The sequence below is a fragment of the Bradyrhizobium sp. MI1.10 genome, from assembly GCF_055811035.1.
Map to the genome: position 1 here is coordinate 1 of NZ_JBVVPN010000038.1, position 55,504 is coordinate 55,504.

General features: G+C 59.5%; 53 protein-coding genes and 12 pseudogenes (1 of these 65 cut by a window edge). 28 read left to right on the forward strand and 37 right to left on the reverse strand.

What is annotated here, in order from left to right; translation table 11 throughout:
• A pseudogene (locus tag AC0L3K_RS30715) lies at window positions 1-663 on the forward strand (IS110 family RNA-guided transposase); the annotation flags it as partial.
• 234 nt (window positions 664-897) lie between these two features.
• On the opposite strand, the pseudogene AC0L3K_RS30720 reads toward AC0L3K_RS30715, so the two are convergent.
• Together AC0L3K_RS30720 and AC0L3K_RS30725 are read right to left on the reverse strand one after the other, a co-directional pair.
• A pseudogene (locus tag AC0L3K_RS30720) lies at window positions 898-1,162 on the reverse strand (transposase); the annotation flags it as partial.
• A gap of 959 nt (window positions 1,163-2,121) precedes the next feature.
• The gene (locus AC0L3K_RS30725; RefSeq protein ID WP_473367449.1) at window positions 2,122-2,361 is read right to left on the reverse strand and encodes a hypothetical protein; all 240 of its coding nucleotides are present in this window, start codon (window positions 2,359-2,361) and stop codon (window positions 2,122-2,124) included.
• A 416-nt stretch (window positions 2,362-2,777) separates the two neighbouring features.
• Between AC0L3K_RS30725 and AC0L3K_RS30730 the strand changes: the two genes are divergently transcribed.
• The 7 genes and pseudogenes from AC0L3K_RS30730 (at window position 2,778) to AC0L3K_RS30760 (ending at window position 8,434) form a co-directional block, all read left to right on the forward strand.
• The gene (locus AC0L3K_RS30730; RefSeq protein ID WP_219685555.1) at window positions 2,778-3,545 is read left to right on the forward strand and encodes an outer membrane protein; all 768 of its coding nucleotides are present in this window, start codon (window positions 2,778-2,780) and stop codon (window positions 3,543-3,545) included.
• A 1,079-nt stretch (window positions 3,546-4,624) separates the two neighbouring features.
• The gene (locus AC0L3K_RS30735) at window positions 4,625-4,747 is read left to right on the forward strand and encodes a hypothetical protein (protein WP_473367450.1); all 123 of its coding nucleotides are present in this window, start codon (window positions 4,625-4,627) and stop codon (window positions 4,745-4,747) included.
• Window positions 4,748-5,721: 974 nt separating this feature from the next.
• A pseudogene (locus tag AC0L3K_RS30740) lies at window positions 5,722-6,109 on the forward strand (transposase); the annotation flags it as partial.
• Window positions 6,110-6,569: 460 nt separating this feature from the next.
• On the forward strand, window positions 6,570-7,013 hold the full coding sequence (locus tag AC0L3K_RS30745) for a hypothetical protein (protein WP_473266892.1): 444 nt from the start codon (window positions 6,570-6,572) through the stop codon (window positions 7,011-7,013).
• 54 nt (window positions 7,014-7,067) lie between these two features.
• Window positions 7,068-7,475: a hypothetical protein gene (locus AC0L3K_RS30750; RefSeq protein ID WP_473367451.1), complete on the forward strand. Its 408-nt coding sequence runs from the start codon at window positions 7,068-7,070 to the stop codon at window positions 7,473-7,475.
• A 244-nt stretch (window positions 7,476-7,719) separates the two neighbouring features.
• Window positions 7,720-7,971 carry a Dabb family protein gene (locus AC0L3K_RS30755; RefSeq protein WP_259219370.1) on the forward strand — a complete coding sequence of 84 codons (252 nt, stop codon included), beginning with the start codon at window positions 7,720-7,722 and terminating at the stop codon, window positions 7,969-7,971.
• Window positions 7,972-8,314: 343 nt separating this feature from the next.
• Window positions 8,315-8,434: a glutamine amidotransferase-related protein gene (locus tag AC0L3K_RS30760; RefSeq protein ID WP_310473295.1), complete on the forward strand. Its 120-nt coding sequence runs from the start codon at window positions 8,315-8,317 to the stop codon at window positions 8,432-8,434.
• A 549-nt stretch (window positions 8,435-8,983) separates the two neighbouring features.
• On the opposite strand, the gene AC0L3K_RS30765 is transcribed toward AC0L3K_RS30760, so the two are convergent.
• Window positions 8,984-9,139, reverse strand: a complete 156-nt coding sequence (locus AC0L3K_RS30765) for a hypothetical protein (protein ID WP_259219376.1) — start codon at window positions 9,137-9,139, stop codon at window positions 8,984-8,986.
• Window positions 9,140-9,739: 600 nt separating this feature from the next.
• The gene (locus tag AC0L3K_RS30770) at window positions 9,740-10,522 is read right to left on the reverse strand and encodes a YggS family pyridoxal phosphate-dependent enzyme (protein ID WP_473266895.1); all 783 of its coding nucleotides are present in this window, start codon (window positions 10,520-10,522) and stop codon (window positions 9,740-9,742) included.
• A 1,081-nt stretch (window positions 10,523-11,603) separates the two neighbouring features.
• Here AC0L3K_RS30770 and AC0L3K_RS30775 point away from each other — a divergent pair.
• Window positions 11,604-11,756: pseudogene (locus tag AC0L3K_RS30775) on the forward strand (transposase); the annotation flags it as partial.
• The gene (locus AC0L3K_RS30780) at window positions 11,684-12,787 is read left to right on the forward strand and encodes an IS3 family transposase (RefSeq protein WP_473367452.1); all 1,104 of its coding nucleotides are present in this window, start codon (window positions 11,684-11,686) and stop codon (window positions 12,785-12,787) included. The pseudogene AC0L3K_RS30775 and the gene AC0L3K_RS30780, both read left to right, overlap by 73 nt.
• Window positions 12,788-13,283: 496 nt before the next feature.
• Here the strand turns inward: AC0L3K_RS30780 and AC0L3K_RS30785 are convergent, their stop codons facing one another.
• The 3 genes from AC0L3K_RS30785 to AC0L3K_RS30795 form a co-directional block, all read right to left on the reverse strand.
• On the reverse strand, window positions 13,284-13,631 hold the full coding sequence (locus AC0L3K_RS30785) for an LLM class oxidoreductase (RefSeq protein WP_259219218.1): 348 nt from the start codon (window positions 13,629-13,631) through the stop codon (window positions 13,284-13,286).
• Window positions 13,624-13,944, reverse strand: a complete 321-nt coding sequence (locus AC0L3K_RS30790) for an LLM class flavin-dependent oxidoreductase (RefSeq protein ID WP_473367453.1) — start codon at window positions 13,942-13,944, stop codon at window positions 13,624-13,626. Before AC0L3K_RS30790 ends, AC0L3K_RS30785 begins: the two co-directional genes overlap by 8 nt.
• A 472-nt stretch (window positions 13,945-14,416) precedes the next feature.
• Window positions 14,417-15,106 carry a methyltransferase gene (locus tag AC0L3K_RS30795; protein WP_473367454.1) on the reverse strand — a complete coding sequence of 230 codons (690 nt, stop codon included), beginning with the start codon at window positions 15,104-15,106 and terminating at the stop codon, window positions 14,417-14,419.
• Window positions 15,107-16,549: 1,443 nt separating this feature from the next.
• On the opposite strand from AC0L3K_RS30795, the gene AC0L3K_RS30800 reads away from it, so the two are divergent.
• On the forward strand, window positions 16,550-17,218 hold the full coding sequence (locus tag AC0L3K_RS30800; RefSeq protein WP_473367495.1) for a helix-turn-helix transcriptional regulator: 669 nt from the start codon (window positions 16,550-16,552) through the stop codon (window positions 17,216-17,218).
• Between the two features lie 18 nt (window positions 17,219-17,236).
• Here the strand turns inward: AC0L3K_RS30800 and AC0L3K_RS30805 are convergent.
• Both AC0L3K_RS30805 and AC0L3K_RS30810 read right to left on the reverse strand, forming a co-directional pair.
• Window positions 17,237-18,242: pseudogene (locus AC0L3K_RS30805) on the reverse strand (aminotransferase class III-fold pyridoxal phosphate-dependent enzyme); the annotation flags it as partial.
• Window positions 18,215-19,210: pseudogene (locus AC0L3K_RS30810) on the reverse strand (Tm-1-like ATP-binding domain-containing protein); the annotation flags it as partial. The pseudogenes AC0L3K_RS30805 and AC0L3K_RS30810, both read right to left, overlap by 28 nt.
• 618 nt (window positions 19,211-19,828) lie before the next feature.
• Between AC0L3K_RS30810 and AC0L3K_RS30815 the strand changes: the two are divergent.
• Complete coding sequence (locus AC0L3K_RS30815; protein ID WP_473367455.1) at window positions 19,829-20,440, forward strand: hypothetical protein; 612 nt, start codon at window positions 19,829-19,831, stop codon at window positions 20,438-20,440.
• Window positions 20,441-20,813: 373 nt separating this feature from the next.
• On the opposite strand, the gene AC0L3K_RS30820 is transcribed toward AC0L3K_RS30815, so the two are convergent.
• The 5 genes and pseudogenes from AC0L3K_RS30820 to AC0L3K_RS30840 form a co-directional block, all read right to left on the reverse strand.
• Window positions 20,814-21,080 carry a DUF3551 domain-containing protein gene (locus AC0L3K_RS30820; protein ID WP_473358369.1) on the reverse strand — a complete coding sequence of 89 codons (267 nt, stop codon included), beginning with the start codon at window positions 21,078-21,080 and terminating at the stop codon, window positions 20,814-20,816.
• Window positions 21,081-21,492: 412 nt separating this feature from the next.
• On the reverse strand, window positions 21,493-21,765 hold the full coding sequence (locus tag AC0L3K_RS30825) for a hypothetical protein (protein ID WP_473358370.1): 273 nt from the start codon (window positions 21,763-21,765) through the stop codon (window positions 21,493-21,495).
• Window positions 21,766-22,687: 922 nt separating this feature from the next.
• Complete coding sequence (locus AC0L3K_RS30830) at window positions 22,688-23,224, reverse strand: MarR family winged helix-turn-helix transcriptional regulator (RefSeq protein WP_473367456.1); 537 nt, start codon at window positions 23,222-23,224, stop codon at window positions 22,688-22,690.
• A 454-nt stretch (window positions 23,225-23,678) separates the two neighbouring features.
• Window positions 23,679-23,930, reverse strand: a complete 252-nt coding sequence (locus AC0L3K_RS30835) for a DUF1045 domain-containing protein (protein WP_473367457.1) — start codon at window positions 23,928-23,930, stop codon at window positions 23,679-23,681.
• Window positions 23,931-24,230: 300 nt separating this feature from the next.
• A pseudogene (locus AC0L3K_RS30840) lies at window positions 24,231-25,567 on the reverse strand (LLM class flavin-dependent oxidoreductase).
• A gap of 566 nt (window positions 25,568-26,133) precedes the next feature.
• On the opposite strand from AC0L3K_RS30840, the gene AC0L3K_RS30845 reads away from it, so the two are divergent.
• Genes AC0L3K_RS30845 through AC0L3K_RS30860 form a run of 4 tightly spaced genes read left to right on the forward strand, consistent with a single transcriptional unit; the run spans window position 26,134 to window position 29,887 of the window.
• Entirely contained in the window at window positions 26,134-27,063 is a 930-nt protein-coding gene (locus tag AC0L3K_RS30845; RefSeq protein WP_473367458.1) for a TauD/TfdA dioxygenase family protein, read from the forward strand.
• Window positions 27,064-27,088: 25 nt separating this feature from the next.
• Window positions 27,089-28,159 (forward strand): ABC transporter substrate-binding protein, encoded by a 1,071-nt coding sequence (locus AC0L3K_RS30850; RefSeq protein WP_473367459.1) that lies wholly within the window; start codon window positions 27,089-27,091, stop codon window positions 28,157-28,159.
• Window positions 28,156-29,019 carry an ABC transporter ATP-binding protein gene (locus tag AC0L3K_RS30855; protein ID WP_473358361.1) on the forward strand — a complete coding sequence of 288 codons (864 nt, stop codon included), beginning with the start codon at window positions 28,156-28,158 and terminating at the stop codon, window positions 29,017-29,019. Before AC0L3K_RS30850 ends, AC0L3K_RS30855 begins: the two co-directional genes overlap by 4 nt.
• Complete coding sequence (locus tag AC0L3K_RS30860; protein ID WP_473367460.1) at window positions 29,012-29,887, forward strand: ABC transporter permease; 876 nt, start codon at window positions 29,012-29,014, stop codon at window positions 29,885-29,887. The genes AC0L3K_RS30855 and AC0L3K_RS30860 overlap by 8 nt, the downstream gene beginning before the upstream one ends.
• A 29-nt stretch (window positions 29,888-29,916) precedes the next feature.
• Here AC0L3K_RS30860 and AC0L3K_RS30865 read toward each other — a convergent pair.
• Window positions 29,917-30,252: pseudogene (locus AC0L3K_RS30865) on the reverse strand (serine O-acetyltransferase); the annotation flags it as partial.
• Window positions 30,253-30,406: 154 nt separating this feature from the next.
• Between AC0L3K_RS30865 and AC0L3K_RS30870 the strand changes: the two are divergent.
• From AC0L3K_RS30870 to AC0L3K_RS30880, 3 genes are read left to right on the forward strand one after another with little or no spacing between them, the layout of a single operon-like run.
• A complete protein-coding gene (locus AC0L3K_RS30870) occupies window positions 30,407-30,694 on the forward strand; it encodes a helix-turn-helix domain-containing protein (protein WP_473358359.1) in 288 nt (95 codons plus the stop codon).
• Window positions 30,691-31,974, forward strand: a complete 1,284-nt coding sequence (locus tag AC0L3K_RS30875; protein ID WP_473367461.1) for a type II toxin-antitoxin system HipA family toxin — start codon at window positions 30,691-30,693, stop codon at window positions 31,972-31,974. The genes AC0L3K_RS30870 and AC0L3K_RS30875 overlap by 4 nt, the downstream gene beginning before the upstream one ends.
• Window positions 31,975-32,001: 27 nt before the next feature.
• Window positions 32,002-32,166, forward strand: a complete 165-nt coding sequence (locus tag AC0L3K_RS30880; protein WP_473367462.1) for a hypothetical protein — start codon at window positions 32,002-32,004, stop codon at window positions 32,164-32,166.
• A 616-nt stretch (window positions 32,167-32,782) separates the two neighbouring features.
• Here the strand turns inward: AC0L3K_RS30880 and AC0L3K_RS30885 are convergent.
• Both AC0L3K_RS30885 and AC0L3K_RS30890 read right to left on the reverse strand, forming a co-directional pair.
• On the reverse strand, window positions 32,783-33,910 hold the full coding sequence (locus AC0L3K_RS30885) for a PAS-domain containing protein (RefSeq protein ID WP_473367463.1): 1,128 nt from the start codon (window positions 33,908-33,910) through the stop codon (window positions 32,783-32,785).
• Between the two features lie 8 nt (window positions 33,911-33,918).
• On the reverse strand, window positions 33,919-34,494 hold the full coding sequence (locus tag AC0L3K_RS30890; RefSeq protein WP_473367464.1) for a hypothetical protein: 576 nt from the start codon (window positions 34,492-34,494) through the stop codon (window positions 33,919-33,921).
• 519 nt (window positions 34,495-35,013) lie between these two features.
• On the opposite strand from AC0L3K_RS30890, the gene AC0L3K_RS30895 reads away from it, so the two are divergent.
• Entirely contained in the window at window positions 35,014-35,202 is a 189-nt protein-coding gene (locus AC0L3K_RS30895; RefSeq protein ID WP_156948696.1) for a hypothetical protein, read from the forward strand.
• A 581-nt stretch (window positions 35,203-35,783) separates the two neighbouring features.
• On the opposite strand, the pseudogene AC0L3K_RS30900 reads toward AC0L3K_RS30895, so the two are convergent.
• The 3 genes and pseudogenes from AC0L3K_RS30900 to AC0L3K_RS30910 all read right to left on the reverse strand — a co-directional run bounded on the left by AC0L3K_RS30900 (window position 35,784) and on the right by AC0L3K_RS30910 (window position 41,043).
• Window positions 35,784-38,256, reverse strand: a pseudogene (locus tag AC0L3K_RS30900) (putative bifunctional diguanylate cyclase/phosphodiesterase).
• 1,265 nt (window positions 38,257-39,521) lie between these two features.
• Window positions 39,522-39,725: pseudogene (locus tag AC0L3K_RS30905) on the reverse strand (transposase); the annotation flags it as partial.
• Window positions 39,726-40,746: 1,021 nt separating this feature from the next.
• Entirely contained in the window at window positions 40,747-41,043 is a 297-nt protein-coding gene (locus AC0L3K_RS30910) for a hypothetical protein (RefSeq protein ID WP_473358309.1), read from the reverse strand.
• A gap of 102 nt (window positions 41,044-41,145) precedes the next feature.
• Here AC0L3K_RS30910 and AC0L3K_RS30915 point away from each other — a divergent pair, with 102 nt between their 5' ends.
• Together AC0L3K_RS30915 and AC0L3K_RS30920 are read left to right on the forward strand one after the other, a co-directional pair.
• Window positions 41,146-41,367: a hypothetical protein gene (locus AC0L3K_RS30915; RefSeq protein ID WP_473367465.1), complete on the forward strand. Its 222-nt coding sequence runs from the start codon at window positions 41,146-41,148 to the stop codon at window positions 41,365-41,367.
• Window positions 41,368-41,387: 20 nt separating this feature from the next.
• Entirely contained in the window at window positions 41,388-41,813 is a 426-nt protein-coding gene (locus AC0L3K_RS30920; RefSeq protein WP_473367496.1) for a hypothetical protein, read from the forward strand.
• A gap of 131 nt (window positions 41,814-41,944) precedes the next feature.
• On the opposite strand, the gene AC0L3K_RS30925 is transcribed toward AC0L3K_RS30920, so the two are convergent.
• The 4 genes from AC0L3K_RS30925 to AC0L3K_RS30940 all read right to left on the reverse strand — a co-directional run bounded on the left by AC0L3K_RS30925 (window position 41,945) and on the right by AC0L3K_RS30940 (window position 43,402).
• Window positions 41,945-42,184: a hypothetical protein gene (locus AC0L3K_RS30925; RefSeq protein ID WP_473367466.1), complete on the reverse strand. Its 240-nt coding sequence runs from the start codon at window positions 42,182-42,184 to the stop codon at window positions 41,945-41,947.
• Between the two features lie 429 nt (window positions 42,185-42,613).
• Window positions 42,614-42,835, reverse strand: coding sequence for a hypothetical protein (locus AC0L3K_RS30930; protein ID WP_473367467.1), 222 nt, complete (start codon window positions 42,833-42,835; stop codon window positions 42,614-42,616).
• A 2-nt stretch (window positions 42,836-42,837) separates the two neighbouring features.
• Window positions 42,838-43,059 (reverse strand): hypothetical protein, encoded by a 222-nt coding sequence (locus AC0L3K_RS30935; RefSeq protein ID WP_473367468.1) that lies wholly within the window; start codon window positions 43,057-43,059, stop codon window positions 42,838-42,840.
• A 40-nt stretch (window positions 43,060-43,099) separates the two neighbouring features.
• Complete coding sequence (locus AC0L3K_RS30940; protein WP_473358305.1) at window positions 43,100-43,402, reverse strand: hypothetical protein; 303 nt, start codon at window positions 43,400-43,402, stop codon at window positions 43,100-43,102.
• A 610-nt stretch (window positions 43,403-44,012) separates the two neighbouring features.
• On the opposite strand from AC0L3K_RS30940, the gene AC0L3K_RS30945 reads away from it, so the two are divergent.
• On the forward strand, window positions 44,013-44,192 hold the full coding sequence (locus tag AC0L3K_RS30945) for a hypothetical protein (protein WP_473367469.1): 180 nt from the start codon (window positions 44,013-44,015) through the stop codon (window positions 44,190-44,192).
• 76 nt (window positions 44,193-44,268) lie between these two features.
• On the opposite strand, the gene AC0L3K_RS30950 is transcribed toward AC0L3K_RS30945, so the two are convergent.
• Together AC0L3K_RS30950 and AC0L3K_RS30955 are read right to left on the reverse strand one after the other, a co-directional pair.
• Complete coding sequence (locus tag AC0L3K_RS30950) at window positions 44,269-44,466, reverse strand: DUF7662 domain-containing protein (RefSeq protein WP_473358304.1); 198 nt, start codon at window positions 44,464-44,466, stop codon at window positions 44,269-44,271.
• Window positions 44,467-44,763: 297 nt separating this feature from the next.
• Window positions 44,764-45,615 (reverse strand): GIY-YIG nuclease family protein, encoded by an 852-nt coding sequence (locus AC0L3K_RS30955; protein WP_354062388.1) that lies wholly within the window; start codon window positions 45,613-45,615, stop codon window positions 44,764-44,766.
• Window positions 45,616-46,317: 702 nt separating this feature from the next.
• On the opposite strand from AC0L3K_RS30955, the gene AC0L3K_RS30960 reads away from it, so the two are divergent.
• Together AC0L3K_RS30960 and AC0L3K_RS30965 are read left to right on the forward strand one after the other, a co-directional pair.
• Entirely contained in the window at window positions 46,318-46,551 is a 234-nt protein-coding gene (locus AC0L3K_RS30960; RefSeq protein ID WP_473367470.1) for a hypothetical protein, read from the forward strand.
• A 527-nt stretch (window positions 46,552-47,078) separates the two neighbouring features.
• A complete protein-coding gene (locus AC0L3K_RS30965) occupies window positions 47,079-47,303 on the forward strand; it encodes a hypothetical protein (protein ID WP_473367471.1) in 225 nt (74 codons plus the stop codon).
• A 793-nt stretch (window positions 47,304-48,096) separates the two neighbouring features.
• Here the strand turns inward: AC0L3K_RS30965 and AC0L3K_RS30970 are convergent.
• From AC0L3K_RS30970 to AC0L3K_RS31005, 8 genes and pseudogenes are all read right to left on the reverse strand, one after another.
• The gene (locus AC0L3K_RS30970) at window positions 48,097-48,939 is read right to left on the reverse strand and encodes a DUF3800 domain-containing protein (protein WP_473367472.1); all 843 of its coding nucleotides are present in this window, start codon (window positions 48,937-48,939) and stop codon (window positions 48,097-48,099) included.
• A 53-nt stretch (window positions 48,940-48,992) separates the two neighbouring features.
• Window positions 48,993-49,135 (reverse strand): annotated as a pseudogene (locus tag AC0L3K_RS30975) (IS1595 family transposase); the annotation flags it as partial.
• 19 nt (window positions 49,136-49,154) lie between these two features.
• Entirely contained in the window at window positions 49,155-50,297 is a 1,143-nt protein-coding gene (locus tag AC0L3K_RS30980; RefSeq protein WP_473367473.1) for a site-specific integrase, read from the reverse strand.
• 199 nt (window positions 50,298-50,496) lie between these two features.
• A complete protein-coding gene (locus tag AC0L3K_RS30985) occupies window positions 50,497-50,676 on the reverse strand; it encodes a hypothetical protein (protein WP_473367474.1) in 180 nt (59 codons plus the stop codon).
• 2 nt (window positions 50,677-50,678) lie between these two features.
• Window positions 50,679-50,990, reverse strand: coding sequence for a hypothetical protein (locus AC0L3K_RS30990; protein ID WP_473367475.1), 312 nt, complete (start codon window positions 50,988-50,990; stop codon window positions 50,679-50,681).
• 28 nt (window positions 50,991-51,018) lie between these two features.
• On the reverse strand, window positions 51,019-51,600 hold the full coding sequence (locus AC0L3K_RS30995) for a hypothetical protein (protein WP_473367476.1): 582 nt from the start codon (window positions 51,598-51,600) through the stop codon (window positions 51,019-51,021).
• A 13-nt stretch (window positions 51,601-51,613) separates the two neighbouring features.
• On the reverse strand, window positions 51,614-52,264 hold the full coding sequence (locus AC0L3K_RS31000) for a hypothetical protein (RefSeq protein WP_473367477.1): 651 nt from the start codon (window positions 52,262-52,264) through the stop codon (window positions 51,614-51,616).
• 69 nt (window positions 52,265-52,333) lie between these two features.
• Window positions 52,334-53,086, reverse strand: coding sequence for an XRE family transcriptional regulator (locus AC0L3K_RS31005; RefSeq protein WP_473367478.1), 753 nt, complete (start codon window positions 53,084-53,086; stop codon window positions 52,334-52,336).
• Between the two features lie 80 nt (window positions 53,087-53,166).
• Between AC0L3K_RS31005 and AC0L3K_RS31010 the strand changes: the two are divergent.
• Window positions 53,167-53,346: pseudogene (locus AC0L3K_RS31010) on the forward strand (hypothetical protein); the annotation flags it as partial.
• 16 nt (window positions 53,347-53,362) lie between these two features.
• On the opposite strand, the gene AC0L3K_RS31015 reads toward AC0L3K_RS31010, so the two are convergent.
• Entirely contained in the window at window positions 53,363-53,509 is a 147-nt protein-coding gene (locus tag AC0L3K_RS31015) for a hypothetical protein (RefSeq protein ID WP_473367498.1), read from the reverse strand.
• 266 nt (window positions 53,510-53,775) lie between these two features.
• Between AC0L3K_RS31015 and AC0L3K_RS31020 the strand changes: the two genes are divergently transcribed.
• Window positions 53,776-54,198 (forward strand): hypothetical protein, encoded by a 423-nt coding sequence (locus AC0L3K_RS31020; RefSeq protein ID WP_473367479.1) that lies wholly within the window; start codon window positions 53,776-53,778, stop codon window positions 54,196-54,198.
• A 63-nt stretch (window positions 54,199-54,261) separates the two neighbouring features.
• Window positions 54,262-54,510, forward strand: a complete 249-nt coding sequence (locus AC0L3K_RS31025; protein WP_473367480.1) for a DUF6074 family protein — start codon at window positions 54,262-54,264, stop codon at window positions 54,508-54,510.
• An 89-nt stretch (window positions 54,511-54,599) separates the two neighbouring features.
• Here the strand turns inward: AC0L3K_RS31025 and AC0L3K_RS31030 are convergent, their stop codons facing one another.
• A complete protein-coding gene (locus AC0L3K_RS31030; RefSeq protein WP_473367481.1) occupies window positions 54,600-54,866 on the reverse strand; it encodes a hypothetical protein in 267 nt (88 codons plus the stop codon).
• 524 nt (window positions 54,867-55,390) lie between these two features.
• Window positions 55,391-55,504: the end of a hypothetical protein gene (locus tag AC0L3K_RS31035; protein ID WP_473367482.1), read on the reverse strand. The gene runs 195 nt beyond the window's last position; 114 of the gene's 309 nt are visible here — the last part of the coding sequence; its start codon lies beyond the right edge, outside the window — the gene reads right to left on this strand; it ends in the stop codon at window positions 55,391-55,393.

The following is a 55,504-nucleotide window of genomic DNA, read 5'->3' on the forward strand; positions in this document are numbered from 1 at the left end:
GTTCGCGATCGGATGATGTCGCAACGGACGTGCCTCATCAATCAGATGCGCGCTTTTTGCCTGGAATATGGGATCGCCATTCACCAGGGCGCCGGCAAGTTCAAGGCTGATCTGCCGAGGGTTTTGGCCGATCAGTCGAATGATCTAACCTCGGCGATGCGTCGCATTCTTGCATCTACATTTGACGAGATGCGGCAGCTGGAGCTGCGGATTGCCGAGGTCAACCGCGAGATTGAGGCAATTGCCTCTCAAAGCGATACCGCACGTCGATTGATGACCATCCGGGGCATTGGTCCGCTGGCCGCGACGGCGCTTTTGGCAGCAGCTGGATCTGCCCGCCAGTTCAAAAAGGCCGCGATATGGCAGCTTGGCTAGGTCTTGTCCCGAGAGAATATTCTACGGGAGGCAAAACGAAGCTGCTGGGGATAAGCAAGCGCGGCAATCGATATCTGCGCCGGATGATCATCCATGGCGCGCGTTCCTGCGTGACTCATCTTGATCGCTCGCGATACCGCCTTGGCGCGTGGCTTGATGGACTTCAGGCACGCATGCACACTAACAAGGTCACCGTCGCCTTGGCGGCCAAGAGTTGCGCGGATCGCATGGGTGGTGATGACCAAGCCCGGCGCAAGCTATGAACGGCGGGATCCGGCCTTTAGCTGATCCCGTTTGTTCCAGACTGCGAGGTTCGTGAAGGTGATGACGAAACAGTCGATCGGCGCGCCGTAAACCCTGTGCAAAAAAGCGGGCTTCGAGCCCGAACCATTTATCTGAGAACGGCACGCGCGGATCTCATCATGGCCTGGCCGCAACAGCGGCCCACTTGCAAGAGGCCGGATACATTTGTGCAGACTGCATCGTCCTCATTAAACGACCTTGCACGGGCGGGGCGGGTCATACATTCTTTCCCACGAGATCCTTCAGCGCCGCATTGTCCAACATGGCGTCTTGCCAGAAGCCGCTTTAGCTTCGTGTTCTCGTCCTCCAGCGATCGCAGTCGCTTGGCCTCCGAGACGTCCATCCCGCCGAACCGGGCCTTCCATTTGTAGATGCTGGCGTCGCTGACACCATGCTTGTGGCAGAGATCGGCGACCGGAACCCCGGCTTCGTGCTCCTTCAAAATCCCGATGATCTGTTCTTCCGTAAATCGCTTGCGCTTCATGCTCTGGTCCTCGTCTTGGGCCAGAACGAACTTCAAACTGGATTAAGCCCGAGGGGCAAGGTCACCGTCCACGATGGACAGGCAAGCCGCTACAGATTGCTGTGGTTGGCATGGCGGGCACAACGGAGGCGACGACGCGGCCAAGGTCTCACCGTGAGACCTGCGATGTCGGAGTTCCGCCCAGAGGACTAAACCGCTCGCGCGGTAGAACGCCGCAGCTGGCGACACGGCGAAGCAATAGGCGACAGCTCATCGTGACGAGCGGGGCAATTGGTGCGTAGCTGGCGACGATCCGATGATCGAGGACGTGCTGATCTGGAAGTTCGTGGCGGAGCACCAACCATTGCACAAGAGCCAACTCGAATCCTCGATCGCGATTGTGTGCAACGTCGCGCTAGTTGGCCCCTGTCCAGGCATCTCGACGTAAGCAGACTTACAAATGCGGTGATGCTCTTGACGAGCAGCTCGAAAGAGTTTCGGCTCTGATAGCTCCGGGGGCTTTCCAGCCGCCAGAGATCAGTTTGCCTCATGCCCCTCAAATATCGAGGAGCTCACGTTTAGATTGTGTGGTGTGGTATTTTTGCTATAGCCAAGCCATTGAAAGTACAGGTGCCGCCAAACATTAAATCCCCATAGGCGATCGTCCTGATCGTCTGAAGGTTGTTTGACGCGACTAGCTCGATCACGCGGCATCGTCCTACGTCCCCCCAGCGCGGTTTCCTCCTTTGGAGGCTTTCGGACGCCGGCCCCCGTGTGCGCGGCAACACCGTCATGGGGCCGGCATCCGAAACCCTTCACAGAAGCGGACATTCGGGCTGGCCTTCAGCAAGTCCGCTTTGTGCACAACACAAGGCGACATGCCAATGGGCAGGGAATGCTCCGATGAGCGGCAGTGGTGACATGGTAGACACGATCGAACCCGCAGGGCATTACCAGCGGCACTTGCTCGCCATGCAGGCTCACCGTCGATCAGGCGAAGGGGCGACCCGGTTGGCTTCGCCGGCAGCGGATGCCAAAAACTCATTTAGCAGGTGTCGCTTGATGCTGATCGGTTCACGCTCGCCTTGGGAAGCGAGCAAGAGAACGCGCTCGGCAACTTCCAGAGCAGATCGCTGTTGCTGACGAGTGAATGACGGACTGGAAAGAACCTCGTCTAGAACGTCGCGGAGCAAATGTACCGTTGCCGTGTCGTATGCCATGCGCCAATACCCCCTCTGTCGAAACAATATGCGCCGTAGCGGTGGCGCAAGGGAAAGGAAGTGAAGCGTCGCCGGGCTCGAAATAAGCGTCCCGGCAGCGCTTATTCTCTAACTGAGCGCTGAAATCCCAGTTGTCCTGAATTATGCAATGGTCATGCCACAAGTTTGTGACGCCGGTTCGCGCGAGGGCTCCCATACTGCAGTCCAACGGTCGACCAGAGCCCCCGCTCGCGATTTAATGCACGTTGGCGGGCGTTTGGTTCCCCGCAATTCTTATTAGAAATAAGGATTGCAACGAAACATCTGAGCCGGGTGTTGCGGCTTGGCTACATCAACCTGCAGGCGAACGGGATAGCATTGATTCCCTAGGTGGGCTTCGTGCCTTTTTTGAACTTCTTCTGGGGAGATTTCTCGTAATGAAAAAGCTTCTGATTGTCGCAGCCGGGATGATGGCCGTAGCTCTATCCGCCCCTGCGTCGGCGGCTGATTTGGCGGCTCGCCCATACACTAAGGCGCCGCCGCCGGTGGTCGCTCCGATCTATGACTGGACCGGTTTCTACATCGGCGCCAACGGCGGCTGGGGCCAAACCCACAGCTGTGTGGATTTCGTTACGCTCGCAGGGACAGTCGCAGGCGGTTGCGCGGATCGCTCCGGCGGCCTTGTTGGCGGACAGATCGGGTATCGCTGGCAAACCAATCAGTTTGTGTTCGGACTGGAAGCACAGGGCGATTGGGCTGACATCAAGAACACGCGCGTCAGCCTGATCGATCCGCTGATTTCAACCACAGGGAAAACCGATGGCATTGGCCTCTTCACGGCCCAACTCGGTTGGGCATGGAACGCATCGCTGCTCTACGTGAAGGGCGGCGCGGCCGTCACTCACAATCGCTTTGACGTGTTCAACAACATCACCGGCGTCGGCCTCGCCTCGGCAAGTCACACGCGCTGGGGCGGCGCCCTTGGCGTGGGCTGGGAATATGGTTTCGCACCGAACTGGTCGGTCGGTGTTGAATATGACCATCTCTGGATGGGGCGTGACAACTCCTCCTTCGCAGGCGTGGTCACGCCCGGTGGCGTCACCCTCTTAGGGAACGGCGTCAAGCAGGACGTGGACTTGGTCACGGTGCGCTTTAACTATCGCTTCGGCGGCTTGGGAACAGTTCCTGTCGCCGCGAGATACTGACTTCATCTAGACGCTTTGTCAGGACAGTGGGCCGGGCATTTTGCCCGGCCTTTTGTTTAAAGCCATGTCTGAGAAAGATACAAAGCGCGCATCAGATCCAGACTGAACCGCCGAGAAGTTGCGGAATGCCTCAATGCCGCATTCGAGACTGGCGACATCGCCGACAGGTGTCGTGCGATTGAGGATGCTGTCCGTCTGCACGACATTTCGGAGCTCGCGCGACGTTCTGGGAATCACACGAACAAGCCTTTACCGCGCGTTCGCAGGCGGCAAGGCGCATCCGAATTCAGCACCGTCTTGAGCGTTTTGCACGCGATGGGTTTTCGGTTGCACGTTGACCCTGCGCGTGCACGCTCAGGTGAGGACGACGCATCACAAAGGCTCAAGCGTCGGCCCCACTTCCGCGTCGGGTCAACGAACGAAATCGGAAATCGCGGCCTTGCGGCGGGATGTCTGCTTTGCCCCGGGCGGACATAGTGATCGTGAGTCGAGGTGATAACACGCTGCGCGGACCGTCGCGGCCACCCTCCGCACAGTCGGGTCGTCCGGGTCCCTCTGGGCGTGTCAACCTCCGCAGGGCCGCGCGACCGCGACCTTTGAGGGTATTTGGAGTATTTGGGGTTTCTGATTTCGAACTTCCTTTCGTACCATCTCGCACACAAAGGCTGGTGCGCGATATGGAGCCTACCGGCTGTGGGTGCTCAAGCAGCAGAGCAAGTAGGCCCGACAGGACCATAAACCTTTGTATCGTTCCATCACCCCTTACGTTCAATTGAGCCGCTGATCGCGATCGTCTAGCTAAGGGTATGCGGTAGCTCCCTGCTATCGTTGCCCTCCTTGGGCGTTCCTCCCTAGACTTGGGCCGCTTGTGGCAACGCAGGCGGCCTCCCTTTTTGTATGGCCGTCACGTCCCGCAGCAATTCGCGATCTGTCATGTCGCTGTCCTTCTCCCTGAGAGGGTGGCCCAACCGCCAACGATCACGCCACCAGCGGCGCGACCATGATGGCGATCATCGCGATGTACCCGAAGAACGATACGCTCGGCGAGCGGCTCAGGCTGTATGTCTAGGAGTGCTTCCATGCTGCTTGATGAAGAGATCAAGCTTCACAGGTTCGCCGGTATCTCGCCAGACCAGTCTTTTACCGAGGCTGGCCGCCACTGCGAGGCGGTGGTGGCCGCCGATTACAACATGGTCATCTGATGTTTGGGCGATGATCTCGCCAGCTTCGTCCCCGATGAACTTTATGGGGCCCCGCCTCCAATCGAGAGCGCCGGTCAGCGGCGGCCGCGATGGAGCAATCTATCTAACCTCGTGCGGGCTCCGGGCGTTCCAACCCATAAAGAATCACGGTTTCCGGACGACGTGCGCCACTTCGCGCACCGCTTTTCTGTGCCAACTCGCACAAAATAAACGGGGATACGCGAAGTGAAATGTATTTGTAGCGGGCCGTCGCGCCGTTCCCCGCACAAACCCACGCCCTCAAAAGGACCCCGCCGACCATCATTCGGAGGGGCGCCATCGTCAGAGGGCAGCGCGGGCACGGCAGCGGCATGGCACAAACTGCATAGATCGCCTCGAAGAGACAGATCAGCCATGCCCGAAAGAGCGCCAAAAGACACTTATTCGCCGCGGATTGCGCGATACCCTCTCGACAACGAAAGGGTTCGGTGCCGGGATTCGTGCACATTGTCGCCACGCGGTCGGCCTGGTCGGATTGGATCGAATTGCGGATCGCGGCCGGGTTACTGTCGCCACGCACATCGCCACATCCAGGTCTGCCACCGTGAGCGGCACGATCGCGCTTACCGCGCGAGCAGTTCTTGGCAAGAACGGCGCACCGCGCCGCGAGTCCTGCTCACCCTTGGGATTCGCCGTGCGCCCCTTCAAGGTCCGTGGGACCATCCTCTCGTGACGGCGATCACTGTCCGTTGCGGCGGTGCTTCCTGCTCGAGACATCGAGAACCAGGTTCGCAGTTTGATCAAGGAATGTGGATTTCTGTTCCCTCGCGCGATCGGCCAACAAATTCCGCAACCAGGTCAGCGAACTCTTGGGCGTCGATCATTTGCTTCTCAGCGTGATATCGCCGCTGCTCTCGATCCATGAGAACGTTTGTCAACAACAAGGTAAGTTCGACAACGAGGTCCGCCGGTTGGCAAAGCTGGACGACACGACGCGTCGCCTGATGACGGTCCCGGGGGTCGGTGTCGTGACGACCCTAACGTTCCGCCACACGATCGATGACCCCTCGCGCTTCCGATCGGCTTCGACGGTCGGCGCCTATCTCGGCCTTACGCCGAGGCGCAGCCAATCCGGCGAAACCGACACCAACGGAAAGATATCTCGATGGGGCGACCGGCTTCTCCGAACTTACTTGTTCGAGGCCGCCACTGTTCTTCTTTATCGAACCCAAAAGTGGTGTTCCCTAAAGGCGTGGGGCATGAAGCTCGCCAAGCGGATCGGTATGAAGAAGGCAAAGGTCGCCATCGCCCGAAAGATCGCCGTAATTCTCCACTGCATCTGGGTCGATGGCACGTCGCTGGGGCCAGCCAAAGCCAATCTGATATTTGCTCGCAAGTTCCTGGTCCGGTCCGCCGGACTGGCGATGTCCCGCTGGGACGATGGTCGTGGTGACCTCGGTCAATCGGCTGGTGGCGGTTCGCCCGCACTCCGCTGCAAACGTTGAGGCGCCCCGATCCGGACATCATCATGAGGCGCTCGCGACCTCGGAAAGGACCAAGACCCCAGCTACGACATCAACCCAACCCGACGAAGCCGCGAACGACGTCGATTGCCAAGCCCGCTAGGCAATCGTCTCGCCATCCGCGATCGCTCCGTCTCTGCAACCTGACCAGCTCCGACGGAGCAATCGCTACCGGCGTGTCACTGGAGAGAGGAAGAATGGTAGCTTGACAACAAACCGCAATTAAAGCGCCGATTGACAGATTCACTGCCAACTGCCCGATCTATAACACGCTGAAGCGCGGCGGCCCCGTCGAGATCTCATGGAAAGTGAGCTGCCCCATGCCTGACAAGAAACTGCATCTTGCCGCCTTTGTCTCCGCGGGGCCGGTTTCCGGCAGCCATGCCGGTTGGCGGCATCCGAAGGCGGGTGGCGACCTGCTGTCAGCGGCTTACTACCAGAATATCGGCTGGCTGCTGGAGCAGGGGCGGTTCGATCTTCTGTTCATTGCGGACATACTCGCGACCCCGGACGCGCTGGGCGGCAGCCTGCATAGCCAGCTTCGCTATGGCGCGCTGGGCCCGCTGCGGCTCGACCCGCTGGTGGTGCTCTCGATTATCACGGGTGCAATCAAGCACCTCGTCTCGGCGCGACCATTTGACATCCTACGCCCAACCCTATGTGCTGGCGCGCGCTCGCGACGCTCGATCATCTCAGCGGTGGCCGCGCCGCCTGGAATATCGTCACCTAGTTCCAGGAGGCGGAAGCGCGCAATTTTGATTTGACCGAGCAGCTCTCGCGCGAGGGGCACTACGAACGCCGTCGAATTTCTCGAGGTCGTGAGCAAGCTGTGGAATTCGTGGGAGGATGGTGCGCTGGTCCGGGATCGCCAGACGCCGCTGTTCGCCGACGCTGCGCGGGTGCACCGGATCGATCATTCCGGCAAATGGTTCAATGTGCGCGGCCCGCTCAATGTCAGCCGGCCCCCGCAAGGACGTCCGGTCTTCATCCAAGCCGGCGCTTCGGATCAGCTTTATGACGGCGCCTCGCCTGTATTCGACAAACGAGCCGCATTTTCCTGCAGTTCTTATGCCTCAATCCAGCAAGTGAGATCGTTTCATCGTCCGCGCAAAGCTAATGGCGTCGACGCAGTCATATACTTAAACTTGTCCCGGGGATTGATGATCAGGCGCTTTCTTACTGCATGGCGAAAACTGGTCTCAGACATGGTCCACCTTGCGGAGTAGCGGCCGAAGGAGATTCAGCTAAACACCAGGCAGTGCCATTGTGCAGGGCGCCTGCCGTGCGGTGGCCACTGGACGGCTGCCCGAGTCCTGCATGATTTGGCGAAGATGCTTCGCTTTCCGCGAAATCAAACCGCAATTATTCGGGACTACCGACGGCCAACTATGATTCGACACATCGTATTCTTCACCGCAAAAGATAAGGCATATATCGACAAAAGTCGAAGCCCTCTCCGTTCTCGCCAAAATCCCGTACGCACGCCGGCTTGAAGTCGCTCGCAACTGCAAGAGTGACCGGCTAAACGAAATTGACGTGATCGTCTACGGTGAGTTCGACAACGAAGGCCAGCTCGAACCCTATAAAGCGCACGAGGTTTACCAGCAATCGATCCGGCAGGTAAGCCGCTGCGAGAGCTACGTCTCGCGGGCGACTGCAGCATGTCTGCAGATGCGGAGCCAGTATGTTCGGCAGGCCCTCGCTACGGGCGTGGTTAGCTGACAGGCATATAGGGGTTTTTTGGTGATATAACGCTCGCCCTCGCCGGGCCGACTTACGATCATCCATATATCGCTGAGCGACAGAGTCATGCAGTAGTGGAACTGCAGTGGATTGAGCCCGTCACAGCCGTGCGAGGCCCCTCGCAACGGAGGCACCTCACGTTCCTGGATAGCGCATCGAGCGACGCGGTACTCGGGCAGCATTCGTATGTGACGTGCGATCCCTTCTGGGCTTATATGATTGCGGACGGGAAAGCTATTTTGCAACGGAGAGACCATTGTGGGTGATCCGAGGGTTGGCACTTCGCGCTCTGCTAGTGACAGCGCTCTGGGACAGGGCGATCATGGCTCTTGCCCATCGCAATCAAGCGACATACGGCGTGCAGTTCCATCCGGAGTCGATACTCGCATCGCAAGGGGACGCACTATTCGCAAACTACCTGCGGCTTGCAGAGCTTTCTTAAACGCGGCCGTATAGATCGGTGTCACAAATGCGGGCGGCGAGGCATCGGAGCGTTACGTTCAGGCACCGGTCATTGCCCCATCCGGGTTCACCCAATGCGAAGCCGGCGCGCCATTGTATTCGGCGCGGCGGCTTCGTTGCCCGGCCACGCGCGTGCGTTTGATCTTGATGCGGGCGTCAAGAGAGGGAGCGCTCGAGCTCATCGAGATGCGACGGCAAATCCCTGCTTCTGCGAAGCTAGCACCCTGAGGTATCTTTCGGGCAGGCTAACAATCGCATATCTCAATGACCCACCGAGCCCTGCTCACGGAGGCAGTTGCGCGAGGCGTTCACGCGAAACAATGGCAAGTGTTGAGATCATCAGCAGAGGACCACTCGCGCCCGGTAAGGCTAACAAGTGGATCACATTGCAGAAGGCGATCGCTGGGTTGAGGCTTACCTGTAGCCGCGGAGCTGCCGATGTATCGCGTAAACGGTGCCTTCGCGGCTAGGGGCTGCCACTGTCACAGGCGGCGGCCCCGCCCATGAGCGGACTAGTAAGTACGCCGTACTACTCGGGGCAGGACGGGCGGTCTCGGACAAACCGGTTGGCAAGCGCGAGCACTGCGGCTTCGTCGGTCTCGAGCGCGATCTTCTGAGCAAGCATCACGTCGCCGGCTACCAGCGCTTGTTCGAGAACGAAACACCACCCGATCTTTGGCTGCATTTTTCATCAAGCTCCAAAACTATGGTGCCCGCGCGCAAACGCGCTAGTTGCGACACCGCTACGTCTAAACAAAAACATTTGCCGCGCCGCGAGTCTGGCTAGTCCCGATAAGGCACGAACAGAGCAGCGTCTCATCTGCAGTCGGATCAAATGCCCGTACGGGTCTAAGATCACCCGCCGCCGTCCGGTTGACAGCGATAATCCGCGGCCTGTCAGCTTGTTGAAGCGCGGCTCGGCCTGGCCAGGCCCTTCAGGTCGCTTTGGTCAAAACAATGTCGGTTGTCGCCTGTATGGTCCATCACGATCTGAATAGCTATGGAAGAGAACTCCGCAAGCCCTAACCCTGACGCAGAAGAACCTCGCGGGCACCTAGTGTTCCTAGTCGCGGAGAAATTTGCCGTGTTTTCCGTTGGGCGGCCCGCCTGCAATCGGCGAGGCTCCGGCGTGTCGACTTAGAGTGGGTGCGCCACCGAGCCTGGTCAGCTCACAAGGGGCGTCATGCGGATCGTGACGGGGCGACTTGCTAGCATTGGTGTGGTGATTTCACTCTGCTGTTGGCAGGCGACGGACGAAACAGAACTCGCGGCAGGTCCCGCGGCCTCACTCGGATAGCGCGCTGGTGGGGAGAGGAAGCCCGGGCCAATACTGTCCGTCCTTGGTCGGCCGAGGTCCGAATATCGCCTGACCAACTCTTATGACATCGGCACCTTCCTCGATTGCTATCTCGAAGTCGCTTGTCATCCCCATTGAAAGGAGATCAAGTCGCGTCGATGTTCTATCGCGGAGTGCGTCTCGAAGCCCCCGCAGCAACTTGAAACATTCGCGAACCTTGTCCGCCTCTCCGCTCAGGACGGCGAGAGTCATCAAGCCGCGAGGGACAAGGGCTGGATAGTCGGACAGCCGAAGAACAAAATCCTCTACCTCGTGGGGCGGCAAACCGTATTTGCTCACCTCACCCGAGGTGTTGACTTGGACGAACACGTCGAGATGCCGGCCTTCGGCGCTCAGGCGGGCCTGGAGCGCTTCGGCCAATCTCAAGGTATCCAACGCATGAAACTCGTTCGCGAACTTGACCATCGATTTCACTTTGTTCGTCTGGAGGTGACCGATGACACTCCAGTTCAACGACAGGTCGGCCAAATCGCGGACCTTGCTCTCCGCCTCTTGGACCTTGTTCTCGCCGAACTCGCAAAGGCCGAGTTCGGATGCGATACGGATAATCGCGGCGGGTACGGTCTTGCTGACAGGCAAAACACGAACTTCTGAACGCCTGCGGCGAGCCCGCATACAAGCCCGATTTATGCGCTGCTCAAGCTCATCAAGATTGGCGCGCAATAACGAGCGCGGATCATCCGTGAATCGGACGCTATTCATTTGCGACATCGCGAATTCCTCGCTTCCACGTCCATGGTGTTTGACATGGCAAAGGCCAATGATTTCGGTAGCACATAAAGCAGAGTCGAGTCCGGCTAGTTCGTCAGAACCTCTCCCATCGACGCATAATCGAGGCCGTATCCCCCATAGGGACGATCCTAATCCCAGACAAGGTGCTCCGGATCTCGCGATCCGCCATCGCCCAACTCGCCGCTCTGGCTCAGGGAGGACAGCACGGAAACTTCTGTGCTGCTCGGGAGAGACAACTCACGCCGCTCCATTCACGAGTAAGGTTCATATTCGTTCAAATCGGGGCAGTTCTGGTCTGACGATGAGCGCCTCACCATCAACGATGCAGAAACGTGCGCTTGCCGACAGGAACACCCACTACAATGGCGTCGAGAGCGGCCTTTATCGGTGCAGCCGTCACACGCGGACGGCAATCGAGTATCTATCCGAGAGCCGCACTTTTTTCGGACGCAACATTTTCAGAAGCGGCCAGCCCGAGGGCAAAAAGGTCAGCAGCGCGCCGATCGCCGCTCCATACTGCACCGCATCGGCCTACGCCATCACGCTCGTGCTGCGAATTGTTGGCAGGACCTGGATGCGATCACCGAGTTCCGATAGGTTTCTCCGTGGAAAGCAGTTCGGGGATGTAGGCCGACAAAACGTGACCCGCTAGATCCGCCAAGGATTTGGGCCAGCGCCGGTGTTTGACTTATAGTTCCGCCCTTTAGAGATCGAGCGTGTAGTCAGTCCGCTTTTGCGACGTCACCTGACCCGTGGCGGGCGTGTCCAGGGTCATCGCGATGTCGACTTCGCGCGTCGAGAGTGAATAGAGGCGCGGGAGATAACAAGCTTGGTCTCAATGTGGAGTGGTGGATCCGAAGGCCGCGACTGTCATCTGACTGCTGCGCGCAAGTTGGAGATGGTCGACGGTGCCGAAGATGCTGGGAGCTGAGACGGCTTGCTTCTCGAGCGAACTAGCCGCGAATTCCGCAGAAGCACCGGGCGCGCACGCCATTGACGTTGCCCCCGCGGTTTAATCCATGTTGAACTGGAGTCTGGCCCTTTAGGGAAGGACCAGACGATGAAGCGGAAGCGGTTTACGGAAGAGCAGATTATTGGGGTTTTGAAGGAGCACGAGCTGGGCGGGAAGACCGCCGACCTATGCCGCAAGCACGGGATCAGCGAGGCGACCTTCTACAACTGGAAGAGCAAGTTTGGCGGCATGGACGTCTCCGAAGCCAAGCGGCTGAAGCAGCTTGCGGACGAGAACGGCAAGCTGAAGAAGCTGCTGGCCGATGCCATGCTCGACAACGCAGCCTTGAAGGATCTGCTGTCAAAAAAATGGTGACGCCCGCTGTGAAGCGAGAGGCGGTCGCGCATCTCAGGACGGAACATGAGATGAGCGAGCGGCGGGCGTGTCGGGTGATCGGCTGCCAACGGATGACGGTGCGCTATCGCTCCCGGCGTCTGGATGATCCTGCTTTACGCGAACGGCTGCGCGCCCTGGCCCGAGAACGCCGGCGGTTCGGCTACCGACGGCTTTTGATCTTCCTGGGCCGGGAAGGTTTCGTCGTGAACCACAAGCGGCTTTTCCGCATCTATCGAGAGGAACGTCTGATGGTACGCAAACGGGGCGGTCGCAAAAGGGCTTTGGGCGTACGGGCGCCGATGTCGGTGCCGCAGCTGCCCGACGATCGCTGGTCGCTCGACTTCGTCTCCGACCAACTGGCCAGCGGCCGCAGATTTCGCATCCTGGCGATCTTCGACGATTGCACCCGGGAATGCCTCGCCGCCGTAGCCGACCTCTCGCTGTCCGGCCGCCGGGTGGCGCGCGAACTCGATCTTCTGATCGCCAGACGCGGCAGGCCCAGGACGATCCTGAGCGACAATGGGACCGAACTGACCAGCAACGCGATCCTGGGTTGGGCCGAGCAAACCCGCGTGGGATGGCACTACATCGCACCGGGCAAGCCCATGCAGAATGCCTTCGTCGAGAGCTTTAATGGGCGTCTGCGGGATGAGTTTTTGAATGAGACGCTGTTCACGTCCCTGCCACAGGCGCGCCTCGCGCTCGAAGACTGGCGACGCGACTACAACAATATTCGGCCGCACTCGGGCATCGGCTGGCTGGCGCCAGCCGATTATGCGGCCCAATTCTCACCGCAACGGGACCAAGGCGCTGCGCTCGATGGGGGCTCCGCGCCTTGGCCCGTTGCTCAGACTGTGCATGATGCCAACCGTCAGACTCTAAGTCCCACTGGATAAACAATGGGGGCAACGTCACCATTTACTACGGTAGCCTTTGGCGACGCCGGGCTCAATCGGACCGGCCCACGTCCACACTGAGTCCGTTCAGGGACAAAACGGCGATGAGTCCGGCGCTGAGCGGCTTGAACTTTGCGCACCCAGCCCTTCATCGCTAAATCCATGTCCGACCCACATCCAGATGCTAAGGTTTGCGCTGCGTCGGCGGAACAAGGGTCGCGGAGTGCCCGATACGCTCAAATTCCGGAGGCGCAACACCCGATTGTTGCGATTGATTGAGCAAGAGATTCCTGCGCTTGTTGCCTGAGTGGACTGACCAGGCCACTGATTGAGAGTTATCTGCGCACTGAGCATTATCAATTACTTGCTGGTCGCAGGCCGTGTTTTTTCAGGCGGTAAATGGAGATTCGTCGCACGTTCACGATACTTCATTGAGCTGCGTATCGTGGGAGTGGCTGAAGCTAAAGAGCATAGCGTCGGGTGGGCATGGGCGACCTCAGCCCGCTGGCCGGGGCAAGCCGAGCGAATCGCGCAAGGTCGAGCCGTCGTACTCAGTGCGGAACAGCCCTCGATGTTGCAGCTCCGGCACGAGGCCGTGGACCAGCTCCTCCAAGCCGCCTGGAAGATATGGGACCTGCAACATGAAGCCGTCGCAAGCACCCGCCTCGAACCACTCCTGCATGCGATCAGCCACCGTGCTGGGAGTGCTGGCGAAGCCGCTGGTGGTTCTCCCCGCGCCGTAGCGCTGTCCTAGCTCAGCAAGGCTCAAGCCTGAGCGCCGCGTCAGTTCGGAGGCCTCGCGATAGTGCCCTTCGACGCCGGGAACGTCGAGATTCTCAGGCAACGCCGAGATGATAGGACAAAGTCGAGAGACCGGACTGCGGATGCGACAATTCGTGGAGCTGGTCGTTTAGCGCCTTGGCCTGCTTCTCCGTGTCGCCAATGACCGGGACGATGCCGGGCAACACCTTGACTGTATCAGGGTCGCGGCCGAAACGGACCGCCCGGGCGCGCAAGTCGTTGCGAAATTCGACGGCGACATCGATGAGGCCCGGCGTCACGAAGATGATCTGGGCCCATCGCGCAGCGAAATCGCGGCCACGAGGGGAAAGAGCGCCGCCAACCCCTGAAGCGTTGATGTCGAGGCATGACTTCAACTCTTAAAGTGCTAGCCGGCTGATCACCGCAGAGAGATCGCTCGTGAAACTACACTCAACTTGCGTGGCGATGGTCCACCCCTGCCGCCGAGTTCGTTTTACAAGTTCGCGATCGTCGTAGCGTAGCGCATCGAGCCCGCAACGCTATCTCGCCCACAGCGTCAGATCTCACTGTCAGGGCGAGGAATTGTGCCCGTTCCCCAAGACGCGTCCGGCCGAACCGCTCGAGCCCGGGCGGGATTAATGCTCACCTAGCACTCCGCGGTAAACCCAACCGGTGTGTTCTGGGAGGCTATTGTCTGGATAACGGCACCGGAGCTGCGATGTCTCTCGACGGTCGCGATCGAGATGCGCACTCGCTGCACGCGGCCAAGCGATTTCAGCTCGGTCGGGAACATGCAAATTGGCCTGATCTACTGCACCGGCAAGCGCTGACGTGATGGGTCCCGCGCGCTTCTTGGCCAATAGATTTTCATCGTGCGGATAGCTTCCAAACGATGCGGACGTGCCCGCCTGGAATGGTCGGTCGGAAAATATGCATGTCTCTGACGCGCAGTTTGCTCTCCTCGATCAGGTTCATGACATGCCCAACGTCTCCTTGATCGGAGAAAATCACATACATCGCGCCCTTCGGACTTAACCAGACGTGCGCCCCTCCGACCGCGGCGGCCATGACCTTGTGATCTTCATCGAAACACGAACGCTCCAGATCGTCATTGGCCTTGCGGTTCCAATAGGGGGCGGCAAAGATAATGGTATCAAATTGTGCTCCAGGTTGTAGCGCAGCATAGGTGTCACTCTCGAGGGCTTCTGCTCGATTCCCATAGCCTAATCGCTCAATGTTTATCTTCGTCGAGAGAACCGCCTGCGGATTTATGTCGAGAGCGACTAGACGTCTTGCCCCGGCACGGAGTGCTGCAAGGCCCAGCACACCGGATCCGCACCCAAGATCGAGTACCGCCGCGCCGGGCTCGATGTGCCATTTCGAGATCAGTGCGTCCGGTGCGTGACTTAGGCGCGGTGACAAAACCCCGGGCAGGATGTGCAAAGACATGCCGCCGACTTCGACATCGTGCGGATCATTGTTCAAACGCAGTTCGGCCAACATTGCATCGACGTCTGTTGTTTGGCTGCGTACGGATGCGCCGAGTTGGGTGATCACTTCAACCTCCATGAGTGCTTAGCGCGCGGCGGCAGTAGTCCAGGGCAGCAACACGGTGGGGCCAGACGCGTGCGAAACCGGCAAGCCGTTCAACGTTAAGCTCGATGATCGGGCTGAGAAGGTTGATCCGCTCGGGCGCGGTGTTGTACCTCTCGGATATGGCCCAAGGAAGATATCGCTCATCTGGCCGCGCCCACTCGCTTGGTGTCGTAGCCCTCAATAGCAACGTCCATGCCAAGCGTTGGCCGGATTAATTTCGAGCGGGGTCTAGACATGCGGCCGCACGGCGGCTGAAATTGAAGGCTGCAAACTCCTTGACGTGAATCATCGTGCCTCACGCGACAGAAGAGCGCAGTTTACGGGCTGTTCCAACCATACAATCGAGCGCACAAGTCCGCGGCCCCCGGGACGCTGATCACAAGCGCCCTACCGTGAGCTCGCCACACGGTCCGGCTGTCTGCTTAGCCTTCAGAAGGCCCCGAGCACTCGATCGGCATCATCTTCCGTAACATCGTCGTGCCGCTGATGTCTGGACGGCGACGATCAGGCGAGAGACGCGTTCTCATCCTGGTTGTCGCGCCATAAATGTACGCTTGAGAACAAAATGTCGGAATAGGACAAGGGCTGAGCCGTACGTGTGTTTGAAATGCGGAGCGCACCATATTGCGCGAGCGGCACGGCAATTCCCGGATAAGCAACAGGAGCTGCCGCGCCGCCGCCGGGGAGCGGCGCCATTCCTGAGCCCGCTTCGTTCCGAAAACTCGCAATTGGCTAGCCTCGGACGACGCTCCCGGTTGGTCATCGCCTTATTGCTCCTGTGGGAGGCGGCTCCAAGGCTGGGGCTCCGATCGGTTGCCGCGGATCGTCACGGCCGCCGGCTTGGTTGCCGATCGGGCTGCCCGAACTGGCATGGAATGGGCGACACATCTGATGCGAATCCGAGCAATCCCGCCCCGGGCACTGCAGGCGAGCAGGCGCTCGTCGAACGTCAACGAGGTTCCATGGTCGCGCTCTCCGCTCTGATGAGCATGTCCATCGGACCGGTCGGAATGGTCCCGCTAGGTGGCGTGCGAATTGAAGCATCGGTTAGATCGAGTAGATCGATGCTGCCCGCATTGTGCAACGTCGCGCAATGCGAATTCATTTTGTTTTGTCTCACTGCAGGGCGTCACGATGTGATGCGGCTTGTGCGTTCGGCAATCAATCGGTCGTCGAGGCCGGCAATTGGTGCGAGGATCGAACCGGATGCGGCGAACGTGCCGGTGCCGCTGTCCAGTCAATCGACCAATCGCTGGAGGAGCAGACCGGCTCGGACCTCGGCTCGGCGGCAACTGAAATCGGTGGCCCGGAAATTGCCTAAGTAAGAGCAGTGCCTCTCCCGGCGTCGCCTGCGCGAGGGACTACCAGATGTCCCGAATGGAGTGGAATCGAGGAGGGTTGGCCATGCTGATGCTCATGGGCCGCTCGGACACCGCAACGAACGAAGCCGTGCATTTTGCCCATTCCATGCTGGAGGGCTCGGCGACGGCGTTTTACGAAGTCGACGAGGGCTACAACCTCCGGCGCTTTCTCCTGTCGCGCATTCCGGAGCCGTTTCATCTACAGTATCTCGACGGCATGAGTGCCTTCGACCCGCAGCATCCGAGTCATGCGGGTCACCTTGCGGTGGCGCGCCTGAGTAAGACGATGGCCGGCCAGCAAGCAGGCGAGACAGCACTCTACCGCTCGTTCATCCGCCGATGCGGCATCGTCGACATGCTCGATTTCTTCTTTCGGTGCGACGACCAGATTGTCGCCGGGATCAGCGTCGTATGGGACAGGGAGGCCAGGATCCCGGAGGGCGCCGTGACCATCGCCGGGAAGATGCACCAGTACCTCCAGTTCAACCTGGTCGGCCGCGCCGCCGCGTCCGAGGACGGGCAGCGCTACGCGCTGACCAGCCGCGAGATGGATGTGGTGCGGCTGTTGTGCTGCGGCCGCACCAATCGCGAGATCGGCGAGTGCCTTAAGATCGGCCAGGCGACCGTGAAGACGCACCTCATCCACATCTTTCAAAAGCTCGGCGTGGAGACGCGCTCCGCGGTGGTGGCGCTGATGGCGCGGCCGAATTAGCGGCCACGCCTGCCTTCATCAACCAGTCGCAAGGCCGTGGTCGATCGCGTGAGCGATCGTCCTGGCGTCCTCGGCCGTAATAATCAACGGCGGAGAGAGGATAATATTGCTGCCGGAGACGCGCACCATCACGCCGGCATCGTAGATGGAATCGGCGATCTTTCCGACGCGCTTCTTGTCGAGCGCCTTCTTGCTGCCGCGGTCGGCGACCAGCTCAAGCGCCGCCATCAAGCCCTTGCCACGCACGTCGCCAACGATCTCGCGCTTTTGCTTGAGAGCCGCGAGCGCCTCGTTGAGGATGGCGCCGGAGGCCTCGGCCCTGGTGTCGAGCTTAAGCCGCTTTGTTTCGGCAAGCGCGGCGATGGCGGCCGCGCAACCGACGGGATGGCCGGAATACGTGTAGCCATGGCCGATCGAGCCGAAGCTCGTCTCGTCGCTCTCGAACGCCTCGGCGATTTTATCGCCGATCATCGTGGCGCCCAGCGGGAAATAGCCCGATGTGACGGCCTTGGCGATTGTCATCATGCCCGGCTTGACGTTCCAGAGCCGCGCGCCGCACCATGCCCCGGTGCGGCCGAAGCCGGTGACGACCTCGTCCGAGATCAGGAGCATGCCGTAGCGGTCGCAGATCTCGCGCACGTCCCAAGAAACTCAAATGCGGCACGATGACGCCGCCGGCACCGAGCAGCGGCTCCATGATGAAGGCGGCGATGGTGCCGGCGCCCTGGAATTCGATCTCGTCGAAGAGCGCATTGGCGCGGAGCTGCGCGAGCTTCGCAGGGTCGGTCTCGTTGAAGGGATTGCGGTAAGTCCAGGGCGAGGGGATGTGATAGACGCCCGACAGCAGCGGCTCGTAGTTGCGGCGGAAATTGGCATTGCCGTTGACGGATGCGCCGCCGAAATGCGTGCCGTGATAACCCTTCTTCAGCGCCAGGAATTTGGTGCGGTCGCGCTGGCCCTTGATCTTCCAATATTGCCGTGCGAGCCGCAACGCGGTCTCGACGGAACGGCGCGCGGCTTCCGTCGGCGATCGACGGCACCGGAGGTCGCGGACGCAAGCAGGCGATTATGCGCATGGAACGGACGATGGGCGAGTTCCGTCGGCACCGGCAGCCAGGCGGGAAAGTCCACCATGTCGATGGCGCCAGGCGCGACGATTTGCGGAATGCCGTTCCGGCCGGCATTCATCAGACGGTCCGAGCCGGAGTTTACCACCGAGCCCATCACCTGGTTGGCGACCTCCTGAAGGCTGAGGTCGAGCACCGCGGCAAATCCGCCTTGCGCTGCGATCGACTCCATCGCACGGCCGCCCATGCCGGTGGTGTGGAACACCACGACCTCGTAGCCGCGAGCCTCGAGCTGCGGCTTCAGCTCGACCATTTAGCTGAGGCAGCTCTTACCGAGCGAGGTCAGCGCTAAGATCGGGCCCTCGGGCCGCAGCCTGATGGCGCCGCGGGCCGCGCCGACGATCGCGCCGCAGGCCTGCGACAGCACCGCCGTGCAGGTGCCGTTGAGGCCGTAGAGGCCGCCGGCCCACAGGATCATCATCAGATCGGCGGCGATGCGCTCGGGGGGAATCAGATGAGAAAAGGCGATGGTCGACACGATCAGCTTTGGAAAGCCGAGCGGCAGGGCGAGCGCGACGTCGAGCGCGAGGTCGGTGCCCATGGTGCCGCCGATCGCGATCATGGCGTCGATCCGGCCCTGGTCGCAGTGTTGCCGCGTCAGCCGGGCGGCGCTGCGCGCCATCAACGTCATCGACGAATTCTCGTCGCCGCTCGCGATCACGGCGGCGATCGTCGTGTCGGCGGCGGCGGCCACCGCGTGCTTGTCGTGCGCTGCCTTGTAAGGGGGATCGCCGAGCACGCTGACGTCCATCAAGACGGTCTCGCCGCCGGCGTCCGCAATGCAGCGCTGCATGAACAGGAGCTCGTCCGACGTAGTGTCGCCGGTGCCGATCAGCAGGATGCGAGGGCGTGATCTGTTGGTCATGGAAGGCCGGTGTCGGCGAACGGACGCGCAACGGCCCATGTCCGAGCGCAGTGAATGTTGCCGCAACATTATGGATTTGCTGCGATGCATGATATCCACCTATCGGTGGATTGTGAGAAATGTCGCATCGAAGAAGGACCGTCGGCCTCATTCTGGTGTGAAAACAAATGTTTTGAATTCCTCGCAGATGCCAGCGCTTGCTTCAGCACCTCTCGAAATCATCGCCCACGCCGATATTTGAAACTCACAGAACGCGCGAGGACGCTTGAATTGCCGTGCTTGGAAGACTCTTTGCACATTCGCGCCTCAGACTCGCTGATCATTGAACTGCATAACTGCTTGCTTGCGAAGATCGAAGCGTGTCGTGTCGATAATTCGGCAACCTTGTCGCGAACACGACGGCAGGCTTTACAGAAAGCGGGAACACCGCCGAATTCCGACGGGCCTAAATCCTGCACAACCCTGATGGCCAACATGTCGCCGACCCACCGCTGAGCTACGAGCTGCTAGCGATGGAATGAGGATGTCCGGCACCGCGAATGCCTCAGGTCAGAACCTCATCCCTCCGTTGAAGCTTTCCTTCCATGTCTTTGTTCGTACACTTCGGGAGCGTTAATCGTGCAAATCCCAAAAGAAAATGAGGCGATCAAGCTAGTCTCCTCTGAGGACCGCGCAAGGGTCAGTGCCGTTCTTACGACGGCCTTCACAAGCTGCCCATTGTTGAGATGGCTTTATCCCGAGCCGGACCGCTACTTGCGGAATTTCGGCAAATTCCTCGAGTACTACTCTGGTGATCCCTATACGGATCGAAGCGGCGCGTGGTTCAACAACGGCGATAAAGGCGCGCTGCTGTGGCTACTCAATGGGATCAAAAAACGCCAATGCGAACGCAATGAGATTGGGAGAGGTCCGGTCGCGCGAAGTCGGCGCGGAAAATCCTTTTGCCGCGGATCTGCAGCGCACGTGCGCAGTTTAAGCGTCATCTCGCACCAATTTGCGCGCCAAGACGAAAGTCACTTCGCAACACAAAATGATTGCTTGATCAATTTGCTCCAGATCTGTTGGAGAAAGCCGAATGGCGGCCTGCGCGACGTACGCATCGATCCTCTCCGGGTCACCTCGAAATACTGGGGTGTCTATCACGATCGCCGCGAACGCCAGAGATTGCGCGCCAACTTGTTAGACTTGAGTGACAGGGAACTGCCTGGATTTCGCCATCACGCGCAGTGAGATCGACTATGTCGCTTTACACAGAGATATAGACCCGCGAGGCATTCGATCCGCCGATTGGATGCAATAGTTTCCGATGCTGCATCCAGTTTACGGATGCGGGGTCCCACTTTCCTTGATTGATGCAATTTTGGACCGTTGCGCCGTCGAGGATTGGGGCCGGTGCCGGTGCAAAACGGATGCCCGATTGCGCGTGAGGCCGATCAGCCATCGCATCCCGATCGTTGTTGCTTGGCGTCCCGATGCAACTGAGGACGCGAGCGTGCTCGAGCGGGGACGGCCAACCAGGCGGAAGCCCAACGCTTAACTTAACCAGCACAGCGGGTCCATTTAAGCAAATACTGATGTGTCGTCCACGCTTGACGATCACGCATCAGCGCAATTGTCCTCCTTGTCGCTGGAATGCGTAGATCGGATTCATCCCGCAATAGGCTAAGGTGCCGGAGGCAGTGGCCATGCACTGGTCATAGGTCGAGAACTGGCAATTGCCCGGATATCCCCAGCTACGTCCCTGCAGGCAATAAACGTCCTGCCGATCCGGTGGGATGAAAGAACGACCCCGCGGAGCGGCGGTCGAAGGCGATACAAAACCGACGAGGATGGGAAGTGCAAGCACACAGAAAAAGAGAAGGTTGCGCATGTGACATCTAGCCTCCGTTCAGACTTGAGAGGATAGAAAATCTAGAATTGATGTTTTGATCTTGGTCAATGGCGAAACGCTTCGTAGATGGCTTGGCCGATGGCCTTCGAAAGAGCTCCAAGCGTCAGGCGCTCTGAGTCTGGAGCAGCATTCCTGCTATTTCTAGAGAGGAGCGCATTTTTCATGCGTGATGGGGGCGTGTGCGGCGGAAAATCCTACGGCAACGGCCGATCCGAGCTTACCCACTCTCGTGCTTCGCAATATGCCGGTTCGAAAGGCCGCAGGTCGCCGCGCTTATCAATGAGGCGGAAGATCCCCGCCCTCAGGTGCGCCGCCGAGCGCGGCATCGCTTTGGGTGAGCGACTTAAAGGGCCTGGCAGGGCTCAGGAAGATTCAGCGAACCTGAGATCGTCTAGGCTTCCTTGATCGGCCTGATCCGGCGCAGCAGGGAACTGGCATATTCCTCGCGCTCGCGCATGAAGCGCTTTTGATGCGCTTTGAAGCTCTCGACCCGCTTCTTGATCTCTTCGCGTTCGCTACCGCCATAGTCTGGCGCACTGAGGCCACTCCGCTCGATGGCTTCTTTCGGCAGAGACCGGGGCCCCTCGATCTCTACCTTCAGCGATTTGGCGAATGCCGTCGTTTCAGCGACGAGGGCGTCGAGTTCGCTCTTCCAATCATGCATTGACGCCCCCGTGCGGCACCGCCGTGCTGGCGAGCCAATTCATATAAGCCAAACTGCGACTATAAACGCCGACGCCGATCGCATGTAGGCCAGCCCAATCCGCTTATCCCTGAAAAAGGCCGCCTACAATATCGCCGGCGGCCTTCCGGGTTCAAAATGCCTATCGTGAAAAAGAGCAGTTCTGCCCAGGGGAACGATCCTAGACTCAAAACGCGTCGTTTCCTAGTTTTACAGTTCAGGAAGCTTAACGCAGGTCGATGCGGTTTCCGCTTGGAAGACGGAAAATGCCACCGCCTCTTCGAAATCAGTTGGAATTGGGCCGGATCTGTCTCGGGTGGCTTGCATCAAAGCGCGCAGCGGTATTGCCTCGCCCCGGTTAACATATAAGGACCACCACAAAGAGGCATTGTCGGGATCAAGGGGCGGTGAAGCACGACCATTCATCGTGAACCGGAGTTAGTGAGAGTTCCAAATGACAGATTGTGTGATTGTTCGGGCCCACGGGAAGCAATTGGATCACTTGCGCGAAGAGGCGTCGCGCATTGCAAGAGTTAGCAAAATCGACTGGACGATTGAGCGGGCGACGAAGGGGCGCATTTTTGCTTCGAGAATACCCAGGCAAAGACGGCCTTCGTCGCGATCTGCAAGAGCTTTGCTATTCCACACAGAGAGGCTTAGCGGCTGGCCGCGCGCAACAGGTTGGGGACGCCAGAAATCTGGAGCTTCGCCGAGAACTCTGGCCTCACACCGAATCCGTCTTGGTCGGCCCAAATCGATTAGCTCCCGATCCACAAATGGTAACTTTAGTCTGTCGCCGCTGCGACTGGCCCGACCGGCGCGAGGAGCCGATGTGCTCCTCATGATGACGGGGCATGCGGCCCTCGCATTCAAGCAACCGTCGATAATCCAAAGCGCCTCCCATCTAACGTCGGCTCCTCCCTCGGGCTGACGCCGCGCCGGTGTCCAGTTCGGCTTTCAGGCGAGCTCTCTCCAGCCGCTTCCTGAGCGCTGCAAGTCGGCTCGACAGTCTCGTCGATTCCTCAATGCCAAGCTCACCGAAAACGAATTGATCCAGTTCCTCCTGTTGTGCAGCGATGTTCGCGAGACGCTTACGGGCTTTGTCCGTTAGCGACAGCTGGACGACCCGAGCGTCCCTGATACCGGGCTTGCGCTGCACAAATCCGACTTTCTCCAGCGCCTTCGAATGTAGCGTGATGAAGGATGGGTCGACTTTCATCAGTTTTGCGACCACGCCGGCCGGAGCACCGCCATCCTTGTCTAAGTCCGTCACCGCCATCAAGATCGCCAATTGTGTTCCACTAATGCCGAGTGACTCGGCTCGGACGTGAAGAAAATCCTCCAGACAGACGTTGAGGGATCTGATCTCCAACGTTAATCGCCGCATCAGCTCCTGACTCTCAGCAGAGCCATTTCCTCCTTGTGTTGCTTGCTTAGCCAAATGCGGTGCCGCCGAATGTTAGGACTCTATTCAAAGCTCGTTCGCGCTGAGAAGGTTCAAGACAGGGACAATTTTTGGTCCTCACGCGCTTACTTCCGTCGACAATTGGTGAATGCCGAGAAGTGGCCCGAAGTATGTGACTCCCAGCGAGACCCCAGGCCTACATGTCGGCGGCTACGGCTTGGCAACGTATTGGCTATTGCTTCACCAAAGATACTAGGCTCGCCGAGATGCACGTTCAAAAAGACCTCGATTCGTAGTGTCGCACACCGGCGCGACACTACATCACTTACGCTCTCGCCCAGGCTGTCCCAAAATGCGGGAAGACCGTTCTCGGATCCGGGCAACGGGCTCGAATGTCATTCGGAAGTAGGCAGCTCCGCGCTTAACAGAATCGCAACTTTGCACAATCGATGCGGTGGAATTCATCAAAAACGATCGCCCGAACGCCGAATTAGCGCCTCGCAGCGTTGCATCTCGTGTGTTGCCGCCCACGAGCGGGTGTTGCCGCCCAACGAGCTAGATGATTTCGATCGTCGGCCGTCCGACTATCCAGCCCTTTAATCGTCGAGGAACAGGGTGCGAAGACCGCATCCAACTCCTGCCGTACCTCGGGTTGACTATCGGCGGGAGCGCGATCGGTTCGGGTCATGTGGAAGCGGAAGCGATCGAAAACGTACGGGTAACCCCATCGGACGAGGCACATCCAGATCCCGCCTTCCGGCGCCGAGTCATTCTTCCTTGCCGTCGAGACTTGATCGCCCGTCGGCTAAACCCGGCGGGACAACTCACCATAAGATGTCTGGAAGTCTCGGCCGCGGAAGGACAGATCTATTCGCCGAATCCGTGAGAACCTGGTTCACCAGGAGTGAACCTCGCTCAGACCCAGTTGCTATGAGGAGCATAGACAAATCTCTCCGCACTTACGCCTTAGCCGTCCAGCGACCCAATGAAAGCAACCCGTTAGGTCTGTCGCAACATCTTCAAATCAGCGTTGTCAGGCGAATTATGCGATCGCCTGAATGGCGTTGGAGAAGATGCTGGCCGGCCGGCTCAGGCCGTAATGATCGCGCAGCGTTGTGCCCGTGTAGTCGTGACGGAACAGGCCGCGCTTGCGCAGAATGGGCACGACCTGCTCGGCGAAGATGTCGAACCCGCCGGGCAGCCAGGGCGGCATGACGTTAAAACCGTCGGCCGCGCCATTCTCGAACCAGGTCTGGATGTGGTCGGCGATCTTTTCCGGCGGTCCGGCAATCACCCAATGGCCGCGGGCGCCGGCCAGGCGCTGCACGAGCTGACGAATCGTCGGCTTCTCGCGATCGACGATGTCGATCACCAGCTTGAAGCGGCTGGCAGCGCCGTGGGCGCCCTCGGTAACGATCAGATGGCGGGGAAAGGGGCCATCGAGGTCAAACCCGGAGAGGTCGAGACCGATCATCTGGCGCAGCTGGGTCAGCGAATACTCGGGCTGGATCAGCTCGTTGAACTCGTTCTGCAGCCGATCGGCCTCGATCTGCGTGCTGGCGATGAAGGGACTGATGCCGGGGAGAATCTTGATTTGATCGGGACTGCGGTCGAAGGCGCGCGCCTGACGCTTGATGTCGGCATAGAATTCCTGGGCGCTCGCCAGTGTCTGATGCGCGGTAAAGATCGCCTCTGCGAAACGCGCTGCAAAGGCGCGTCCGTCGTCGGAAGAGCCGGCCTGGACATAGACCGGTCGTCCCTGCGGCGTCCTTGAGATGTTGAGCGGCCCCCGCACGCGGAAATGCTTTCCGACGTGATTGATGGCGAGGATCTTGCCGGTGTCGGCGAAAACACCCGAGATGGGGTCGTTGACGAGCGCGTCGTCCTCCCAACTGTCCCAAAGCCGCGTGATGACGTCCAGATACTCCCGCGCCCGCTCATAGCGTTCGTGATGCGGAGGATGCTCGGGCAAGCCAAAGTTTTGCGCGGCCTGCGGCGTGCTCGTTGTCACGATGTTCCAGCCGGCCCGGCCGCTACTGATGTGATCCAGCGAGGCGAAGAGCCGCGCCAGGTTGTAGGGCTCAGTATAAGTCGTCGATGCGGTCGCGATCAGGCCGATCCGACTGGTAGCGGACGCGATCGCGGTGAGCAGGGTTCAAGTCGAAACCGTTGCGCATAGCGGACATTGTCCGCCAGCGCCGGACCATCGGCGAAGAAGACCGCGTCGAACTTGTGCGCTTCAGCGCGCTGCGCCAGCTCCTGATAGTAGGTGACGTCGAGGATGCGATTGGCTGCCGAACTACGGTGACGCCAGGCCGCCTCGTGATGGCCGTCTGGATAGATGAAGAAGTTGAGGGAAAGATGCCGTCGTTCGCTCATTTGTGAGATCCGCGTGCATTGGAAGTTGTAGCAAGCGAGACTCTACGTCTGCAGTCACGCTGATGTCGATGAAATGAATTTGCGTTGTTGAGCTGGATGCAAGCATGAAGCTTGCGAGCAGAGCGCCAATCAAGAACGAGGGCAATCGTCACGACGTGAAACGACGGCAGCTATAACGATTTTATCGCGTTTCCGGACGAGAAGTGCGTTGCGTCGCGTCAAATTGCATTGCTCTTGCAGCCGGGCGGGCGGTCATCATTGCGAATCTTTTAGTGTCAGCATCGACCGCGAAGCGTTCGTTGCCTGTCGCCGAAAACAAAGCTGGTTTTGTTTCATTGACTGACGATCGATCGCTCGTACCATTCAGGACCTCAACGCGAGGTCGTTTCATCATGCTCCAATTCGATCGCAGTGACCGATGTCCCGGCTCGGGCCGTCTGCCGGAGCAAGTTGCGGCCGAGTAGGGCCCCTAGCCAGAAATGATTTCATCTATCTCCACCGTCGTTTCCGCGACCGGCGCATGGCGGAGCTTTGTCCACGGGGATCGCAGTGACGAGAGCACGACCATGAGCAACACGACAACAATTGATCACGTCATTCCGCGCGCCGACATCGTCAAGCGTGCGGCCAGGCTTGGCGCCGAGATCAGGAACATCAAACTGTCGGGCGAGCTTTCGGACGAGACCATCCGTGCCATCAACCAAGTGCTGCTCGAACACAAGGTCATCTTCTTCCGGGACCAGGGACATCTCGACGATGCCGAACAGGAGCGCTTTGCCATCAGACTCGGCAAGCTGGTGCCCCATCCGACGGTCGGCGCGATCAAGGGCACGTCGTCGAACCTGGAGCTGGACTCGGGCCGAGGCGGTGGCCGCGCCGACCAATGGCATACGGATGTCACCTTCGTCGATGCCTATCCGAAAATCTCGGTGCTGCGCGGCGTGGTGATTCCACCCTACGGCGGCGACACCGTCTGGTCGAACACGGCAGCCGCCTATCTCGACCTGCCGGCGCCCCTGCGCAAGCTCGCCGACGAACTGTGGGCCGTTCACAGCAACGCCTATGATTATGCCGTGAAGACGCGGGCAACCGAGGCGGACAAGAAGCACTTCGACGAGGTGTTCACCGGAACGATCTTTGAGACCGAGCATCCGGTGGTGCGCGTCCATCCCGAGACAGGCGAGCGCACGCTCGTGCTCGGCAATTTCGTGCAGCGCTTCGTTGGCCTGCCGAAATACGACGGCCAGAAGCTGTTCGACCTGTTCCAGTCGCATATCACGGCGCCGGAAAACACCGTTCGTTGGAGCTGGGAGGCCGGCGACGTTGCGATCTGGGACAATCGCGCCACGCAACATTACGCGGTCAACGACTATGGCGACCAGCACCGCGTTGTGCGCCGGGCCACCATCGATGGCGATGTACCGCTCAGCGTCGACGGTCGCCGCAGTGTGACGCGCGTCAAGACATCCAAGCCCCAGACCGCCAAAGCCGCTTGATCCGGATTAGCTCACGAGAGTCACAATGATGAACGCTATACTTCGATTGCTTCCCGCAAGGCGCGCCGGGTTGGGACGGGCCACCCGCAACACGTTGCGGGTTTTGTTGGCGGGCGCCGTGGCGCTCGGCCTCACGGCCCCGGCATTCGCCGAGCCGCCGCTCGAGAAGACCGAGATCCGATACCAGGGATCGGCCGGGCAGGTGACTTTTATCGAGCTGGCCGAGGACCTCGGCTATCTCGCGCCGCTCAAGCTCAAATGGGTCGGTAACACCATCAGCGGGCCGCAGGACATCCAGGCCGTCGTCACCGGCGATATCGACATCGGCGGCGCGTTCTATGGGGCGATCCTCAAGTTGATCGCGGCGAAGGCGCCGGTCAAGGCGGTGGTCGGCTACTACGGCTCCGATGCCAACACCTATTACGGCTACTTCGTGAAGGACGACAGCCCGATCAAGACCGCGCGTGACCTGATTGGCAAGAAGGTGGCGGTCAACACGCTCGGTGCCCATCTGGAATTCGTGCTCCGCGAGTATCTGGCTAGGTCCGGCCTCAGCGCAAGCGAAGCCAGGCAGGTCACGCTGGTGGCGATCCCACCAGTCAGCGCCGAGCAAGCGTTGCGCCAGGGCCAGGTCGAAGTGAGCGCGTTGAGCGGCGTTTTGCGCGACAAGGCGTTGGAACGGGGCGGCATCCGTTCGCTTTTCAACGACACCGATCTGTTCGGCCAGTTCACCGGCGGTGCCTATGTGCTGCGGGAAAAGTTCATCAAGGACAATCCCAATGCCTCGCGCAAGCTGGTGGAGGGGATTTCGCGGGCCATCGAATGGGCCCAGATCACACCGCCGGAAGAGGTCAGGGCCCGGTTCGACAAGATCATCGCCGAGCGCAAGCGCAACGAGGATGCCTCCTCGATCAAATACTGGAAGAGCACGGGCGTTGCGTCCAAGGGCGGCTTGATCTCGGACAGCGAAATCCAGGTATGGATCGACTGGCTGGTGAAGGACGGCCTGTTCAAGCCGGGTCAGGTCAAGGCGTCCGACACCTACACCAATGCGTTCAACTATTTCCGTCCCGGAAAGACGGCGGAGGCCCGATGACCTCCGTCAAGATCCGTTTCGAGCATGTCCGCAAGGAGTTCGTCCTGCGCGGCGAGGGCGGCGGACTAGGCCAGCGCTTCACCGCGCTGGAGGACATCACGCTCGATGTTCGCTCCGGCGAATTCTTGGCCCTGGTTGGCCCAAGCGGCTGCGGGAAATCCACGTTGCTCGATCTGCTGGGCGGGCTCACGCTGCCGACCAGCGGCCGGATTCTGCTCGATGGCCGGCCGATTGCCGGACCCGGTCGCGACCGCGGCATCGTGTTCCAGCAGTATGCGCTGTTTCCCTGGCGCACCGCCGCGCAGAACGTTGAGTTCGGTCTCGATATCGCCGGGTTCAAGGCCAAGCAGCGGCTCGACATCGTGCGGCATTTCCTCGAGCTGGTCGGGTTGTCCGGTTTTGCCGACCGCTACCCGCATGAGCTCTCCGGCGGCATGAAGCAGCGCGTCGCGATCGCGCGAAGCCTCGCCTACGATCCGGAAGTGCTGCTGATGGACGAGCCGTTCGCCGCGCTGGACGCCCAGACGCGCGAGACGCTGCAGGGCGAGCTGCTGCGGATCTGGCGCGCCACCGGCAAGACGATCGTCTTCATCACCCACGGCATCGACGAGGCCATCGTGCTCGGCCAGCGGGTGGCGGTGATGACGTCGCGTCCGGGCCGGATCAAGCAGATCATCGACATTCCGGACGGGCTCCGCAGCGAGGCTGACGACGTGCGCTCGCTGCCTGAGTTCGGCCGCGTGCGCCACGAGGTCTGGAGCCTGGTACGCGACGAAGTGTTGAAAGCGCAGCAAGGACAATTGGCCGCCGGCGCTGGTGCGCGCGCCGATCGCAAAGTGGAGGAGGTCACCCATGTCTAGCCTCGAGATGCTGACATTGCTGGAGCTTGCGCACGGGCGCCGAGAGCCGCTGACCAGCGTGGAAAGCCCGGCATCGCCGGTTGTGGACTGGATCAACGCCGCGGCCCGCGGGCTGGCCGCCTTCGGGCACCGCTCGTTGCTGCTGATTGCCCTGTTGGCGGCATGGGAGGTGGCGCCGCGGCTCGGGTTGATCGATCCGGTGTTCCTGCCACCCTTCTCGGAGGTGATCGCCGCGGGCTGGCAGCTTGCGCAAACCGGCGAGCTCTATGATGACGTCTCCGCCAGCCTGCTGCGTGCCTTGAGCGGATTTCTGATTTCTGTCGCCTTGATCGTCCCGCTTGGCGTGGCCGTCGGTTGGTATGCGCGTCTCGGCAATCTCGTGAACCAGTTCATCGAGATCTGCCGCAACACCGCGCCGCTTGCGCTGCTGCCGGTCTTCATCCTGCTGCTCGGAATCGGCGAGCTGTCGAAGATCACGATGGTGGTCTATAGCTGCGCGTGGCCGCTGATGCTCAACACCGTTGCCGCGGTGAAACAAGTCGATCCGTTGCTGATCAAGTCGGCGCGGACCATGGGTGCAACCCCGCAGCAGCTGTTTCGCAAGGTCATCCTGCCGGCTGCGCTTCCCACTATCTTCGTCGGTATTCGTCTGGCCAGCGCGTCGGCCATGCTGGTGCTGGTTGCGTCCGAAATGGTCGGCGCCAAGGCCGGCCTCGGCTATCTCATCATCAACAGCCAGTACAGCTTCCTGATTCCGCAGATGTATTTCGGCATCCTCAGCATGACCGTCATCGGGTTGGCGTTCAATGCCATTCTGGAGGCACTGGAGCGGCGCTTCACACGGTGGAAGGCGCCAGTGACGGCATGAGATATGGGACAGGCGCCGCTCGGAACTTTCCGCGCGGTGGCCAGCGTCACCATGCTGCTCGGCGGCACGTCGCGGATCAGCCAGACATTCCTGCCGATGGTCGATCCGCGGCCGATCGTGATTCAGCCACGGCCAAGGATCGTTTCGTCGACGTAGATCACGACGCTGTCGTCCAGGATCGGGTGGCGGGTGGCGCCCCTTGATCACCTTGGCCTTGTCATCCGTCGGAAAGTCGCGCCTCGAGCGTGACCGCCTGATAGATGCAGACATTGTCGCCGATAATGGCCGATCGCGATCCCGGTGCCGTAATCGATGAAGAAGCCGGAGCCGAGGCCGGTGCGGGCGCCGGGGTGAATATCGATGCCGATCGGCCTGACTCAATTGAAAACGCGTGAATTACGGGAAGCCTATGTCAGCGATCGATGACATTTTATAATGTCATCGATCGCTGACATTTACCAATTGTCAACGAACGCCGACTTAAGTTAAAGTATGCGAACGTTAACATTTGGATATCCCATGCTCATACGCACACCGGCCGAACTCGGCGCCATCCTTCGCGACCGACGCAAGAAGCTCAAACTCGATCAATTGACGTTCGCCAAGAGCATTGGCGTCAGCCGCCAATGGGTGATCGAGGTTGAGCACGGTCACGCGCGCGCCGAGCTCGGGCTGATCCTTCGCGCCCTTGACGCCCTGGACATTCGCCTGGATGCGGGCACCGAACAAGCGCCCGCCCGCGGGGCCACCAGGCCAGCCGTCGACATCAACGCCATCGTGGACAAGGCCAGGAAGAAAAAGGCATGACGAGCGAACTTGTTGCTCTGCTGGATGGTCGGGAAATCGGCCGCGTGCGCAATGACGCCCGCGGCCGGCTCACCTTTGTCTATGACAACGACTGGCGCCAAGCCGAAGGAGCCTATCCGCTGTCGCTGTCCATGCCGCTCGCGGCCGAAGAGCACGGACCTTCCGTCGTGCAGGCTTTCCTCTGGGGACTGCTGCCCGACAACGAACGCGTGCTCGAACGGTGGGCCCGAAGATTTCAGGTGTCCGCGCGCAACGTGTTTGCCCTTATTTCCCATGTCGGCGAGGACTGCGCGGGTGCCGTTCAGTTCGTCACGCCCGATCGGCTGGAGGCCTTGCGAAGCGGGGCCGAAGACAAGGTCGAATGGCTTGACGAAACGGCGATCGCCAAACGCCTGCAGACCTTACGTGAGGATCACGCCGCCTGGCGGTTGCCGCGCGATACTGGACAATTCAGCCTTGCGGGTGCCCAACCCAAAACCGCCTTGCTTCTGCAAAAGGGCAAGTGGGGAATTCCCTCTGGGCGCATCCCGACCACGCACATCCTCAAACCGCCGACCGGCCATTTCGATGGACACGCGGAAAACGAACATATCTGCCTCATACTTGCGCGCAATCTCGGTCTGCCCGCCGCCGACACCCAGGTGATGCATTTCGGAAAGGAAATCGCCATCGTCATCGAGCGCTACGACCGGCAGTTCAGTGGGAACGAGATCGTCCGTGTCCACCAGGAAGATATCTGCCAGGCGCTCGGCATCCTGCCGACCATGAAGTATCAAAACGATGGCGGACCAAGCCCTGCCGATGTGATCGAGCTCTTGCGCACCTACTCCACGGATCGCGTCGCCGACGTTGACACGTTTGTCGACGCGCTAGGCTTCAATTGGCTGATTGCGGGTACGGATGCTCATGCCAAGAATTATTCGCTGCTGCTGGCCGGCGGTCCCCATGTACGGCTCGCGCCGCTCTACGACATCGCCAGCATTCTTCCCTACGATGACGTCGATCTGCAGAAGATCAAGCTCGCGATGAAAATCGGCGGTGATTACAAGCTCAGCCAGATTAGTTTGCGCGATTGGCAGAAGTTCGCGCGCGAAACGCGCCTCGATCCTGACAAGGTGATCGCCGGACTGATTTCCATGGCCGAGCAGCTTCCGGACATTGTGGCCGCCGTACGGGAGCAAGCGCAGAAAGACGGGTTGGACAATGCCATCATCGGGCATCTCGCCAAGCACCTGATCGCAAGAGCCGGGCAATGCCGTCGACTGCTCGGTGAGGCATAGTTTCCGGCGACGGCCGCCAGCAGCATCATGCTGATCGGCAACATGGTGCCGATCATCATCGGTCGACATGTCGTTGTCGAAGCCAACGGCAGCAACAGCATCAATACCGCCGCGATCGGCATGCCGATATCGATATCGATGTCGATGTCGACTACGATCGGTGATTGCTCGCGATCCGTGGCAGCCGCGTAGTCACTGCGGCTGGCGTCACCTCACGTTCGGCGTGTCCTTTCAAGGGTCCGGCAGACAGCGATTTCTCCTCCGCGGACTTTCCCAATTCGGCGGGGCGCTTGCAGGTCCTCTTTTTGGCACGGCCCCTATGCGCCCGGCAGTCCCGTGGCCACGGCTGCGCAATCACGACGATTAGGCGTCTCGCCCCCCTTTAAGAGGCGCCGGATTAGCCAGGGCTGAAGATCAAATAGAGCAGGATCGCGGCCACGACGACCGTCCAGCCGATTGACGTGGCGAGAGCCCATACTTGCGTCGGCATCGGACGAACTTTCCCGATGAAGCTAACGAAGAGACCGCTGGCGCTGGACAGCGGCCTCTTGAACCCGCCTCAAACTGTCTTCGAGATAAAAGACCTTACCCCGGGGTCCGCCATAATCAAACGCCGGACTCGCCACCCTGTGAAGTCAAAAACGATTCGAAGGCCGATGGAACAATTGTGACGTTGCGAGAGCGACACACCTGACAAGCTAGGCCAGCACTGGTGGAGAACTCTTCCTCGGGCGGATGCCAACCATTTGGCACAGAAATGAGCGATAGTGCCCGCATTCGCCTGCCGAGGGTGACGTAAGGCCAGCTGCTAATCGACGGTCCCAACCTGATCGGAGAGGTCTTCGACCATACTCACGAACATGTGCGAGTCCTCCCCGGGGGCGCCAATCTGCAAACGCCTCCACGAGATCACGCGGCGGCCACGAACTGGATTGCAGATCGTATCGACAATAGGCTCGAGCTGCTGGCTTTGCGCAAGTAGCTGCTGGTCGCGCTTTTCGATCAGCTCGGCCGTTTCAGAGGAAAACAATTCGCGCGCGGTCTTGCCGACAATGTCGGTGCGCGACATACCCAGCTGCTGTTCGGCCGCCTTGTTGATGAACAGATAGCGCAGACTGCGCGCGTCCTTGGCGATGATACCTTCGCGCACGTTCTCGACGACGGTGGCGAGCAGCCGTTCGGTACGCTCGAGAATACGCTCTTTCTGCCGCTGTTCCGTAACGTCCTCCTGGACGGAGACCCAGCCGCCCCCATCCATAGGCCGTTCATAAATCTTGACGATCCGGCCGTCGTTGAGCCTTACCTCGTAAGCTGCCGGCTCCTTCTTTCCGATGCGAACGAGAATGGCCGAAACGTACTTTTTGATGTCGCCGCTGAACAGCCCGTGCTCCAGGATCCCCTCGAGCGAGGACCCTGACTCGATGGTCTCGGGTAGATTATACATCCGGCGATAGTTGCTGTTCATTGCAATCACACGTGCCTTGCCGTCGAGCATGATAAGGGCTTGCGGCATGCTGTTGATAGCGGCGGAGAGCTGCCACGTTTTGCTCTGGTACCTGTCGTTGAACGCGTCGCGCTCGGCCATTGCGGCGTCGCGCTGTTTGCAGAGGTCAAATTCAAGCTGTTCGAGCTCAAAGACTTGAGCGACAGCTTCGCGGAAGTTCTGCGCGGCGCGTGCCAGGCGGCCAATTTCGTCCTGGCGTCGCAGATGTGGCACCTCGCTTCCGATGTCCCCGGTTCTGATGCGATCGGTCGCTTGGGCAATGTCTGAGAGCCGCGCCAGCACCGAATCCCGGATCACGAGAACGTTAAGCGCGGCAAGCACCAGCGCCGCCAAACCCAGCATGAACAGGTACCATGCCGCATAGCAATTCTGTTCGGCGAGCCCATCTGCTTCGCGAGTGCGTTCGTTGTAGCCGCGCTGCAACGCTTCCAAATCCGCATTCAGCCTGCTGCGAACCGTGCTGCTGGCTTCGGTGTCCCCAAACTCGCGGGCAGCTGCGGGGCTAATCTCCACCGCCCGGCGCACCAACTCCCGGCGGAAATCGATGAATTTGGCAATCCGCCGTTTGAGGGATGCGAACTGTTCGAAGTCTTCCGAACGAACCGCGGCTCCCAGCCGTTCATCACCTCCGCAAGCTCGTGGTTGCGCTTGAGGATTCCGTCCCCGAACTCTTTCACCTTGGCTCGTTCGGTGGACATGTAGATGCCGCGTGAGTCCATCACGATCGCATAGACGGATGCGTTGACCAGTCCGGAATTGATCGCCGCAGCAGCGGAGGAGGCTTGCATATTACGATAGGAATTCTGCAGTCGCACGGTCTGGACCGACATGACCAGAAGAAAGGCCGTAACAATTCCCAAAAACCCGGCGATCGCATAGACTTTCTCGGCGACTGTCAGGTCGTCGACCCCGCGCGCAAAGCAGATATATTTTTTCAAAAGCCGCGCGACCGGCCCGGCTCCAAGGGCTGCTATCGCAGCATTCACCACACATCCCAGCCTAAACCTGCGCAACATAAAACTATCCGATTGTCCAACCTTAAGGTTGTGCCGGTTTACGGGGGCAATGTGCGTTGAGGATCGGCCGGCGTCGGAGAGCACGTCTTCGGGGGAGAGTGGGCCGTAAGCATCCCCGCATAGGCCGCGGGCTCATTGGATTATTCTGGCGGCGAGCGCTTAGGCGGCTTTATAGATCCGGACATGTTCGATCGATTCCGAAGTTAGTGAAAACCTGCATGCCATGTTCTCCGGCGCCATAGCCCCAGATTGCGCCATGTTCAATCTCAATTTCATTGGCGACTTCTCGCAGGCAACGTGACGAACCGGTGACGTGCATGGTTACACAGCTCAAGCGGCGATCGCTGATGCCAGCCTTCAATCCCAGGGAAGCAGTCCGTCCAGCCGATGAACTGGATGAGCAGAGAGGGGCCACACGAGCGACGGCTCACCTCATGTGAAGACGAAGACAAGCAGGCTCGAGCAGAGTAGCGCAACTCCTACTGCGGTCAGCCCTAGGAAACTGCTGGAGACAAGATCATGACTGCCCATGAGCGACCTCTGCGGCGAGGAATAGAGATCGGCAATCGCCGCTTCGTTCCCTTTCCAGCCAATCTCGAGATTATTATTCAAATGAGGCGCACAATTCCTGCTGGCCCCGCGATGGGACGCACGTTTCCAGCAAAATCGATGGGCAGTTCGCCGCGTTCCGGCGGCATCCTCGTTTAATGCTATGGCATCTGCAAACGGATCGCGCTCCCTCGAGGTGCAGCCAGGTTGGGGATAGGTCGAGCTCGGCAGGATGTCGATCCAGGCCTTCAATGTCTTTCACGCTCGCGACCGTCAGCGCAGGCGACTTATCTTTAAGAGAATGCTTCAGCTGCTCCAGAAAGGTTTCGCCGTTGGCCGACGAGAACGACGTCGTCCAGCGTTTCAAGCCATACTAACGCGTCGTCGTCAGTTTCGCGCCGTAGCAAGATTAACGCGTACTCTCCCTCATAGGAAAGTCAAAAGCGGCGTCGCCCGCGTTGTGCTCGTTCTTCGTGGTCTTCGTGGTCAAGCCCGCCTTTCCTAGCTGATGAGATGGATTCTTACAGCAGTCTCTATCCGGTGTGCAGCATTTGCAATCGGACTACATCATGTATCGGCGTAGGAGTTGCACGACAGGCGGTCGGGCGCATCCTCGCCACCGGCTAGCGCAGCAAAAAAAAGCGCTCCCAGATGCGGCGCCGTCACGAGAGACGGTCTCCGACCCCGATCCGGATCTGTGCGCAAATCCTTACGAACCTGGTGCTGTCGGGCCCGAAATTTCACGCCGCTCTTGAGGCCCTCGCGCCAAAACGACGCAAGAGCTGCTCCACCTCAGCGGCCGGCCTGGCGCCGCTGAATAAGAATCCCTGCACCTCGTTGCAGCCCTCTGCGCGAAGCCAATCCAGCTGCTCGGTCGTCTCCACCCCTTCCGCAGTTGTGGTGATGTTGAGGCTACGCCCGAGGCCCGAGATCGCGCGCACGATAGCGACGCAGTCGGAACGTTTCGCGAGATCCTTCACAAAGGAGCGATCGATCTTGATCTTGTCGAACGGAAAGCTGCGCAAGTAGCTCAGGCTGGAATAACCTGTTCCAAAATCATCCAAAGAGATGGAAACTCCAAGCTCGCGCAGCTGGTGCAGGATGGCGAGATTGGCTTCGGATTCCGCCAGGAACACCGACTCGGTGATTTCGAGCTCGAGCCGCTTGGGCGACAAACCCGAATTGGCGAGCGCTGAAATCACCACCTGGACCAGATTACGGCTACGGAATTGTGCCGGCGACAGGTTGACCGCGACCTTGATTTCGGACGGCCACTTCACCGCCTCGTTGCAGGCTTCACGCAATACCCACTCGCCGAGCGAGACGATCAGCCCGATATCTTCCGCCACCGGAATGAACTCCGCCGGCGAGATCATGCCCTTCTCCGGATGGAGCCAGCGCAGGAGCGCCTCAAAACCTGAGATCTTGTCACGCGCGACGTCGACCAGCGGCTGGTAGTGCAGCTCGAAGTCTCCATTGGCAAAAGCGCGGCGCAGGTCGAGCTCCAGCTCGCGGCGCCGCTGCACTTGGTGATCCATCTCGCGCTCGAAGAAACGCTGCGTGCCGCGGCCATCCTGTTTGGCGCGATAGAGCGCCATGTCGGCGTTGCGCATCAGTTCCTCGCTACTCGTGCCGTCGCCAGGCGAAAGTGCAATTCCGATCGAGGCGCCAATCACCACCTGATTGCCGTCGATCTCATAAGGCTCACTCAACATACTGATCAGCCCGGCGGCGAAATCGCTCGCCTGCTTCGGCGAGGAATCGTCGGCCAGGATGATTCCAAATTCATCGCCACCGAGGCGTGCCGCCAGATTGTTGCTGGCTACACGCGACCGCAGCCGGTTGGCGACCTGCTTGAGCAGGCAATCGCCCATGGGATGCCCGAAGGAGTCGTTGACGTTCTTGAAGAGGTCAAGGTCGATGCACAACACCGCGACGCGTTTGCAGGCTGCATTGCCACTTTCAAGCGCCTCGCCTAGACGCTCGCGGTGGAACGCGCGGTTGGGGAGGTTAGTCAATCCATCGTGGAGCGCCATATGGGCGATGCGGGCCTCGGCCTTACGCCGTTCGGTGATGTCGACCACCGCGACCAGGTAGCCTTCGCGCCCTTCGAGCATGATTCGTCGCCCGAAGGTGAGCACACAAATCTCGGTGCCGTCGGCTTTCACGTGACGCCAGTGATGTTCGGACTGGTAGGTATCGCCGACGTCCCGCAGCGCCTGCGTATAGCTGAGCCACTCCTCCCTTGGCCAGATCTCGTGAACTTTCATCCGCAGGAAGGTCTCGCAAGCGTAACCGTAGTGCTGCACCGCCGCGTCGTTGACCCTCACAAAGGCCATCGTCTCGCAGTCCAACGCCCACATCGGCATTGGATTGGAGTCGAACAGCAGTCTGAACGAAGCGTCTCGGCGCTTTAAGGACGTGACGTCGGAAATGACCAGGGAAAGGATCCCGCCGAAGGCCTTAATTGCCAACCGAAGGCTGCGATCATCGCTGTCGATCTCGAACTGGTCACCCTGGTCGTCCTTAACCGCAGCCCGCAACCGCCCTACGACCGCTTGCGAACAGAGCAGGTGGCCTCCGTTGCTCAGACGCTGCCATAGCAGGCTTCGCTCTGCCACGTTGAGGAGTCTCACTGCTGCTTGATTGTGGTGCACGACCTGAAAATCAACCGGCTGGCCCGTCGCATCGCGAATGGTCGAGAGCGAGATTACGCCGTCATCGGTCGTAGAAAAGATCGCATCGGGCAGATTGTATTCCGTGCCGCGCTCGTTGACGTAGGCGCCGACCAGCGTTCCGCCGCCAACGCGCGAAGGTCGGCAGCGCGAGCACGTCATACGTTCGCACCATGCCGTTGCGCACGCAATGAGCGGCGGTGAGATAAGGACGGTTGTTTGCAATCGCGTTCGCGGCTGCCTCACTGAGGACGGTCGCGCAATCCGGGCGCAGCGCGTCCATCGGAACGTCCCAGCGCTCATCGCCCAGCCATTCCTGCGCATAGCGACCCGTCCGCGAAACGGCGAATGCGTCGTTCTCGCACTTGAGCAGCATCATGTGATCGGCGAGTCGCCCGAGGCTGCCCAGCAGCACATCTTCGTAGCGGGGAAGAGTTTGGCCGGGCTTGAGTGCAGCCTGCCACTTGCGACGCAGGACCGGCATGCCCTCGAACATTCCCGTATCTAATTTCACGGATTGCTTCCTGGCAGCACCCATCACACATCCCCGAGATCCAAGCTTCCTGTCCGCGCGGCATCAAATCCTGCTCTGCTTAATTCGCTGTAAACGATTGACTTGGGCTGCAGCGAGTAGCCGATTGCGACAATCTTAAATCAGCTAGTGTTAGCGCGCGCATGACGGATGCGCGAAGGAGTTGTGCACAGGCGGGAATTTCGCGCGACTCTTGGTAAGAGCCGACACTGTGCTCACAAGCTTGCGAATCCTTATTTGCTATGGGTCATCGACGTACCCGGTGCAATTGGCTCGGGGCACGGCCTCATTAACGGCCTGCTGCAGGGCCACCTCGTGATCGCTTCCATGCAACGGGATGCAGGAAATCCTCGGCACAGCGGGAGAATTCGACGCAAATAGGCTGGCGAGGCCGTATGACGATGAGAAACTTCGAATGGACGTTTTGAACATCGCGTATTTTACTGGCGGAGGTTTCATCCGTTACACGTGTCTGTACGGGCTGATGTTTGTCCGATTCGTACCAACTATGATCTGCCGGACGGACCGAGATGACGAGGAATCTGCGCGGCCAGCTGTTGCGCGAGCTCTGTCGAGAATGGAGACTTCTTTCGCCGGTTTGGCTGCGACATCGACCTCCATCGCGTGTATCTATGTGAACTTCGTCGGTACACGCGCAAGGGGTGGGCATCAGCGGACCCGCAATGGTGATGGCGACCGAGGATCTGGGCAAAGGAGATGTGCCGCAACCAAGTATATGTTGAAGAATCGTGGCGACGCGCAGCGTCAGGAGTCGGAGCATGACAAAGAGTGATGCGACGTGGTCCGAGTGCGGTGCTGGCTTCCGCCGTCTTGAGCTTACCTCCGAGCGTGGCACGGAGGGCAGGTACTATTGCCCTGCTTGCGGCAATCTGATCGAGGCTTTCGGAGCGGCTCATCTCGTTGTTTACCGGTTGACGATACAGCCATCAATTAAAGTGCTCCGCTATCAGTAAGGCCATCTCGGTTGGCAGCCTTTGTCTTCAATATCCGGACATAGGCGCCTGACTCGTGCAGCTCGAGCCATCCGCGTTCGATGGCGGGATGGAGGCCGGTGTTATTCGGCGGCGGTGGCCTTGAGCTTGAAAAGCATCGCATAGTTGACCAGCTCGATATGCGATCGGGCATTGTTGGCTCGCGATTCATCTCCGCCGCACTGAAGCACTTTCCCAAGCGGCGATCGCCGGCATCGTCGAGGCGCCACTCTCGCGTTCGATCCTTTGGATGAGCTCGCCGAGCTTGAGCTTCTTGATCTTTGTCGCGCCGTTCTGGCGGTAGTCCTTCCAGGTAAAGGTGACGTGATCCTCGTCGAGGGCTACGAGCCGGCTGTTGGCGATTGCAACGCGATGGGTATAGCGGCCGAGATAGGCCAGCACCCGCGCGAGGCCGCCGAACGGCCGTTTGGCGTAGACGATCCAGCTGATGCGCCGCATGGCGACGAGCTGGGCTGCGAAGGCGGCAGGCTTGCCAGGGATGCGAGATCGAAGAAGTTCAGGTGCCGGCGGTCAGAGATTCGAGGAATACGCGAATAGACTTTGGCGTCCCCCTCATGCAGATGCAGTTGGGCTTGGTAGCCGTCGGCCTTGATCTCGTAGACCCATCCCTCGCAGCGCAGCGGATTCTAGCAAGGCCACCAGCTTGCGCTGTCCCTGGGGGGTAGCCGGGAAGATCTGCCGCAGCGACAAAGAGCGAATACACGTATCCACCTTGTCCTTTGGCGACATCGATACCCACGACAACGAGATCACCTTGTGCCATCATCCACTCCCTTCCTTGCTCGGTTCGGGCTCGAAGCCCTTGCAACTGTTCGGGTTGAGGAAGACGCCGGAGCTGTCCCTCGCTCTTTTCCAAGCTCTGTCGCTTTTGGGCGCAACGGGCTCAGTTCAAGCAACGGGCGGTTGGGGCGCAACCGCCCGTTCGCACACTCTGACAGCTTTTACGGACACAAGGGCACCGGGGAGGGCTCGGCAGCACCGCTCGCGCGAAATCGCCGTGGCGACACGGCCGCCGGTTCTCACTATGCCCAGAACCCCGCATCTGAACGCCGGGCCTGCTTTCTCGGGTGAGATCACGCGTCGTTTCAGGCCTGACCGGAAGCGGTCGATGAGCACGCAGGGCGTTCGGAGCCCGGTCAGTTCCACGACGGCGGTCGATCCCGGCCACATTCGGCTCCCGGGGCATTCGCTCAAGGTCCAGGCCTGCCATGGTGATGTTCTCACTTCCAACTCTCCCGCATCGAGCTCGCAGCGGTATCTGCGCTGCGTGTCGAAAAGCTCGGCCGGTATCGGGTGGACCTGACGCAGATTGGGCAGGCGAGGCTGCCTTCGGGCGAGATGCCTCTGCCGAACGAAGGGACCTTCGTGTGCGTCGCCTTCGACGCCGTGGCCTTCTCTCATCACGATCTCGCGCTGCGGTATCTTACTGAAATGGTGTCCCTGATCTGCGAACACTGCCGCAACCATCCCTTTCAGAACGAGATCATGCATCGTCGAGTCGGGCCCCAGCGAACCGTCTTGAAACACGGTCCAGATCGCGGCCTAGCGCCTTGGCGCGGGTCGCGTCGCGCCGGATTGTCCGTTGGGGTTTTCCTGTCTTAGCGGCGGTATCGGAAGTAAAAGACGCCAGGTTGGCATCTTTTTTCCCGCGGCCCCCGGTCGCGCCGTGCTTCGTCTCCGGATGCACGGCTTCATATGCCGCCTTCCGCTTCGCGATCAGCTCGCTGCGCTGCGCTGGGGTCCGGTCGCGGCGGATCAGGCTTTCGTCGATGCCGCTCACGGGCGCCTAATGGGACACAGAGCAAATTTCCCCGGACTAGGAACACCAGCCGGCGCCGCGAGGTTCTTCCACACTAGGCTAGGACCCACGGAGTTCTCTTCCATGGCTACCCAGATCGTGATGGACCACACAGGCGACAGCAGACATTTTTTTGACCAAACCGCCCCCAAGGGGCTGGTCAAGGCTGAGCGGCGTTTCAAGAAGTTGACAGACCAAGGATTCACCGCTGCTACTCGGACGCCGGCCGGCGATCTCAAAGTCGTACGGACATTTGATCCGACTGCGGACGAGACGCTGTTTTACCCGCGCCTCGTCGGCGGCTAGCCACCCTCGCGGCACAGCATATCGTTTTGTTCAGACGCAACGGCGTCGGCAGTAGTGCGCGTTTGCGCGCCCTGCGTTCGCTGCATTGGAGCTTGGTCGAGCAAAATGGGCCGGAAGCGCGTGCACGGCGTCTCTTGCGCAATTTTCTGTCTCCGGATCAGCGTGCGCAGTTTGATGCCGAGGGTTATTTGGAAGTCACGGGCTCTCACACCGGCCGACGATATCAAATTCATCAGGGCACCATGAGCAATGTTTTGGAGCTTGATGAAGAAACACAGCCTAAGATCGGGTGGTGTTTCGTTCCCGAACGGGCTCTGGCAGCTGGCGACGTGATGCTCGCCCAGAAGATCGGGCTCGCAACCGACGAAGCCGCAGTGCTCGCGTTTGCCCGCCGGTTTTCTCCGAGACTGCCCTCCCCGCCCCGAGTAGTGCGGGGTGCTTACTAGGCCGCTTACGGGCGGGGCCGCCGCTTGTGATGGCGGCGGCCCCTTGCCGCGAAGGCGGCGGTTACGCCAGACATAGCCACCTCAGCGACGACAGGTAGCATCAACGCAGCGCTCGCCTTACGCAATCGGATCTACTTGTTAGCCTTACTCGTGATGATCTTCTCAACATCTGCCATCGTTTCAGTGAATGCATCCCACAGCTGTTTCGCCTGAGCGGCGCTCTCTGCTTCGGTGAGATATGCAGTCTTGATCAGCAACCGGTTCAAGAGATACGTGACACGGGCGTTGTCAGAGTGCCGGGTTCGCAGAGCGATAATCTGTCGACGCATCTCGACGAGGTCGAGCGTTTCCTGTTTTGACGGCCTCTTCAAAATCACACTCGCGCGCGTTCGAAGCCGCCACGCCGAATATGATGGCGCGACGGCTTCGCCTGGGCCCCGGACGGGGGCAATGTCCGGTGCACAAAGCTAACCCTCCGATTCGCCGCTGCAATCAATTCTTCAAGTTACGCTTGATCTCCTCGCGGGAAGTTAATTCGGGAACCGAGAAGCCCCACCGGAATGTACTTGCCGGTGAATGCCCAAGAAGGAACGTCAGGGCCTGCGTCGGAATTCCTGACTGAGCAACAGCTGCGAAACTTCGAGATGCATCGTGAGCTGTGACTGCGCGAGCCTCGCCAAATGCTTCGGGTTCTTGACCGCTATTGGTTCCGTTCACGACCCGCGAGATAGCGCCGATCGCGATCCTCTCGGAGATAACGCCCGTCGAGGCTGCGCCGTACACGACGACGGCGGACCGTCCTACTGTTGAGGATTGCCGATGTCGAACGCGCCTAGACGGTAATCTTCGCCTACCGATTGCTCAGTCGTCGGCCGTGTGATCAAGGTGAAAGTGGCGTCGGGGTAACGCGTCCACACTTCGATGTCGTCTGAAGTGACGGTCAGATATCCGAAAAAGCACTTGTATCGACCCGGCTCCGTCACCCGGCCGATTTTGTCCCAATTGATCTTGTTGACGCGCATCGCTAGCTCCACTCGTTCTCAGGCAGCCAACCGGGCGGAGGTTTAAGTTCTTCGAGGCCGGCTTCGATCACCGCCAGTTCATCTTGGATCGCTCTTACTGCGTTTTCTGGGTTGATGCCCGATACGGCTTGCAGCTGGGCGAGCACCTTGCGAGGATGTGCCAGCAAGTCGACCAGAGCGCGACGGTCCCGCACCTTCACGTAGCTAGCGACGATCAGTTCCATGGCCTTTGACACGTTCGTCGTTTCCCACCCGGTTTGCGGACTATCGGGGGCGGCAAAGTTCTGTCAGACCGGCTTCGGTCATACGATATTCGACACCTTCGCCGTTTGAGCGTCGCTCCATCCATCCGTTTCGTAAAAGAGCGAGCGTTGTTCCGGGGTGATCGGGAAGCTTCGAAGAAGACACCCAATCGCGGTCACGAAGAGGGTCGAGCATTTGCCGGTGATACTGATTAAAAGGCGGCCTGCGCGGGCGTTCGGTTTCCATGGCCGTTTTGTTGCCATCGCATTGTTTACGATCAATTACGGAACGGGAACAGCCGGCAATCTTTTCTAAATGGTTCATGGATATTTTTCTGCGGCATGGAACACGAGGACGCATCTGCTTGGTTCGTTCCGGCTCTCAGGCGAAGCTACGCTCGTCTAGCAGCGTGGATGACGCGCGGTAATCGCGCGCCTGAGCCCAGCCGCTTGCCGGCGCCGCCGCGCTCAGAGCGGCCAGCTCGCTTTCCCGACCCGCCGCGGCGGCCAGCGCCGCCGCGCATTTAGGCATTGCAGGCATCGCGAATGACGAACGATCGCACATCGACGCGTCCGTGGTTGCCGGACGAAGAGGCGGAATTGCTCTCGCTCTTTGGCGCAGGTGCCACAGCTGAGGAGGTCGGCGAACGGCTAGGCCGCACCCGCCAAGCGGTCTACGCTCGCTTGCAGCGCTTTCAAAAACAGCGGGGGCGAGCGAGTAGGACGAGTGGGAAATTCTTTGCTCAGTTACTAGAGTGATCGAGCGACGGCGATCGATCTCCAAAGTCCTCAAGATCACATCCGCAGCGGAATCAAGGTAGCAATCGCATCGTCCGTTCGCCCGGCTGAAGTAACCCACAACCGATACATCGAAGGTTCAATTGCATCCGCTTCAGAAGGCACCAAGCTGTAAGTGATCGCATTGAGGTCGACCAATGACCAGCCCGACTGATGACGAATTGCGCGCCGCTGTCACCGCCGCCATTGAGCAGTGGAAGACTTCGCGCCAGCTTCCCCACCTGTCGCCGAACGATTGTGAGACGTTGAACAAGTTGATCATCACCGGATTTCAAACCGTGCTGTTCCAGCGTGCGAAGGCCTTCGACAAGCGCTAAACCGGACAGCTTGATCAAACCCGGCGGAATTCGACGATGCGATCTTTAATCGAAGCATGCGCCCGAAAGCCGACGTTCATCCAAGCCCTTGCTTGGGTATGCCAACCTTCATGGAGCTTTCGTTGCTCCACCACGCCGTGGATTTGTGTGCCGATGCCGGAAGCTCTCTCCTAAGTATCTCTTCCATCTCGGAGAAGGTTCGCCGAACGATTTGTCCACGCTCGCTCAACAACCGTTGATGCAATGGTTCGTAGATCGATTTTCGGAAGCTCATGGTCTCACCGCAGGCAAGGCAAACATGGACGTTGTCCTAGTGCAAGTGTGTGCCGAGCTTGCGCACGGTGGCGATCACGAGAGCCGGAAGTACATCGCGGAGCAATAGATCCAAGCGGCTGAGGCAGGACAAGGGGCCTCAACAGACCTCACGGCAGTCGCACGACGCGCTTTGGTCCATCTCAACAATCGACCGCGGTCCGCCTAGAGGGCGCCAATCGGGCTGAGCGAGGGCGCCGCCGGGATGGCTGCTGGCGGGCCCGCTCCACCAAGGCGCTCCCGTCCTTGGAGGGTCGCTTCATCGCTCGCCTACCACCACCTTGTCTCTTGCTCTTTTATATTCGAGCAACTGCGACACAGCATCATAAGAATGGTACCTCGCGTAGACACTCTTTGCATTCCTCTCGCGCAGATCGGCTAGAGCATCGGCCCAGTAGGCGACCATTGCGCGACGAACTCCGTCGAGAGCGAAGATGCGTTCGGCCTTTGCAAAATCCTCGTCGAAACTTACACTCACCGCACGTTCAGCAGCTTTGTAGTCGGCCGGTTGAACATCCCCAGCACGCTGGCCAAGCCACATGATCGTTTTGGGATACTCCAAAATCAGACGGTCGAGCACAAGGTAGTGCGAAAACTTTCCGTCCACAGGGGTTCGAGTGCTGAAAGCGACTTCGTGAGACCCGATGTTTAATGTGAACCAACGCCCGCCGTTGGTCTGCGGGAGAACGCTTAAGGTCCACGCGCCTTGAATGTCGAGGTTGCCGTACAATCCCGAAAGCTGGAACAAGCGGAAGAGAAACAGGCTGACATCGGGATTGTGGAAGAGCCGATCCGTCCTTTCGGGATCGACGCGGAGCGGCTCGCTAATCGAACGCAATTGTTCTCTAGCCTCGTGCGGAGCCACGCTGAATAGCTCCCGCGTTCCGTCGATCTCTACGTTTCGGTTGCGAAAGTGACGATGGAGAGCGTTCTCTATTGCGACGCAGTCCGTCACGTGGACAAAATCGGACAATTCCCATGGACCGTGAGGAGCATATGCCTCGCCCCCATTTATTCCGCGAAGCCGTTCGCTAATGGGCCGCTCGGTGCGGCCGATCTTTATGTAGTCGCTGTTCGGCGAAACGAGAATGTAGACAAACCCCTGCGGCATATGCGTGTTCCCCAAAACCACGCCGAACAAAGTAAAGGACCACCCGGACGTGAAACAGGCGGAACGTCTGGATTGCATGACTGGGTGCGGCAATCCTCGCGCATCAGCGGCAGATTGCTAACCAAAAGGTCTGACGAAACGATTAGTGGAATGACTGCGGGCTTCGCTAGCAGCCTCGCCGTCCCACTAAGCCTAGACGACGCAGACTGAATGAAATGGCCGGCGGGCATCACTGCCGCCGGCCATCGCTTGCGCTACCTTGGGCTAGCGGTGATCGGCAGCGCTGACCGCGAGGCTGCCGAACGCCGACTAACAACCCACTAACCAATTCGGGCGGGCTCTGGATATTTCGCGGGCAACAACGCGGCGGGCCTGTGCTGCGGCCCGCGCTGAACCAGCCAGCGTTTCGGATCACGCGCGCCGGATAGTTCTAAAACAGGCCGGGCATCCGTTTGCTGGCGTGGCGTTGTTGACGCGGAAGAGGACGGCAAAGGAGCCCGCCGTGATGAAGTATGCCGGCGTTGCTATCACTGCCCCGTTCCCGGGTGCCCTCTTAAGTGGGAAGAGCGAGCCCCACGGCGGTCGGCAAGCGCGGCCGGACCCAAGCCGACGAGCAGAAAGACGGCGCATCACAAGGGTCAAACGCTGCCAATCGCCGTGGTTGCAATGCTAGATGATCCTCGCCGACTGACCGGGGGGCGCATGGTTAAGGCATTTCGCAATATGGTCATGGTACTTACTTTTGTAGGAGTTGCCGGCTGTAACATTTTTTGGAATTTCATCAACGACTATATGGCCTGTGGCCTTGCGCTGGCGGCTTCAGTTGCAGCCGGCTTCTGCGTTGAGCGCATCTTCATCGAGCGGTCCCGTCGGGAGATGATCCGCCTCCATGGCGCGGACTGGCATTCAGCGGAGAACCGACAACTCGATTCATGAGCGTCACCCGTCGCGCGCTCGTCGTTTTCATCATCCGATTGTTCGCATTCGACCCGAGGGGCCTAACCCGATGATCAAACCAGTCCATCCATTCCGGTTCGCTCGCATCGAGCGCCTGCGAGAGCTGCTTGAACGAGACTCCGAAATGGCAGTTGATCCGAATGCGGGCGTGAGCACCACGGAGCTGGTCAGACCCGATCCGCCAATGCTCGATGACGGTTTGATACTCGGTCGTAATCCAGGAGGGTGCGAACTGGGCCCTTTTGCGGGCCATGCGAGCACTACGCCGAGTAGCATCACGATCTGGAAAGGCGATGACCATAAGCCAACCCCGAGGTAGGGGGATGCCGAAAGCGAACTCCCGGCTCCATTGGCCCCTTACCGCTTTACAATGTTGCCACAGGGCTCTCGTCGTAGTCGTCACCAGCGCTAGCGATCCGAGCTAAGTCGGGCGCGAGGCTCAACGGCAACAGCTGGCGGAGAAGCAGTGCATGAGCTGGCAACCTGATGATTGAAGGCGGCCCTGTGTGGTGTCCCTCACCGGACGGCAGGTCGTCACTGGAAACCAGCACTATCTGCTCTGGCGACGTGGTCTCGATCACCATTTCGAGCTCGCCATTGCCGAGCTGACGCGGCGGCAACTCATGGCGGCAGTGGAAAACACAGCCAAGACCGGCAAGCGCGGAGCATCAAAGGAACCGCGGAAGCACGATACCTTCCTCGGGTGGTACCTCGAGCGAAGGTTGCCTTGAGCACAACGTGCTCGCGCCTGTCGAGCGCTCAACGAAACTCTGGCCCAAAAGTCGCGGGACGACGTGAAAGATCAACCAGCTTTCTTGATTTGCCGTCGAGATCGGAGCGGCGGGCGAAGTAGAGGAATGAGCTTTTTTGCAGCGTGCCCGGGTTGTGCCCCAGACTTTACGGGGCACAATGTGGGGGAATCAAGTCGCTAAGCTGCTGTAAATTCTGGACTAATGGTGGGCGCACAAGGGATCGAACCTTGGACCTCTCCCGTGTGAAGGCCTTTCTCTTCATTGAACTTGCTAGTCTTTTCTGGCTATCACAGCCATTCCCCGTTCATTCCCCCTAGGTGGCGCTTTTTTTGAGGCAGCGTTCGGTCCCCGGCGCGAATGTCCCTTGATCGTGCCCAGCTCCTGTCCCAAAACCACTTAGGAGCCTACCAGCCCTTATAAGCCTTGCTGCTCAGTGGAGCGGCTCGTGAATAATAGGGGCAGCGGCTCTTGCGGATCATGTCAAAGCGGGTCGGAGTCGCGCTTCGGACTCAGCGGGAAAACGGCCTTGTCCGGTGCGAACAGGGCCGGGGGCAGTACATGCTTTGGGCAATCGACCGATAGGCCGGAAATAGGCGAATATTAACAACGGCTTAAATAAGCTAAGAAATCGTTGCCTGTAGGGTCAGAATATTTTTCCAGTTCCGGATTGAACTTGGAGGTGGGCTCCGGTATTTATCAGTTAGGCTATGCCTGTAGGTCTTCCGTATGGGGGCCGCGCAAAAGGTCGGGGTAACACCCGGCCTTTTGTGTTTTAGGGGCCTTTCATCTGATCAAAACAGTAGGTCTTGATGCCAAGCATCGCGGCTTTATCGGCTGGTACTTGGTCGGTGATGAGCCTCCCGCCTTTTGCAATCTGATCATATACATCGTAAGTCGCGTCGTAGCTCCCGCGCGCGATCGAATAGATGTAGCTATCAGCGATTTGCATCAGCGTGTTTGTCTTGTCTTTCCCTTCAATGGTCAGAAGGGTGTGGAAAAACTGCTCAACGGTCATCGGCTCATATTTGGCCGAATTCTGCTTATCGAAAGCAAGGCCGTTGTGTTTCAGGTTGATGTAGTAGCTTTTCACACGCTGATTGGTCCCGGGGTCCGCCATCTCAAACGACACCGTCAACCGCCGGCCGATCATTTGAGCGAACTTGGCCGATCTTTCCAAGAGGATGTCGAAGGCGCTTCGGCACAAGAGCCACTTCGCATCCCCTTCGCGCTTGCCATAACCGCGTGCGATATAGCCGGGGCGATCAATAACGCAGGCGGTCCCCGACACAGGCATAGCAGCCAAGAAGGTCCGGTAGGACGCCCAAAATCGATTCAGTTCTGCTTGTTCCAGCGTGCCTAGCCACGCGAAGTTCTTCTTTTTTGCCCTCATGTCGGTAAAGTGGAGAGGGGCTTTGATCTTCGGCCATTGTTTTTTGAAGTCAGCAAGGCCCTGCTTCACTGTGGCAACGTCCTCATCCTTGATGAGTATCCCGCCCAGCCCAAACCAATCGTTGCCGTGCTTGGCCTCGGTCCCCGGCCTATCCGGGTGACGTGAGCCGGACTCATCAATGTAAAGATGAAGCAGGGGCTCTTTTTTGTTTTCGGCGGCCATCATGGTCTCAGTCGCAATTGGGCATAACACAACAATTCACGGTACAGTCTTAGAAATCAATCCGCCAATCGCTTCTGCCAATAATCCTTCCATTGCCGGGACATCGGGTGCTGCAAAGCAGCGTCGCCGTCATTAGATACTGTTCGCCGTTGCTGATACGGCAGTTGTTCTCGCGCCAAGCCATTTCGCCCGCATACGCCCACCATTGAAACTCAGGCTCACTTGCCGGTGACGTGCGCTAGCGTTGTTGGGACAGAGGGGACCGGCAGCAGATCCGCCCGCCGTGCCTCGGCACTCGCCATAGTATGCTTGTAACGGTCCGCGGAATCCGGGTCCTTCCAGCGGCCGGTGCGGGTCAGCCCATAAGTGTCGAGCCCGCCGTAGCGGTGCATCCATGTGCCGTAGGTGTGACAGAAGATGTGGAAGCCGCGCATGCGGCGGGGCAACACGACGCCAGCCCTATCCAGGGCGAGATAAAGCATCTTGTACAACCGGCCGCCCTTGCAGAACCGAAACAGCCGCTCGTCCCCATGACGGCCCAGGAAAGGGATGCCAGCGCCCGCGCGGTTGCGGCCGGCAGCACCGTTCACCAAGACGGTCCCCGCCACCTTGCGGGGGCGCACGGGACGCGGCGGTGCGTTTCGGAATGCTTCCACGACGATCGGGGGAAGGTGCACCGGACGGGGCTCGCTGTTCTTCGTAGTGCCAAGGTAGAGCAGGGCCTGGTCGAGCTTCAGCCCTCGAAGCAGCGCCTCCTCGGTGGCGTCGCCGAGCCGCATGCCAGTGTACAGCAGGGTCAGGCAGAACAGGCCGAACTCCGGCTCTATGGCGTAGGCCTCGCGGATAACGGCGAAGGCCTGGTCCGGCTCAAGCCATTCGGTCGCCTTGCTGCCGCGCCAGCCTTTCGGCCGGCGGATCTTCCGCTCAATGCCGGCGTGCTTCAACACGGCCGAAACTGGCGTGTGAAATTGCCGGTTGAGCGTAGTGGCCGGTGCGAGCGGGTAGACGCCTCGCGCGGCGTTATCGATCGCGATCTGATCGATTGCGGCGAGTGGTATGTCCCGAAGCGCGTGGGGGCCGGTAGCCTCGATGATTTTGCCGAGAAACTTGGCCTCGCCTCCGGCCTTAAGATAGGCGAGCGCGGCATCGGCGAAGGTGGGGGGACGCGGCGCCTCAACTACCTCCGGAGCGGGACGATAGTCCCCCCGCTCGATCGCGTCCTTGATGTCCTTGAGGACCCGTTTGGCGACCCGCAGTTCAGGAGTACCCGCAGTTCGTTCAACGTAGACTCCGAGGTAGGTGCCCCGGATCGTGTAGTTCGGACTTTTGCCTTTGCGCGGACGTCGGAGGCTGAGGGGCATGGCGTTGATAGCGCCTCCTTGAGGCGGGCGAGGTCCTCGGGGAAGATCAGCTTACGCCGCCCCATAGTCCGGTAAAATGGATTGTTGCGTAGGAAGTCCTGGAAATAGCGCCTTGAGACCCTGAAATAAGCCGCCGCCTCTTCCAAAGTCTTGGGCGGCTCGCTCAAAGCTAAGTCTCTCTTGACTGATCGATCATTGGTTATGCTGGCATCGAACGATAGATGACAATCACAGCGATCATCAAGACCAACAGGATGACACCAGAACTCTTCCATTGTGCTTGAACGATCGAGCGCCGGTAGATCTTGTTCTCTGCCCGGCTCTCCATCATCGAGTGTGTGAGAAGATCGAGCTTATCGTGGACCGGATCTTGAGCCATGGTCAGATCAGCCGTTCACTATTCGCACGCTCTCCCCAGAGCAGAGAGAGCCCCATCGCCTGCTGGCGATCGACACACTTGATCGCGGTCACCCGACACTGCAGCTCCTCCTCAGCCGCCGCAGCGACTTCGATGATCGGGAAGCCTTTGATGATCTTGACGCTGACGCCTTCGGGCTGACGTGGGTCCTGCCAAATGGCAACGACGACGTCGTGCTCATCGACCAGGGACCAGATTGGCGCCATCGTGCCATTCACTAGCGCGCTGTTGGCGTTCGCCATAGCGACAAGGTCTGTCATATTCATTTGTCGCATTGAAATGCTCCGAATCGGTCGACGCGCATCACAACCGCATTCCGCCGGGCATGTCATTGAGGGCGACGACGACATTCCGAAGCGCAGTCAAGTGCCACCAGCCCTTATCGGTGCAAATTTCCTCGTCCAGTATGTATTGAACCAGCGCAGCAGCGGCGGCTGGCGTTGTCGGCGTTGTATTCGCAAGACGTTTTGCATACCGCCGTTCTGCCGCGACACGTCGGTCAACTTCCTTGCTCAACCTTGAAAGCTTGGCGCGCCTATCCCAAGCGACACCGGCCACAATCTGCGCGTCATAGCGAGCCTTGGCATCAAGGTATTCTCGCTCGATTGTGGCGCGATTGATCTCGCCAGCTTCCAGCAATTGCTCGCGGCGAGCTTCGATTTCGCCGGCGCCAATCGTGTAGCCCCGCCACTGAATCAGACCGATTGGACGCGGGCCGTGCTTTTTTGTGGCCTCGAACTCGGCTTCTTGCAATTGATCGTAAAGCGACTGCCAAGCCATTGCGAGCCTCTGGTGCTCAGCGATCATAGCAAGCACAGGATCGGCGGTGCCGTCCTGACGTTTGGAGCGGTGCTGGCCGGGCGCCGATTGCGGGAGATGCAACATCTTTCGATCTCCATCAGTTCGCAGTAAGCGTGACGAGCGCGACGGCGACGTTGCGCATGAGGTGCTTAAGCTCGGCGTCGTCTGGCGTGAAGAATACTCCGCGGGCCTCGTCGCGGCCGGCGTAGACGAGCAGGTCAATTGCGTCTTGCTGGCACGTCGGGCGGAAGTTGATGATAGCGAGTTCGGCCTGGGTCCAAGCCTTATGAGCCCGGTTCAGATTGCGCTTTGCTTCGCGAAGCGCCTTCGGGATCGCACGCCGGCACGCACGCTCTTGACGATCCCAGTCCGTGAGGCGAGCTGTGAAACACTGCTCGACTTCTGCCCGCTCGTGGACGCTGGTCGCGGCCTCAAGGTGCCGGGCGCGATCCTTCTCGATGCTATCGCGCGACGTGTAGAACCAGTCGTAAGCTTCGATAACCACGTCGTCGTGCCCCTCGCGGATGACACGGCTGGCGCCGTTCCTGCCGCCATAGACCTTCGGCGCGGCCGGCTTGGTCCGATTGTAGGCGAGCGAAAGGCGATCCTCGATCGGCCCCCACTTTTCGACCTCTGCAACTGCCGCATTCAGGTTGGCAATGAGGATGCTTAGGCCGCTTTGTACGGTAGGGCAGGCGAAGTTGATGACTGGCGGTGAAATCTGAGACTGCTTCGCAATGACCGGCATGGAGGGCCTCCCGCTGTTGACGGGACCATGTAAAGCAATTCTTTATGCGCTCGTCAAGTAATGCTTTAGTCAATTCAAAAAATAAAGCGAGCTCAAGCGACCAACGATTCCGTGGCAAATTGGCCAATCCGAACGGGCCACAGTAACGCTTTCCGGTGGATTGAACCTCCGTACGGTGAAGGTTCGCTCATCTTGGAGAGCTAGCCTTCGCAACAAAGCCTGTGCGTCGCCTGAACTCGGGGGTCTCTTCAAGAGCAATACATCGGCGTCGGATGACATGGGCGCGAGAGGATGCACCAGTACGAGATCGCGTTCCCTGTAGGCCGGCTCCATGTCATTCCCACTTATCAGTACGCCGTATGAGCCAGAAACGCGTTCCAACAAAGGGGGGCGACGCACGAATTGTATGGGGCTAGCTTCAATCGTCATTGAGCCTTCGGAGTCAGAAGCCGCGATGTAGATAGGGAAATCTGCTGCTCCGCCGAGGGGCCCCTTCGTTAATTTTTCGGCTAAGAAGACCCTCTGATACTCCGGGCTTTGCGCGAGGCGGCGGCCTTGCTCCGCCCATTGCTGGTCGAGTTCGGTGTGAACGGATTTGATCAGATCGGGATCGCCTCCCATTAAATAATCGACGGAGGTGCCCAAAAGGCGAGCCAAGGCGTCCAATTTGCCAATATCCGGTCGGGACTCATCGCGCTCCCAGCCCGAGACGGCCTGGGGTGTAACTCTGAGTTCTTCGGCGACTTGCGCTTGCGTCAGCTTGCCGTCGCTGCGGCGACGCGCAGCAGCGATCCTTTTTCCGAGGGTAAGTCTCTGTTCCATCCAGCCAATATAAAGCTACACTTTACAATTCATACCAAGTATTGCTTTACTACGCGGTAAAGCTATGCTTTATAGCGACCATGGCTCTTAAAACAGATCCGGGACTGCAAGCAGTGTTGAGGGCCGCCCAGAAAGGTGATGCCCTGGCAGCCATCCTGCGCATAACAGCGCAGGCCGTTTCCCAGTGGAAGCAGGTTCCTCACAAGCGGGTGTTGACGATTGAGCAGACCGTTGGAGTGCCCCGTCATATTCAACGTCCCGATCTTTATCCGCCGCCTAATGAACTGTGTATTTCATCCAACGATAGTACAGCTCGCCGTGATGCTCCACCATTACAGCATCCCACTTCCGAAATAGCTCAATCGCGCGCAGACGCTCCAGAGTCAGTTCGGAGGCGCGCACAGTGAATTTCAGCGGCGTCATATCTCGCTCCATTTCTAGCCCTCCGAGGCGGACAGGCTCGCAACGGATTGAGCCTGTCCGCCACATTCAACCGAGCAACGGGGGCGGTGCTCGGTTGGCTCACAATCCCGATAGAACGTCGGGGCAGGGCGCACCTCGCCCGAGTTCGCAACGAATTTCTCTTCTGGACAGCACAGCCCGCCGTGGTCGCCAAACTTTGCCGGGTCGCTCATCCTCGAATGCGGCGCTGTTAAACGCGCGCTCTCTTGAAAAGCAGGAGAGCACAAATGACGTCGGAATTTTCCCATAAGGCATCGGAGATGCAGGCTACTTCTCTCGACGAGGCTGCCGACCTTCTTCGAAAGGTGGCCGGCGAGCGCCAAGCCGGCGAGTCGCTGAAGGCGGTACTTCGCAGAGTAGGCCGCAAGCTCGGCAACTGGTCTGAGAATCGTATCCGGGATGTTTGGCACCGCGATCCCAGGATCAAGGTCCGGGCGGACGAGGTCAATGAGCTGCGAGCGCTCGCAGAACCCAAGCGCAGATCAGAGACCGTCCATGACTTGGAAGAGCTTCGAGCTACTGTCGCCCGTCTTGCAAAGTATGAAGCGCTTCTGCAGCGCCTCGACGAAGACCTTTATGGCCCGGACATTTCTGCGGCGAGCGATCAGCTTGGCCAAGCGCGCAGCCTTTTGGGAAAGGGCAGCTCTTAATTATGATCCCGATCTTGAAGCCAGTATGCGGGAGCATGTGCAAGGCAGAGGACGCAACGAACAATGAGTGAGATCATTCCATTTCCGCTAAAGCGGCGCCTGTCGTTCATTGAGCGACAGGCGGAGACCGCTGCAAGTATGCGTCCCGAAGCAGCAGGGCGCTATCTTCAGCGTCAGTTCGAGAAGCAGGCGGCCACAATGCGCCGCAAAGGGGTCCGGGAAGATCTTATCAGCCGTGAGCTCTCGTCCATGCAGACCGCTGTCCAGGCGGCTCTTATGGCTTGCGATGACCAATCTGGGGGCGCCCGTTGAGCCGCGGGCGCCGCACCACTATCGGAGCACAATTTGCACCGCGGCGAATCGACATGCTTCGTTCGCCCGCCTATTGCGCCCTGAGCCTATCAGCCAGGCGTATCCTCGATCGGCTTGAGATTGAATTCGCTGACCACGGGGGCACTGACAATGGACGGCTGCCTGTTACCTACCAAGACTTTGTAACGTACGGTCTGCATCGGCACGCAATCTATCCAGCAATCCAGGAAGTCGTGGCGCTCGGATTTGTAGAAATCACGGAGCGGGGGGTTGCGGGTGGCTCCGAGTACCGAAAGCCGAACAAATTTCGGCTGACCTATCGACATTCCGACGGCGTTCGCGGTGATGGTACGCACGAGTGGATGAAGATTACGGAGGACGAGGCCCCCCTTATTGCCGCCGCTGCTCGCTGTTCGAAGCCACCTCAAAAACAGTTTCTAAAGTACGGAAAACGCCAACTCTCGGTACGGAAACCGCACCGAGAACGCGGTGTTTATAGTACGGAAACCGTCACTACTACTCATGGTACGGAAACCATCACTACTATCGATATCTCCGGGTGGGGTGCGCGTGAAGCGGTGGCGGTCGCTGCTCCCTCCGGCATAGTGGCCAGCCCCCACGAAGAGAGGTTGTCTTCAAAGTCTCGGGGCGCGGCATGAGCTTTGGCGAAGTCCTCCCAGGGCAGGAGATTGGGCGAGGTAGTGGGCGTGCGCAGCGAGCCGGTCAGACGCAGCGAGTCGGTCAGATCTGCGCGGAGGTGGGGCTCGAGATTCTACCAATCACCAGAAGACCGGGACCGGGGCAAACAACGGCCGCGGCCACGCTGGACCGGATCTATCGAGCCCATGGAGAAGGCCATGTGGTTCTCCTCCTCCGAACTCTATTGGAGACGGAAGGCAACGCCGCTCACGTTAACGAGCACACGTTGTTGGCCATTTCCGATATCATGATTGCTCATCCCCAATGGCCTGATGCCGGCCTTGCCTGGCTTGAG

Excerpts from the sequence above, each read along its gene's own strand:
- AC0L3K_RS30725 (WP_473367449.1), bottom strand. The coding sequence starts at position 2,361 with ATGGCATACGACACGGCAACGGTACATTTGCTCCGCGACGTTCTAGAC.
- AC0L3K_RS30730 (WP_219685555.1), top strand. The coding sequence starts at position 2,778 with ATGAAAAAGCTTCTGATTGTCGCAGCCGGGATGATGGCCGTAGCTCTA.
- AC0L3K_RS30735 (WP_473367450.1), top strand. The coding sequence starts at position 4,625 with ATGCTGCTTGATGAAGAGATCAAGCTTCACAGGTTCGCCGGTATCTCG.
- AC0L3K_RS30745 (WP_473266892.1), top strand. The coding sequence starts at position 6,570 with ATGCCTGACAAGAAACTGCATCTTGCCGCCTTTGTCTCCGCGGGGCCG.
- AC0L3K_RS30760 (WP_310473295.1), top strand. The coding sequence starts at position 8,315 with ATGGCTCTTGCCCATCGCAATCAAGCGACATACGGCGTGCAGTTCCAT.
- AC0L3K_RS30765 (WP_259219376.1), bottom strand. The coding sequence starts at position 9,139 with ATGCAGCCAAAGATCGGGTGGTGTTTCGTTCTCGAACAAGCGCTGGTA.
- AC0L3K_RS30770 (WP_473266895.1), bottom strand. The coding sequence starts at position 10,522 with ATGTCGCAAATGAATAGCGTCCGATTCACGGATGATCCGCGCTCGTTA.
- AC0L3K_RS30780 (WP_473367452.1), top strand. The coding sequence starts at position 11,684 with ATGCCGCAAGCACGGGATCAGCGAGGCGACCTTCTACAACTGGAAGAG.
- AC0L3K_RS30800 (WP_473367495.1), top strand. The coding sequence starts at position 16,550 with ATGCTGATGCTCATGGGCCGCTCGGACACCGCAACGAACGAAGCCGTG.
- AC0L3K_RS30820 (WP_473358369.1), bottom strand. The coding sequence starts at position 21,080 with ATGCGCAACCTTCTCTTTTTCTGTGTGCTTGCACTTCCCATCCTCGTC.
- AC0L3K_RS30825 (WP_473358370.1), bottom strand. The coding sequence starts at position 21,765 with ATGCATGATTGGAAGAGCGAACTCGACGCCCTCGTCGCTGAAACGACG.
- AC0L3K_RS30835 (WP_473367457.1), bottom strand. The coding sequence starts at position 23,930 with ATGTGCCTCGTCCGATGGGGTTACCCGTACGTTTTCGATCGCTTCCGC.
- AC0L3K_RS30845 (WP_473367458.1), top strand. The coding sequence starts at position 26,134 with ATGAGCAACACGACAACAATTGATCACGTCATTCCGCGCGCCGACATC.
- AC0L3K_RS30850 (WP_473367459.1), top strand. The coding sequence starts at position 27,089 with ATGATGAACGCTATACTTCGATTGCTTCCCGCAAGGCGCGCCGGGTTG.
- AC0L3K_RS30855 (WP_473358361.1), top strand. The coding sequence starts at position 28,156 with ATGACCTCCGTCAAGATCCGTTTCGAGCATGTCCGCAAGGAGTTCGTC.
- AC0L3K_RS30860 (WP_473367460.1), top strand. The coding sequence starts at position 29,012 with ATGTCTAGCCTCGAGATGCTGACATTGCTGGAGCTTGCGCACGGGCGC.
- AC0L3K_RS30870 (WP_473358359.1), top strand. The coding sequence starts at position 30,407 with ATGCTCATACGCACACCGGCCGAACTCGGCGCCATCCTTCGCGACCGA.
- AC0L3K_RS30875 (WP_473367461.1), top strand. The coding sequence starts at position 30,691 with ATGACGAGCGAACTTGTTGCTCTGCTGGATGGTCGGGAAATCGGCCGC.
- AC0L3K_RS30880 (WP_473367462.1), top strand. The coding sequence starts at position 32,002 with ATGCTGATCGGCAACATGGTGCCGATCATCATCGGTCGACATGTCGTT.
- AC0L3K_RS30890 (WP_473367464.1), bottom strand. The coding sequence starts at position 34,494 with ATGTTGCGCAGGTTTAGGCTGGGATGTGTGGTGAATGCTGCGATAGCA.
- AC0L3K_RS30895 (WP_156948696.1), top strand. The coding sequence starts at position 35,014 with ATGACTGCCCATGAGCGACCTCTGCGGCGAGGAATAGAGATCGGCAAT.
- AC0L3K_RS30915 (WP_473367465.1), top strand. The coding sequence starts at position 41,146 with ATGGCTACCCAGATCGTGATGGACCACACAGGCGACAGCAGACATTTT.
- AC0L3K_RS30930 (WP_473367467.1), bottom strand. The coding sequence starts at position 42,835 with ATGCGCGTCAACAAGATCAATTGGGACAAAATCGGCCGGGTGACGGAG.
- AC0L3K_RS30935 (WP_473367468.1), bottom strand. The coding sequence starts at position 43,059 with ATGGAACTGATCGTCGCTAGCTACGTGAAGGTGCGGGACCGTCGCGCT.
- AC0L3K_RS30940 (WP_473358305.1), bottom strand. The coding sequence starts at position 43,402 with ATGAACCATTTAGAAAAGATTGCCGGCTGTTCCCGTTCCGTAATTGAT.
- AC0L3K_RS30945 (WP_473367469.1), top strand. The coding sequence starts at position 44,013 with ATGACCAGCCCGACTGATGACGAATTGCGCGCCGCTGTCACCGCCGCC.
- AC0L3K_RS30950 (WP_473358304.1), bottom strand. The coding sequence starts at position 44,466 with ATGAGCTTCCGAAAATCGATCTACGAACCATTGCATCAACGGTTGTTG.
- AC0L3K_RS30955 (WP_354062388.1), bottom strand. The coding sequence starts at position 45,615 with ATGCCGCAGGGGTTTGTCTACATTCTCGTTTCGCCGAACAGCGACTAC.
- AC0L3K_RS30960 (WP_473367470.1), top strand. The coding sequence starts at position 46,318 with ATGGTTAAGGCATTTCGCAATATGGTCATGGTACTTACTTTTGTAGGA.
- AC0L3K_RS30970 (WP_473367472.1), bottom strand. The coding sequence starts at position 48,939 with ATGATGGCCGCCGAAAACAAAAAAGAGCCCCTGCTTCATCTTTACATT.
- AC0L3K_RS30980 (WP_473367473.1), bottom strand. The coding sequence starts at position 50,297 with ATGCCCCTCAGCCTCCGACGTCCGCGCAAAGGCAAAAGTCCGAACTAC.
- AC0L3K_RS30985 (WP_473367474.1), bottom strand. The coding sequence starts at position 50,676 with ATGGCTCAAGATCCGGTCCACGATAAGCTCGATCTTCTCACACACTCG.
- AC0L3K_RS30990 (WP_473367475.1), bottom strand. The coding sequence starts at position 50,990 with ATGCGACAAATGAATATGACAGACCTTGTCGCTATGGCGAACGCCAAC.
- AC0L3K_RS30995 (WP_473367476.1), bottom strand. The coding sequence starts at position 51,600 with ATGTTGCATCTCCCGCAATCGGCGCCCGGCCAGCACCGCTCCAAACGT.
- AC0L3K_RS31000 (WP_473367477.1), bottom strand. The coding sequence starts at position 52,264 with ATGCCGGTCATTGCGAAGCAGTCTCAGATTTCACCGCCAGTCATCAAC.
- AC0L3K_RS31005 (WP_473367478.1), bottom strand. The coding sequence starts at position 53,086 with ATGGAACAGAGACTTACCCTCGGAAAAAGGATCGCTGCTGCGCGTCGC.
- AC0L3K_RS31015 (WP_473367498.1), bottom strand. The coding sequence starts at position 53,509 with ATGACGCCGCTGAAATTCACTGTGCGCGCCTCCGAACTGACTCTGGAG.
- AC0L3K_RS31020 (WP_473367479.1), top strand. The coding sequence starts at position 53,776 with ATGACGTCGGAATTTTCCCATAAGGCATCGGAGATGCAGGCTACTTCT.
- AC0L3K_RS31025 (WP_473367480.1), top strand. The coding sequence starts at position 54,262 with ATGAGTGAGATCATTCCATTTCCGCTAAAGCGGCGCCTGTCGTTCATT.